The organism is Aeromonas sp. QDB39 (assembly GCF_027707585.1).
Lineage (GTDB): Bacteria > Pseudomonadota > Gammaproteobacteria > Enterobacterales > Aeromonadaceae > Aeromonas > Aeromonas hydrophila.
This window is the reverse complement of sequence record NZ_JAPCIV010000018.1, coordinates 57672-108342: the sequence shown is the minus strand read 5'-3', so window position 1 is coordinate 108342 and position 50671 is coordinate 57672. Positions and strand designations below refer to the sequence as shown.

Annotated in this window: 45 protein-coding genes and 2 pseudogenes (1 of these 47 running past the window's edge); 30 read left to right on the top strand and 17 right to left on the bottom strand. The window is 62.5% G+C overall.

From position 1 onward, the window contains the following. Positions 1–1159 precede the first annotated feature (1159 nt). From PG899_RS12540 to PG899_RS12520, 5 genes are all read right to left on the bottom strand, one after another. Entirely contained in the window at positions 1160–2146 is a 987-nt protein-coding gene (locus tag PG899_RS12540) for a helix-turn-helix transcriptional regulator (protein WP_179101364.1), read from the bottom strand. 303 nt (positions 2147–2449) lie between these two features. Beyond that, a complete protein-coding gene (locus PG899_RS12535) occupies positions 2450–2836 on the bottom strand; it encodes a SirB2 family protein (protein ID WP_077095811.1) in 387 nt (128 codons plus the stop codon). Further along, positions 2833–4686, bottom strand: coding sequence for a monovalent cation:proton antiporter-2 (CPA2) family protein (locus PG899_RS12530; RefSeq protein ID WP_077095810.1), 1854 nt, complete (start codon positions 4684–4686; stop codon positions 2833–2835). The genes PG899_RS12535 and PG899_RS12530 overlap by 4 nt, the downstream gene beginning before the upstream one ends. Positions 4687–4756: 70 nt before the next feature. Continuing rightward, positions 4757–5356: a glutathione-regulated potassium-efflux system oxidoreductase KefF gene (gene kefF / locus PG899_RS12525; protein WP_016349118.1), complete on the bottom strand. Its 600-nt coding sequence runs from the start codon at positions 5354–5356 to the stop codon at positions 4757–4759. Positions 5357–5433: 77 nt separating this feature from the next. Continuing rightward, positions 5434–6276 carry a LysR family transcriptional regulator gene (locus PG899_RS12520; protein ID WP_179101363.1) on the bottom strand — a complete coding sequence of 281 codons (843 nt, stop codon included), beginning with the start codon at positions 6274–6276 and terminating at the stop codon, positions 5434–5436. Positions 6277–6419: 143 nt separating this feature from the next. Between PG899_RS12520 and PG899_RS12515 the strand changes: the two genes are divergently transcribed. The 6 genes from PG899_RS12515 (at position 6420) to PG899_RS12490 (ending at position 14454) form a co-directional block, all read left to right on the top strand. Then, positions 6420–7142 carry an SDR family oxidoreductase gene (locus PG899_RS12515; RefSeq protein WP_029304386.1) on the top strand — a complete coding sequence of 241 codons (723 nt, stop codon included), beginning with the start codon at positions 6420–6422 and terminating at the stop codon, positions 7140–7142. Between the two features lie 87 nt (positions 7143–7229). Next, positions 7230–7553 carry a hypothetical protein gene (locus PG899_RS12510; RefSeq protein ID WP_042066817.1) on the top strand — a complete coding sequence of 108 codons (324 nt, stop codon included), beginning with the start codon at positions 7230–7232 and terminating at the stop codon, positions 7551–7553. Between the two features lie 49 nt (positions 7554–7602). After that, positions 7603–8034, top strand: a complete 432-nt coding sequence (locus PG899_RS12505) for a DUF411 domain-containing protein (protein ID WP_011704327.1) — start codon at positions 7603–7605, stop codon at positions 8032–8034. Between the two features lie 224 nt (positions 8035–8258). Beyond that, positions 8259–10412, top strand: coding sequence for a S9 family peptidase (locus tag PG899_RS12500; protein WP_179101362.1), 2154 nt, complete (start codon positions 8259–8261; stop codon positions 10410–10412). A 415-nt stretch (positions 10413–10827) separates the two neighbouring features. Then, positions 10828–11799: a TAXI family TRAP transporter solute-binding subunit gene (locus tag PG899_RS12495; RefSeq protein WP_016349123.1), complete on the top strand. Its 972-nt coding sequence runs from the start codon at positions 10828–10830 to the stop codon at positions 11797–11799. Positions 11800–11901: 102 nt separating this feature from the next. Then, positions 11902–14454 (top strand): TRAP transporter permease, encoded by a 2553-nt coding sequence (locus PG899_RS12490; RefSeq protein ID WP_044798929.1) that lies wholly within the window; start codon positions 11902–11904, stop codon positions 14452–14454. Between the two features lie 190 nt (positions 14455–14644). On the opposite strand, the gene PG899_RS12485 is transcribed toward PG899_RS12490, so the two are convergent. Further along, positions 14645–14785, bottom strand: coding sequence for a hypothetical protein (locus tag PG899_RS12485; RefSeq protein ID WP_016349126.1), 141 nt, complete (start codon positions 14783–14785; stop codon positions 14645–14647). Between the two features lie 188 nt (positions 14786–14973). Between PG899_RS12485 and PG899_RS12480 the strand changes: the two genes are divergently transcribed. Continuing rightward, positions 14974–15600, top strand: coding sequence for a lysoplasmalogenase (locus tag PG899_RS12480; RefSeq protein WP_011704333.1), 627 nt, complete (start codon positions 14974–14976; stop codon positions 15598–15600). Positions 15601–15690: 90 nt separating this feature from the next. Here PG899_RS12480 and PG899_RS12475 read toward each other — a convergent pair whose 3' ends face one another. After that, the gene (locus PG899_RS12475; protein WP_011704334.1) at positions 15691–17244 is read right to left on the bottom strand and encodes a DHA2 family efflux MFS transporter permease subunit; all 1554 of its coding nucleotides are present in this window, start codon (positions 17242–17244) and stop codon (positions 15691–15693) included. After that, positions 17244–18296: an HlyD family secretion protein gene (locus PG899_RS12470; RefSeq protein WP_011704335.1), complete on the bottom strand. Its 1053-nt coding sequence runs from the start codon at positions 18294–18296 to the stop codon at positions 17244–17246. The genes PG899_RS12475 and PG899_RS12470 overlap by 1 nt, the downstream gene beginning before the upstream one ends. A 96-nt stretch (positions 18297–18392) precedes the next feature. On the opposite strand from PG899_RS12470, the gene PG899_RS12465 reads away from it, so the two are divergent. Beyond that, the gene (locus PG899_RS12465; RefSeq protein WP_024946229.1) at positions 18393–19295 is read left to right on the top strand and encodes a LysR family transcriptional regulator; all 903 of its coding nucleotides are present in this window, start codon (positions 18393–18395) and stop codon (positions 19293–19295) included. A 56-nt stretch (positions 19296–19351) separates the two neighbouring features. Then, entirely contained in the window at positions 19352–19666 is a 315-nt protein-coding gene (locus PG899_RS12460; protein WP_011704337.1) for a putative signal transducing protein, read from the top strand. A 14-nt stretch (positions 19667–19680) separates the two neighbouring features. Here PG899_RS12460 and PG899_RS12455 read toward each other — a convergent pair whose 3' ends face one another. Then, positions 19681–20964, bottom strand: coding sequence for a dicarboxylate/amino acid:cation symporter (locus PG899_RS12455; RefSeq protein WP_179101361.1), 1284 nt, complete (start codon positions 20962–20964; stop codon positions 19681–19683). Between the two features lie 208 nt (positions 20965–21172). Between PG899_RS12455 and PG899_RS12450 the strand changes: the two genes are divergently transcribed. Both PG899_RS12450 and PG899_RS12445 read left to right on the top strand, forming a co-directional pair. Beyond that, entirely contained in the window at positions 21173–21418 is a 246-nt protein-coding gene (locus PG899_RS12450; protein ID WP_143238964.1) for a YecH family metal-binding protein, read from the top strand. Positions 21419–21520: 102 nt separating this feature from the next. Beyond that, complete coding sequence (locus tag PG899_RS12445) at positions 21521–22120, top strand: YhgN family NAAT transporter (protein WP_010635400.1); 600 nt, start codon at positions 21521–21523, stop codon at positions 22118–22120. Between the two features lie 96 nt (positions 22121–22216). Here the strand turns inward: PG899_RS12445 and PG899_RS12440 are convergent, their stop codons facing one another. After that, the gene (locus PG899_RS12440; protein WP_011704340.1) at positions 22217–23185 is read right to left on the bottom strand and encodes a LysR substrate-binding domain-containing protein; all 969 of its coding nucleotides are present in this window, start codon (positions 23183–23185) and stop codon (positions 22217–22219) included. Between the two features lie 273 nt (positions 23186–23458). On the opposite strand from PG899_RS12440, the gene tatA reads away from it, so the two are divergent. The 3 genes from tatA (at position 23459) to PG899_RS12425 (ending at position 25587) form a co-directional block, all read left to right on the top strand. Then, positions 23459–23620: a twin-arginine translocase TatA/TatE family subunit gene (tatA, locus tag PG899_RS12435; RefSeq protein ID WP_005308036.1), complete on the top strand. Its 162-nt coding sequence runs from the start codon at positions 23459–23461 to the stop codon at positions 23618–23620. A gap of 14 nt (positions 23621–23634) precedes the next feature. Continuing rightward, a complete protein-coding gene (locus PG899_RS12430; RefSeq protein ID WP_011704341.1) occupies positions 23635–23937 on the top strand; it encodes a DUF406 family protein in 303 nt (100 codons plus the stop codon). Between the two features lie 225 nt (positions 23938–24162). Then, complete coding sequence (locus PG899_RS12425) at positions 24163–25587, top strand: lytic transglycosylase F (protein ID WP_045528755.1); 1425 nt, start codon at positions 24163–24165, stop codon at positions 25585–25587. A gap of 7 nt (positions 25588–25594) precedes the next feature. On the opposite strand, the gene PG899_RS12420 is transcribed toward PG899_RS12425, so the two are convergent. After that, positions 25595–25741 carry a hypothetical protein gene (locus PG899_RS12420; RefSeq protein ID WP_179101360.1) on the bottom strand — a complete coding sequence of 49 codons (147 nt, stop codon included), beginning with the start codon at positions 25739–25741 and terminating at the stop codon, positions 25595–25597. A gap of 77 nt (positions 25742–25818) precedes the next feature. Here PG899_RS12420 and PG899_RS12415 point away from each other — a divergent pair, with 77 nt between their 5' ends. After that, positions 25819–27072, top strand: coding sequence for a phospholipase D family protein (locus PG899_RS12415; RefSeq protein ID WP_270697412.1), 1254 nt, complete (start codon positions 25819–25821; stop codon positions 27070–27072). A gap of 467 nt (positions 27073–27539) precedes the next feature. Beyond that, positions 27540–28499, top strand: a pseudogene (locus PG899_RS12410) (IS1595 family transposase). Between the two features lie 89 nt (positions 28500–28588). Here PG899_RS12410 and PG899_RS12405 read toward each other — a convergent pair. Beyond that, complete coding sequence (locus tag PG899_RS12405) at positions 28589–29707, bottom strand: fatty acid desaturase (RefSeq protein ID WP_270697411.1); 1119 nt, start codon at positions 29705–29707, stop codon at positions 28589–28591. Between the two features lie 149 nt (positions 29708–29856). Here PG899_RS12405 and fabR point away from each other — a divergent pair, with 149 nt between their 5' ends. Beyond that, on the top strand, positions 29857–30477 hold the full coding sequence (fabR, locus tag PG899_RS12400; RefSeq protein WP_005308043.1) for an HTH-type transcriptional repressor FabR: 621 nt from the start codon (positions 29857–29859) through the stop codon (positions 30475–30477). 20 nt (positions 30478–30497) lie between these two features. Further along, entirely contained in the window at positions 30498–30863 is a 366-nt protein-coding gene (locus PG899_RS12395) for a YijD family membrane protein (RefSeq protein ID WP_113995426.1), read from the top strand. 38 nt (positions 30864–30901) lie between these two features. Here the strand turns inward: PG899_RS12395 and PG899_RS12390 are convergent, their stop codons facing one another. Together PG899_RS12390 and rsmD are read right to left on the bottom strand one after the other, a co-directional pair. Beyond that, positions 30902–31213: a DUF1145 domain-containing protein gene (locus PG899_RS12390; RefSeq protein WP_270697410.1), complete on the bottom strand. Its 312-nt coding sequence runs from the start codon at positions 31211–31213 to the stop codon at positions 30902–30904. A gap of 110 nt (positions 31214–31323) precedes the next feature. Then, the gene (gene rsmD, locus PG899_RS12385) at positions 31324–31953 is read right to left on the bottom strand and encodes a 16S rRNA (guanine(966)-N(2))-methyltransferase RsmD (protein ID WP_011704347.1); all 630 of its coding nucleotides are present in this window, start codon (positions 31951–31953) and stop codon (positions 31324–31326) included. Between the two features lie 110 nt (positions 31954–32063). Between rsmD and ftsY the strand changes: the two genes are divergently transcribed. The 10 genes from ftsY (at position 32064) to hutH (ending at position 44121) form a co-directional block, all read left to right on the top strand. Then, on the top strand, positions 32064–33902 hold the full coding sequence (ftsY, locus tag PG899_RS12380) for a signal recognition particle-docking protein FtsY (protein WP_270697409.1): 1839 nt from the start codon (positions 32064–32066) through the stop codon (positions 33900–33902). Positions 33903–33992: 90 nt separating this feature from the next. Beyond that, positions 33993–34661 carry a cell division ATP-binding protein FtsE gene (ftsE, locus tag PG899_RS12375; RefSeq protein WP_011704349.1) on the top strand — a complete coding sequence of 223 codons (669 nt, stop codon included), beginning with the start codon at positions 33993–33995 and terminating at the stop codon, positions 34659–34661. Beyond that, positions 34661–35614, top strand: a complete 954-nt coding sequence (gene ftsX, locus PG899_RS12370) for a permease-like cell division protein FtsX (protein ID WP_011704350.1) — start codon at positions 34661–34663, stop codon at positions 35612–35614. Before ftsE ends, ftsX begins: the two co-directional genes overlap by 1 nt. 452 nt (positions 35615–36066) lie before the next feature. Continuing rightward, entirely contained in the window at positions 36067–36921 is an 855-nt protein-coding gene (rpoH, locus tag PG899_RS12365) for an RNA polymerase sigma factor RpoH (protein ID WP_016349143.1), read from the top strand. 200 nt (positions 36922–37121) lie between these two features. Then, on the top strand, positions 37122–37781 hold the full coding sequence (can, locus tag PG899_RS12360) for a carbonate dehydratase (RefSeq protein ID WP_005308055.1): 660 nt from the start codon (positions 37122–37124) through the stop codon (positions 37779–37781). Between the two features lie 11 nt (positions 37782–37792). Then, positions 37793–38497, top strand: a complete 705-nt coding sequence (gene hutC / locus PG899_RS12355; RefSeq protein ID WP_011704352.1) for a histidine utilization repressor — start codon at positions 37793–37795, stop codon at positions 38495–38497. 155 nt (positions 38498–38652) lie between these two features. Beyond that, positions 38653–39888: an imidazolonepropionase gene (hutI, locus tag PG899_RS12350; protein ID WP_039212851.1), complete on the top strand. Its 1236-nt coding sequence runs from the start codon at positions 38653–38655 to the stop codon at positions 39886–39888. Continuing rightward, positions 39881–40825, top strand: a complete 945-nt coding sequence (hutG, locus tag PG899_RS12345) for a formimidoylglutamase (protein WP_270697408.1) — start codon at positions 39881–39883, stop codon at positions 40823–40825. The genes hutI and hutG overlap by 8 nt, the downstream gene beginning before the upstream one ends. Positions 40826–40880: 55 nt before the next feature. Then, positions 40881–42584, top strand: a complete 1704-nt coding sequence (gene hutU, locus PG899_RS12340; RefSeq protein ID WP_270697407.1) for a urocanate hydratase — start codon at positions 40881–40883, stop codon at positions 42582–42584. Between the two features lie 4 nt (positions 42585–42588). Next, positions 42589–44121, top strand: coding sequence for a histidine ammonia-lyase (gene hutH, locus PG899_RS12335; RefSeq protein WP_270697406.1), 1533 nt, complete (start codon positions 42589–42591; stop codon positions 44119–44121). 145 nt (positions 44122–44266) lie between these two features. Here the strand turns inward: hutH and PG899_RS12330 are convergent, their stop codons facing one another. Both PG899_RS12330 and PG899_RS12325 read right to left on the bottom strand, forming a co-directional pair. Then, on the bottom strand, positions 44267–45364 hold the full coding sequence (locus tag PG899_RS12330; protein WP_017408799.1) for a calcium:proton antiporter: 1098 nt from the start codon (positions 45362–45364) through the stop codon (positions 44267–44269). A gap of 173 nt (positions 45365–45537) precedes the next feature. Further along, a pseudogene (locus PG899_RS12325) lies at positions 45538–47073 on the bottom strand (EAL domain-containing protein). A gap of 546 nt (positions 47074–47619) precedes the next feature. Here PG899_RS12325 and PG899_RS12320 point away from each other — a divergent pair. Next, on the top strand, positions 47620–49548 hold the full coding sequence (locus PG899_RS12320; RefSeq protein WP_168755960.1) for an RNase E specificity factor CsrD: 1929 nt from the start codon (positions 47620–47622) through the stop codon (positions 49546–49548). 74 nt (positions 49549–49622) lie between these two features. On the opposite strand, the gene PG899_RS12315 is transcribed toward PG899_RS12320, so the two are convergent. Further along, positions 49623–50570, bottom strand: coding sequence for a 1-aminocyclopropane-1-carboxylate deaminase/D-cysteine desulfhydrase (locus tag PG899_RS12315; RefSeq protein ID WP_423244480.1), 948 nt, complete (start codon positions 50568–50570; stop codon positions 49623–49625). 69 nt (positions 50571–50639) lie between these two features. On the opposite strand from PG899_RS12315, the gene mshI reads away from it, so the two are divergent. Further along, positions 50640–50671, top strand: partial view of an MSHA fimbrial biogenesis protein MshI gene (gene mshI / locus PG899_RS12310; protein ID WP_270697405.1) — the 5' portion only. Its footprint extends 832 nt past the window's final position; the window shows 32 of its 864 coding nt (coding positions 1–32); the start codon lies at positions 50640–50642; the stop codon falls past the right edge of the window.

Sequence of the window (50671 nt, the reverse complement as noted above, 5' to 3'; positions counted from 1 at the left end):
TTCATGTAGAACCTCCTGCGTTCAAGGTACGGGAAAATTCTACTTATGAGCACCCTGGTTTTTCGGGGGGATTACCGGTCCATTCCACCCTGTGTTTCTGGCGGGCTGTAATGTTGCTGTGCGCGCTGAGCCAGCTGTACACATGACTTGCCCGCTGCAGAACTAACCCAGAGCAGCGTTCACGAAGTGTAGGAGGTGAGAGAGGGGGTATTCTGGCTGACAATGGGCACCCAGATTGAGGGGGGATCTAGAGCACACAGGATGTGCTGTGACAGCGAGTAGAGCCCCATGTCATTGATCGTTCTGGTACAAAAGGCACATAAAGAAAAGGGGACGGCGGCCGCCGTCCCCTCAAGTCATCTAGTCCAGTCCATGAACTGCAACGCTCCCTGCAATCCCTGACTTTATCCTGATCCTTCGGAATATCCCCTTCCCAATCCGTTGAGGTGTCCTGTGGCCATCCTAGCCTGGCAATCGCTCCTGATTGCTGCACTCTCTCCATCCTGGAGGTGTCCGTTACCACATCCCGTGGTGTTCCTTGCGTCATCCTGACAGACAACCATCCGGGTTGTCTCGCTTCATCCTGAAGCTGTCCTGCTCGCTTCCTGCGAGGTCCATAATCTTCCTGAAGAGCAATCATCCTGTTTGCTCTGCCTCATCCCGAGGTGTCCGCAACCACGTCCCGTGGTGTCCTGCAATCCGTTTGATAACCGTCCTGGTTACCGGCCTCATCCTGAAGTGTTCCCTGCCCACGCCCTGTGGTTTATTCCCTGCTTATGCGCTGTTTCCGCATCCTGCCGAACCAGCTCCGTCCTTGTGAGACCCATATTAAGGGAACCAGGGGGCGGAACAAGGGCGGTTCCGACGTTATTGGCGTGGCGATAACGGATTAATGACCAATGCTATAGAGATAAAGCTATATAAATCATGGTATTAGTTTGTTTCATGGGAAAGCATGTGGATTCAAAGATGGCTTCGCGTACGGTTCGACACAGTGGCCTCTTACAGCTGCCATGGCGGATCTCTTACACGCAAAAACGGGGCGAAAACGATGGTACAAACAGGCTCAATTCGGTGGGTAAGACTTAAAAATTAGTTGAATAAATATGCTCAAAAAGAATACAAAAAGCCGGGCTTGGCCCGGCTTTTTCTGCGGTGGTCAGCTGACGCGGCTACCCGGTGTCGGATACGCCTTGCGCAAGGATTCAGGCGCCAACACTTCTAGGTTCCCGCTCATATTGTTGAGCCAGGTACGGAACTCGGGGGTGTCCTGTACCTCGGTTTCCACCACCACGCTGCGCTTGTCGTAGCGAGTCATGCGCGGGTTGTGGCCGGGGATCTGTCCGTCGACCAGGGTCGGGCAGTTGGCATCGATGCGACCGACGAAGCGGATCGGCCCGCTGACATCCTGATACCCCTGATCGCGGATCAGTTTCTGGATGTTGAAATCCTTCGGCTGGGTCGCGCTGAAGTTGGTCAGCTCCACGTTCTTGATGTGATCGAACGGGATGCCGTAGACCTTGGGATCCAGCTCGGACAGGGTGCAGAGCAGGGTCGGCCCTTCCGCCTGGTTCAGGATGCCGAGCGGATTGATGCGGTCGTAGCAGAGCCATACTGTGCGCTCCTTGATGACCCGCTGGATCTCGGCACTGAACTTGCGACCGCGCCACAATGCATCGCGGATCAGCGTGCTGCGGCGGATTTCAGGGTTGCCGACAAACGGGCGCGGTGACTGGTGCACGCTCTCGAGCCAGCGTTCAGCCAGTTCGCTCTGGCTATCGCGGATCACCTGGCTGGCCTTGTCGACCAAGGGGTTCAGTTCGGTCAGTACGCTGGCCGGCAACAGCTGGCTGGCCTGATCGCTCCAGGTTTTCAGCGCCACTGCCAAGGAGAGCGGCATTATGTTGGCAAAGTCGTTGAGGCCATGGCGCTCGAAGCACCAGCCGTGTGGTTTGCTGCGTTCATCCGAGGTGAGATCGAACAACCCCATGCCGGACATCTCTTCCAGGTCCCGTTGCACGGTACGCAGACTGACGTGGATGCCTTCTTCTTCCAGTTTTACCTGGAGTTGGCTGGCGGTCAGCTTGTAAGGGCGGTGCGGGATGCAACGCGCCAAGGTCAGTTGTCGTAACAGCTTCTTACTCATGGTGCATGCCTTCACTGGTTTAGCGTTGAGTGTATCCTAGCCATGCTTTGCGACAGTCTATGTCGCAAGTTTTGCTGCGACAACTGTCGCCATTTTCATACAAACCAAGCTAACCACATGATCCAAAACATAATTGTTATCATTTTTGGCAGCAATCGAGGCTTAAAAATGATGAAAATTCACCAAATGAAAGTGCTGCCTTACGGATTTGGGGGAGAGGAAAAAACAGAAATGACGGGGAAATGCAGAATATGATGTGGAGGGGATGGCTCCCCTCCATCAGGCAGGTATTTTTTGGCTGGATCAGGCCAGCCAGGACAAGGTGGATTTGGTGATGGCGGCGCCCACCATGTAGCCAAATACCGCCAGGGCCGCGAGGCCGGCCACGAGCTTCTGGCTGCGCGCAGGGCGCTTGAGCGCCATGACGCCGAGGCCGATGTAAACCACCAGTGCGATCAGCTTGGCCATCAGCCAGGGTTGTTGGCCCGGGCTCATTTGCAGGGTCACCGCCAGCAGCACCCCGAACAGCAACAGGAAGGTGTCGTTGACATGGGGCAGGATCTTCAGCCACTTCTGCTGCAGGCGGGCACTGCCCCCCAGGGCCAGCAGCCAGCGATAGAGGAACAGCAGCACGCTGACCAGCGCCAGCGTCATGTGCAGGTGTTTGAGCATGGGGTAATAGGCAATCATATTGCTTCCTTGTCGTTGTCGGGCAGACCGCTGTTCCAGTTGTGAGCGTGAATGCTCTCCTGTCCTTCCTGATCGTCTTGCAGCAGATCGGAGAGGATGTCCCGGTATTGCAGGCTCTTGTTGATATAGGTGTGTTCGTCGTCCAGGTAGTTGACCTGTTCCCGCAGCAGCCAGTTGTCGTGCTGCTTGAAGGTCTGGCCGGCCCGCCATGCCTGGTTGGCCCGAAAGCCGAGCTGGGTCAGGGCTTCCACCCCCAGATCCACGGCAGAACCCAGGGTTTCCCGGTATACGCTGCCCACGCCCTGGCGCAGGATCTCGTGAGCGTGGGGACGATCCTGGGCTCGCGCCAGTATCTTAAGGTGTGGGAAGTGTTTCTTCACCATTTCAATCACTTCGAGTGACGTGGCCGGATCGTTGATGGAGAGCACCAGCAGCTTGGCCTTGTGGGCGCCGGCGGCGTGCAGCAGGTCAAGCCGGCTGGCATCGCCATAGAACACCTGATAACCATACTTGCGCAGCATCTCGATCTGGCTGGCATCCTGCTCGAGTATGGTGGTGCCGATGCCGTGGCCGTGCAGCAGACGCCCCACGATCTGACCGAAACGGCCGAAGCCGGCGATGATGACCGGGTGCTCCACCAGCTCCGGCTGCTCGTGCTGCGGCAATTCACTCTGGTTGCGATAGTCGAACCAGGGCTGGATCACCCGATCGTTGAGGATCAGCAGCAGCGGCGTCAGCGCCATGGAGAGTGCCACCACCAGGGTCAGCAGGGCGATGGTATCCCCCGGCAGCACCTTGTTCTGGGCGGCGAACGAGAACAGCACGAAGGCAAACTCCCCGCCCTGGGCCAGCGCCAGCCCGAAGGTCCAGCGCTGACTCGGCGAGATGCGAATGGCAAAGCCGAGCGCCATCAGCACCAGCCACTTGAGCACCATCAGGCCGACCACCAGGGCCGGGATCAGCAGCGGGTGCTCGGCAAACAGCCCGAAGTTGATGCCGGCGCCCACCGACATGAAGAAGAGGCCGAGCAGCAGCCCCTTGAACGGTTCTATGTCTGCCTCCAGCTCGTGGCGATATTCGCTGTCCGCCAGCACCACGCCGGCGAGGAAGGAGCCAAGGGCGGGGGAGAGGCCGACCGACTCCATCAGCACGGCGATGGCGATCACCAGCAGCAGGGCGGCGGCGACGAAGATCTCCCGCATGTGGGACTGGGCGATGGCGCGGAACACCGGTCGCATCAGGTAATGACCACCCAGCACTATGCCGGAGATGGCAGCCACCACCAGCAGGCCGTGTTGCCAGCCGGCCAGCTCCGAGCTGCTGCTGGCCACCGGCGCGATGGCCAGCAGCGGCAGGATCGCCAGGATGGGAATGACGGCGATGTCCTGGAACAGCAGCACGGCAAAGGCGGAGCGGCCGCTCTCGCTCTGCATCAGTTTGCGCTCCTGTAGACTCTGCAGCACGATGGCGGTGGAGGAGAGCGCCAGGATGAGGCCGATGGCCAGCCCCTGCTGCCACGGCAGGCCGATGAGGTGTGCCACGCCGGTCAGGGCGGCCGTGGTGAGCAACACCTGCAGCCCGCCGGTGCCGAGAATGGGCCCCTTCAACTGCCACAACAGTGCCGGTCTGAGCTCCAGCCCGACCAGAAACAGCATCAGCACGACCCCGAACTCGGCGAAGTGCATCACATCCTTTTGTTCACCCACCAGCCCCAGCAGGAAGGGACCTATGATGATGCCCGCCAGCAGGTAACCGAGCACGGATCCCAGCCCCCAGCGTTTGGCCAGCGGCACCGCGATCACCGCGGCGGAGAGGTAGATGAAGGCATCGAACAGCAAACCATGTCCCATCAGCGGATCCTCCGAACTGTGGTGGAGGCCGATGTCGGCAGGCCGGGCCGTCGCCCGGATCGAGAGCGGGTCATGAGAGTACCTCCAGCAGATCGCGCAGATAGGGGCTGCCGGCAAGCTGGGCCGGGGTCAGCTGTTCGTCGCGCAGGGCACACAGCAGCTGGCGATAATCCTGGCCGCAGCGGCGCAGCGCCTCCTGATCCCGGATCTTGTGAAAGGAGTGCAGCACGAATGGCGGCAACCAGCTCATGCCGCACAGCTGGGCCGTCTGCCGGAACGGCAGCAGAAAGTCCAGCAGCGGGCGCTGGTTGTAGCCTTCACTGCAATAAGACTCGGGGGCGCCACCGGTGGTGATGGCCGACAGCCACTGCTTGCCGTTGAGGGCGTGGGCTTCCGGGCCGTAGGCGTAGCCATACTCCAGTACCAGATCCATCCACTCCTTCATGATGGCAGGGCAGGAGTACCAGTAAAAGGGGTGCTGGAACACGATGATGTCGTGTTCAGACAGCAGGGCCTGCTCCCGCTTCACGTTGATGAACATGTTGGGGTAGTGCTGGTAGAGGTCGTGCAGGGTGACGCCCTCCAGGCCGTCGATGGCCTGCAGCAGCTGCTTGTTGGCCCGGGAGCTCTGCAGCGCCGGGTGTGAAAAGATAACCAGAATGCGTTTCATGGGTTCCTGATCTGAAGAGGGGCCAAATACCGGTGCAAGCGACCGGCGAAAAAAAGATGCATTGAGTAGCGACGTTATCAAGAAGCGCCATGGCTCGCCAGTTCCGGGATAAGCTCGCGCAGCGCCGGATTGAGGGTCTGGTGGGCGGGATAGCAGAGGCCGATGCGCCGGAACATCCGTGGTCCGCGCACCGGCACGGTACACAGACTCGCTTCGTCCTCCACCAGCCCGTCCGGTAGAAAGCTGATGCCGACCCCGGCCAGCACCAGCGCCATCACCAGCCCCTTGCTCTCGGCCTTGGCCACCAGATTGAGGGTGAGTCGGTCACAAGCCAGCAGGCCTATGGTCTGCTGATGGGCTTCGCAGGGGGGGCACTCAATAAAATCATAATGTTGCAGCTCGGCCAACTCGAGTTGCTGGCGGCTGGCGAGGGGATGGTCGCGGCGCACGCACAAGACATAATCCTCCTCCCACAGCGGCAGGAAGATCTCGTCCTCCCGGCGCAGGGCATCCAGGGTCAGCCGACAGTCGGCAGGCGTCCCGTAATCGGAGAGGGTGAGATCCAGCTCGGGCAGCACAGCCTGCACCTGCTGCAGCAATTCCGCCACCCGCCGCCGGCTCAGGTCCGGCATGATGGCCAGGTTGAGCCGCGCACGCGTCGCCTTCTGGCGAAACAGCGCCGGTAGCCGGCGCGCCTCTTCCACCAGCTTGACCGCGTGGGGATAGAGGTAATGGGCCTGATCCCTGGCCGCCACCCCCTTCTTGCCCCGGATGAACAGGCTGTCACCCAGGGTCTCTTCCAGCTGACGCAGCCCCGCCGAGAGGGAGGGCTGGCTGACGTGGCAGCGTTCGGCCGCCGCCGTGATGTTCTTCTCTTCATAGATGGCGATGAAGAAGCGCAGCAGTCTCAGATCCAGCATAAGCCCAACCATAGTTTTTTCAGATGATAACCAGCGGAAAACAATATTTATCACTGATGGATGCAGTGACTATAGTGATCCCGTTCCGTGCTGGCCAGCCGCTTGTTTGCTCAAACCGACTCTTGAATCAGAAGGAAAACATCATGTCCAAGCCTCTCGTCGTGATCACCGGTGCCTCCGCCGGGATCGGTGCCGCCATTGCCCGCGCCTTCTCCGCCGCCGGCCATCCGCTGCTGCTGCTGGCCCGCCGGGTCGAGCCCATGCAGGCGCTGGCGCTGCCCGATACCCTCTGCATCGGGGTTGATGTGACCGACACCGCCGCCATGAAGGCCGCCATCCAGCAGGCCGAGGCGCAATTCGGTCCGGTCGGCTGTCTGGTCAACAACGCCGGCGTCATGCTGCTGGGACAAGCCGATGTGCAGGACCCGGCCGAGTGGCAGCAGATGCTCAACATCAACGTGATGGGGGTGTTGAACGGTGTTCACGCTGTGCTGGCCGGCATGAAGGCCCGTCGCAGCGGCACCATCATCAACATCAGCTCCATCGCCGGTCGCAAGACCTTCCCGAACCATGCCGCCTACTGTGCCACCAAGTTCGCGGTGCACGCCCTGACCGAGAACATCCGGGAAGAGGTGGCCGACGTCGGCGTGCGGATGGTGACCATAGCCCCGGGCGCGGTGGAGACCGAGCTGCTCAGCCACACCACGGACGAGAGCATCAAGGCCGGCTACCACGACTGGAAGGATCAGATGGGCGGCGTCATTGCGCCTGAGGTAATCGCCGACGCCGTGCTCTATGCATGGAGCCAGCCGGCCAACGTCTGCGTGCGCGAGATCGTGCTGGCGGCGACCCGTCAGCAACCTTGATGGCGGCTGACTGGAAGAGGGGGAGGGCTTGACCCTCCCCCTGGGCCAAGGGTTACCATAGGCCACCTTTCGTCAATGAGTCGTCTCATGGTTCTGACCCGTCGCCAACTCGCTCGCGCTCGCCGCTGGCTCCCCCTGTGGAGTCTGCTGATGGTGCTGATGTCGTTTGGCAGCCGGGCGGCGACCGATCTCTGTACCCTGACGCCTCATTGCAGCCAGAGCGAACGCACCCTGGAGAAGGCCATGCCCTGTGGCAGCTTCACCTCGGCGCTCGCCATGACGGTGGTCACCGGCGACAGCCTGACGGTTGCCATGCTGGAACCCGATACCCCGGATTTCATCTCCCCCTCCCAGTTCATGCCGGATGTTCCGACCGACCGGCTGGAGCGTCCGCCCCGTCATCTCGGTTGAGTCGAGTCACCCTGTTTTTTTGGGCATTTCTTCTTATCCGAGGTGAGTTATGTACAAGTCCCTGTTATTGGCCGTGCTGGCCGGTACCGTCAGTTTTTCTGCTCTGGCAACCGAGCAGATGACCGTCTACAAGTCCCAGTATTGCGGCTGCTGCAAGACCTGGATCAAGCACATGGAAGAGAACGGCTTTGAGGTCAAGGTCGTCGAAACCGAGCAGCTTGAACCGGTCAAGCAGCAGTACGGCATCACTCCGCAGCTGGCTTCCTGCCACACCGGAGTGGTGAACGGCTATGTGGTGGAGGGGCATGTACCCGCCGCCGACGTGCAGAAGCTGCTCAAGGAAAAACCGGCGATCCGCGGCCTGACCATTCCGGGCATGCCCCAGAGTGCGCCAGGCATGGATATTCCGGGTCAGCCCTATCAGGTGCTGAGCATCAGCAACGAGGGCGCGACCAAGGTCTGGTCGAGCTACCCCGGCTGATGAAAACTGGCCGTGAGCAGACACACTTCCATCATGTGAGGCACACCTGAGCGAGCCCGTGTCGCTCACGGTCAGGTATGGGGGCCGCCATCGCGAGATGGCGGCCCTTTTACATCAGGGCGCGGGAGAACTTGCAACTGAAGGCGACAAGGGGCAGATTGATCCCCTGTCCAAGGAGCCAAGGCTCAGGTCCGCCAACCCTTTTACAGCGCAAAGGATGCGACATGTTCACCTTTTCCCGAGGGCTTCTGCTGCTGGCTTGTCTGGCCGCCGTTCCCTGTTCATATGCCAATGATGAGTCCGCCATGCCCACAAGCGACACCCTGATCCAGCCTCCCGTGGCCGCCAAACACCCTCACGCCATCAAGAAACACGGGGATACCCGGGTCGACAACTACTACTGGCTGCGCGATGACGAGCGCCAGAAACCCGAGGTGCTGGCCTACCTCGAGGCTGAAAACGCCTACACCGACGCCATGCTCAAACCGATCAAGCCGCTGCGCGACCAGCTCTATCAGGAGATGGTCGCCCGCATTCCGCAGCAGGACGAGTCGGTGCCCTACGTGAAAAACGGCTATCGCTACCAGACCCGCTACGAGCCGGGCAAGGAGTACGCCATCTATTCGCGCAGCAAGCTGGGTGAAGAGGCTGCAAGCCTGCTGCTGGACGGCAACCAGCGCGCCGAAGGCCACGAGTTCTACGCCCTGGGGGCGCTCGAGGTGAGCCGCAACAATCGTTGGCTGGCGGTGGCGGAAGATTTCCTCTCCCGCCGTCAGTACCAGATCCAGTTCCTCGATCTGGAGAGCGGCAAGTGGGCCACCGACACGCTGGAGAACACCTCCGGCAATCTGGTCTGGGCCAACGACAGCAAGACGGTGTTCTACGTGCGCAAGCACCCCAAGACGCTGCTGCCCTACCAGGTCTATCGCCACGAGCTGGGCACGGATCCAGCCAAGGATCAGCTGGTCTATGAGGAGAAGGACGACTCCTTCTATGTGAGCCTCTACGCCACCACCTCGGAAGATTTCATCGTCATCGCCCTCTCCAGCACCACCTCAGGCGAGGCGCGTCTCATCGATGCCAACGTGCCGACCCAGGCGCCGCGGCTGTTCCTGCCGCGCCAGGTGGATCACGAATACAGCCTGGATCACTACCGCGGCCGCTTCTATGTGCGCTCCAACAAGGACGGCAAGAACTTCGGCCTCTACGAGACCAAGGAGAGCCCGGTGGATCGCTGGAAGGCGGTGATCGCCCCCAATCCGGACGTGCTGCTGGAGAGCTATGCCCTGTTCAAGGAGTGGCTGGTGCTGGAGGAGCGCAGTCAGGGGTTGACCCGGCTGCGTCAGGTCAACTGGCAGAGCGGCGAGCAGAAAGAGATCGCCTTCGACGATCCGGCCTATGTCACCTGGCTCGCCTACAACCCGGAGCCGGATACCAGCGCGCTGCGCTATGGTTACTCCTCCATGACCACCCCCTCGTCCACCTACGAGCTCGACCTGGACAGCGGCAAGCGCACCCTGCTCAAGCAGCAGCCGGTGGCGGGCTTCAAGGCCGATCAATATGCCAGCGAGCGGCTCTGGATCACCGCCCGTGACGGTGTGGCCGTGCCGGTGTCGCTGGTCTATCGCAAGGACAAGTTCAAGCAAGAGGGGGCGGGTGCGCACACCAATCCGCTGCTGGTCTACGGCTACGGCTCCTACGGTGCCAGCATGGACCCGGATTTCAGCAGCGCCCGGCTGAGCCTGCTGGACCGCGGCTTCGTCTACGCCATCGCTCACATCCGCGGCGGCGAGGAGTTGGGGCGCCACTGGTATGAAGATGGCAAGCTGCTGAAAAAGCAGAATACCTTCAACGACTTCATCGATGTGACCGAGGCGCTGGTGGCGCAGGGCTACGGCGCCAGGGATCAGGTCTACGCCATGGGCGGCAGCGCCGGTGGCCTGCTGATGGGGGCCATCATCAATCAGGCGCCCCAGCTCTATCGCGGCGTGGTGGCCCAGGTGCCGTTCGTCGACGTGGTCACCACCATGCTGGACGAGTCCATTCCCCTCACCACCGGGGAGTATGACGAGTGGGGCAACCCGAACCAGAAGCGCTACTACGACTACATGAAGGCCTACAGCCCCTACGATCAGGTCAAGGCGCAGGCCTATCCCAACCTGCTGGTGACCACCGGGCTGCACGACTCCCAGGTGCAGTACTGGGAGCCGGCCAAGTGGGTGGCCAAGCTGCGCGAGCTGAAGACGGATGATAACAAGTTGTTGCTGAGCACCGACATGGACGCCGGCCACGGCGGCAAGTCGGGTCGCTTCAAGGCCTACGAGGATATCGCACTGGAGTTCGCGTTTATTCTGGATCTGGCCAAGCCACAAGCATAAGTCACCACAGTTGCAGCCCTTGCCAGTCAAGGGCTGCAAAAGAATCTCCCTCCTCCCACTCTGTCTGCCGACGGGTAGCACATTCAATTAATCCCTGATCAGCAAATTAATGATCGGCTTCAAATTTCTCGTCATCCATATCCATCATTTTGTGTTTTTGTTTGATTTATGTTGGCGCCGTGTGCTTAATCGAAGCCGTTATGACTCTTTAATTGGCCCCCTCGGGGCCAATTATCTTCGGTTGGCATGACGCCGACTGTCTCACCACAGGATGCTGGTGGCTTTTTGGGGAACGTTCGCCGTTCACCCGCTTCCTCATATCGAGGTCATGGGCAACCGCCGACGCAGAACGGTGGTTTGTCCGGCATTCGCCCGTGGAACGGGCGAGCTGAATCAATCAAAAAGGATGAACAACATGAAAGGATTATCCCTGGCGTGTGCCCTGTCGGCTGTGCTGGCCGGCGTCTCGTTCGGTGGCCCGGTGCAGGCGCAGGAGCGCTTCGTGACCATAGGCACCGGCGGTCAGACCGGTGTCTACTACGTGGCGGGCCAGTCCATCTGCCGCTTCCTCAATCGCGGCGCCGCCGATCACCAGATCAAGTGCAACGCCCCGGCCAGTGGTGGCGGGGTGGCCAACGTCAACGGCATCCGCAGCGGTGAATTCAACTTCGGCATCATGCAGTCCGACCATCAGTACAAGGCGATGAAGGGGCTGCCGCCATTCCAGGCCGAGGGGGCCATGGACGACATGCGCGCTGTCTTCTCCCTGCAGAGCGAAGTGTTCACCATCCTGGCCCGCAAGGACGCCAAGATCGCCGGCTTCGACGATCTCAAGGGCAAGCGGGTCAACATCGGTAACCCTGGCTCCGGCCAGCGCGATACCTTTGAAGAGATCATGGCGGTTAAGGGCTGGAAGAAGGGCGACTTCGGCCTGGTCTCCGAGCTCAAGCCGGCCGAGCAGGCCTCAGCATTGGGTGACAACAACATCGACGCCATGAGCTACTTCGTCGGTCATCCCAACGGAGCCATCCAGGAAGCCTCCACCACCACCGACGCCGTGCTGGTCCCGGTCACCGGTGCCGACATCGACAAGTTGCTGGCCGAGAAGAGCTACTACAGCAAGGCCGAGATCCCGGGCGGCATCTACAAGGGCAGCGACCAGCCGACCCCGTCCATCGGCGGCAAGGCAGTGCTCTCCACCAGTGCCAAGGCCGATCCGGAAGTGGTCTATCAGCTGGTCAAATCCGTGTTCGACAACCTGGATCGTTTCAAGCGCCTGCATCCGGCCTTCGCCGACCTCAAAGAGGCCGACATGATCAAGGTGGGTCTCTCCGCCCCGCTGCATGAAGGGGCTGCCCGCTACTACAAAGAGCGCGGCTGGCTCTGATAGCGGGCCCAAGGGCCGCTGTCACTCTCTTCGACACCCGTCTGCCGCAGCCCGTGGTAGCGGGTGTCGTGTCGTTGTACTCGTTGGCACAAGTTAACCCCTATGCAAGATAAACAACTCTCTACCGAGGAACTGATCGCCCAGGATGTGGGGGCGCGTCTGCCGCTCGGCATCATGGGTGGGTGCATCACCACCCTGGCGCTCGCCTGGTCGCTGTTCCAGCTCTGGATCGCCTCGCCCCTGCCCTTCATGCTGGGCTTCGGCGTGCTCAATGACACCGAGACCCGTGCCATTCACCTCACCTTCGCCCTGCTGCTGGCCTATCTGGTGTTCCCGGCCTTTCGCCGCTCGCCGCGCGACCGGGTGCCGCTCGGCGATCTGGCGCTCGGGCTGGTGGCCGCCGGCGCCGCTTCCTATCTGTTCGTGATGTACGAGGCGCTGGCCCAGCGGCCGGGCAACCTCACCACCGCCGATCTGGTGACCGCCTGCATCGGCATCCCGCTGCTGCTGGAAGCGGCCCGCCGTGCGCTGGGGCCGGCCCTGGCGGTGATCGCTCTGGTGTTTCTCGCCTACAGCCTGGCGGGGCCCTGGATGCCGGGCCTGCTGGCCCACCGCGGGGTGAGCTTCACCGCGCTGGCCAACCACCAGTGGATCACCACCGAGGGGGTGTTCGGTATCGCCCTCGGCGTCTCCACCAGCTTCGTGTTCCTGTTCGTGCTGTTCGGTGCCCTGCTGGAGCGGGCCGGTGCAGGCCACTACTTCATCCAGTTGGCCTTCAGCCTGCTTGGCCACCTGCGCGGTGGCCCGGCCAAGGCGGCTGTGGTGGCCTCTGGCCTGACCGGCCTCATCTCCGGTTCCTCCATCGCCAACGTGGTGACCACTGGCACCTTTACCATTCCCATGATGAAGAAGGTGGGGTTCAGCGCCGAGAAGGCGGGGGCGGTGGAAGTGGCCTCCTCGGTCAACGGCCAGATCATGCCGCCGGTGATGGGGGCCGCGGCTTTCCTGATGGTGGAGTACGTGGGCATTCCCTACGTAGAGATCATCAAGCACGCCTTCCTGCCGGCAACCATCTCCTACATAGCGCTGCTCTACATCGTCCATCTGGAGGCGCTCAAGCTCGGCATGCAGCCCATCGGCGACCATCAGCCCAAGCCCTGGCTGCGCCGGTTGACCGGCTTTGCCTTTGGCGCCGCCCTGATCAGCGGGCTGTCGATGGCGGTCTACTACGGCCTGGGCTGGCTCAAGCCGGCGCTGGGCGACTATGCCCTGCCCGGCATCGCCCTGCTGCTGGCCGCCACCTATCTGGGGCTGTTGAAGATTGCCGCCAGCAATGAGCCACTGGCGGCGGAAGATCCGGACAAGCCGCTGACCGAACTGCCCAACACCCGTACCGTACTGCTCTCCGGCCTGCACTTCCTGCTGCCGGTGGTGGTACTGGTGTGGTGCCTGATGGTGGAGCGGCTCTCGCCCGGGCTGTCGGCCTTCTGGGGCACCGTCATGCTGGTGATCATACTGCTGACACAGCGGCCGCTGCTCAACTGGCTGCGCAGCGATGGCCGGCACGATTACGGCTCCCTGCAGGACGGCTTGATCGATCTGCGAGAGGGGCTGGTGGCCGGCGCCCGCAACATGATCGGCATCGGCATCGCCACCGCTACGGCGGGGATCATCGTCGGTGCCGTCTCCCAGACCGGGGTGGGCCTGGTGCTGGCGGATCTGGTGGAGATGCTCTCCATGGGCAACCTGCTGCTGATGTTGCTGCTGACCGCCCTGCTGAGTCTGATCCTCGGCATGGGGCTGCCCACCACCGCCAACTACATAGTGGTCTCCAGCCTGCTGGCGCCGGTGGTGGTGACGCTCGGGCAGCAGAACGGACTGATCGTGCCGCTCATCGCGGTGCATCTGTTCGTGTTCTACTTCGGCATCATGGCCGACGTGACGCCGCCGGTGGGGCTCGCCTCGTTCGCGGCGGCGGCCGTCTCCAAGGGCGATCCCATCAAGACCGGCATCACTGCCTTCTACTACAGCCTGCGCACCGCGGCGCTGCCGTTCCTGTTCATCTTCAACACCGACCTGCTGCTGATCGACGTGGACTTTGCCCACGGGGTGCTGATCTTCATGGTGGCCACCGTTGCCATGCTGATCTTCGCCGCCGCCACCCAGGGTCATTTCCTGGTGAAGAGTCGCTGGTACGAGAGCGTGCTGCTGTTGCTGGTGGCCTTCACCCTGTTCCGCCCCGGTTTCTGGATGGACATGGTGCACGATCCCTATCGCGAGACGCCGCCGGCCCAACTGGCCCAGACCCTGGGCGAGGTGGAGGCGGAGAGCACCCTGCGGCTGCGGATCCAGGGTGAGGATGCGGTGGGCAAGCTGCGTCAGTCGACCGTGCTGCTGGCGGTGCCGGCAGGGGAGGACGGGGAAGCCCGCCTCGCCAGCCTGGGGCTCGCGCTCTATGAGCAGGATGGCAAGACCCTGATCGACAGCGTCACCTTCGGTAGTCCGGCGGCGGCCGCCGGCATGGAGTTTGACCAGGAGATCCTGGTGGTCAAGGCCCCCACCGAACGCTGGCGCAAGGAGCTGATGTGGCTGCCCGGCTTCCTGCTGTTTGCACTGATCGTCTGGCTGCAACGGCGCCGGGTGGTGCGAGCATAACCAGGGTCAATAAAAACGGCGCCATCATGGCGCCGTTTTCATGCTCCCCGCTGGGGGTTTATTCTTGCGGATCCTGTTCCTGCAGCAGGTTCAGGGTCTGTTGTCCCACCTGGCTCAGGCCAAGCTGCTCGCAGGCTTGCTCGACGCTGATGCCTAGGTGGCACACCATGATATCCATCACCGGGAGGGATTATTCCTGCGGATCCTGCTCCTGCAGCAGGCTCAGGGTCTGTTGTTCCACCTGGCTCAGGCCCAGCTGTTCACAGGCTTGCTCGAAGCTGATGCCAAGGTGGCACATCATGATATCGATAGCGGGCAGATAGTTTTTCATTGCGTCTTCCATGGTGATCCTCCGGACCCGTCCCTTATGCCCGAACAGGGTGGGCGGGACAATTAGACTTTAGGCGTAGACTGCTCGTTTGCTGAGCGCCTCTGCCACTGGGCGGGGGAATTTGTTACTCTGCTTGTCAGCAAGAAGATGTTGCCGTATGACTGCGAGCAACACGTGAGGAGCAGGGCATGTTATTGAGTTTCTTGATCATCGCATCGGGCTGGTGGCACATTCGTGCGGCCTATGGCTCAGACTCCCGTCAGTTCTACATCAGCAAGCCGTTGACCATGCTGCTCATCATAGCGCTGGCCTTCGGCTATCAGAGCTATGACCACGACGGTTCCCACGCCTGGATCCTGCTCGGTCTCTGCCTGTCGCTGGCCGGCGACGTGCTGCTGATGTTGCCGAGCGACCGCTTCATCCAGGGGCTGGCTGCGTTTTTTGTCGCGCACCTCTGTTACATCGTCGGCTTCGCCCAGGGGCCGCTGGTGCTGAATCTGGTGGATGGTCTGCTGTTGCTGCTGGTGGCCGGCATGGTGTTCGGCCTGCTGTGGGGCAAGCTCGGGGAGATGAAGGTGCCCGTGTTCTGCTACATGCTGGTGATCATCGGCATGGCCTGGGTTGCCGCCGGCGCCTGGCATGCCTCCCTCACCGCCGGCAGTGCCGCCGCCCTGGTGGGTGCGCTGATGTTCCTCTTCTCCGACAGCATGCTGGCGCTGGACCGCTTCCGCCGCCCCTTCCCCCATGCCACCGCCTGGGTGATGACCAGCTACTTCGCTGCCCAGTTTCTGATTGCCGCCTCGCTGGCGGGGTGACTGTGGCTGAGTTGTCTCCTCGCCAAGGGGAGTGCGCAGACAAAAAAACGGGCCATCAGGCCCGTTTTGCTATGCCATTCCCACCGTTTTTCACGCCTCGAGTGGTTCGGCATCGGCTGCCCTGGGGGCGGGCTGCTTGAGCAGCAGCATCAGGCCGCTGGCGAGCAGCAGGAAGATGCCCATTACGAAGAACACCTGGTTGTAGGCCATGATGGCCGCCTCCCGGCTGATGGTGTTCGACAGCATGGCCTGGGCCTGCTGGCGGGCCAGCTCGGGACCGGAGCCCTGCGCCATCATGGTCTGGGCCAGCTGCAGCAGGTAGCTCTGTCCCTCTATGCTGCTGGCGGCCAGGGTGCTGCTGATCTGGCTGACATGGATGCGGGTGTCGTTGTCGATCAGGGTGGCGATGATGGCGATGCCGAAGGCACCGCCCAGGTTGCGCAGCACGTTGAGCAGGGTCGAGGAGGAGGGGATCTCGTCGTGGGTCAGGCTGGCGGTCGCCACCAGGGAGAGCGGCACCATGATGAAGGGCTGGCCCAGCGCCCGCACGATGAGCGACTGGATCAGCTGGGGCCCGGCGTAATCCGCGCTCATGTTCATGTTCATGAAGCAGCTGACGGCGAACACCAGAAAGCCGAAGCTCACCAGATAGCGCGGATCTATCTTGTGGGTCAGTCTGGGCACCAGCGGCAGTACCAGCAACTGTGGCAGCCCCATCCACATCAGCACCTCACCGATTTCCAGCGCGTTGTAGTTGTGGATCTGGGTCATGTAGAGCGGCAGCACATAGATGGAACCCATCAGCGCCATGCCGAGCACCAGATAGGCGAAGCAGGCCAGCGCGAAGCGCGGGTTGTGCAGCAGCCGCAGGTTGACCAGCGGGTGGCGCCGCAGCAGCTGGCTGATGACGAAAAACACCAGCGCCACCACCGAGATGACGGTGAGCCGCACGATGAAGCTGGAACCGAACCAGTCCTCCCGGTTGCCCTCTTCCAGCACCACTTCCAGCAGGCCCAGTCCCACCGCCATGGTGACGATGCCGATGAGATCCACCCGCTTGATCACCTCCCAGTCCACCGGCTTCTTGTCGAGCCCGTGGGCCAGCATGGCCATCACCAGTAGTCCCGGCGGTACGTTCATGTAGAAGATGTAGTGCCAGGACATCTGCTCGGTCAGCCAGCCGCCCAGGGTCGGCCCGATGGCGGGGGCGAAGGTGGCGCACAGGCCGAACAACGCCATGCCGGTGGCCCGTTTGTGCAACGGCAGCAGGCTGACGATGAGGGAGAAGGCCATCGGGATCAGGGCCCCGCCGGTGAAGCCCTGCAGCGCCCGAAAGACGATCATGCTGGTGAGGTTCCAGCTGAATGAGCAGAGCACGGAGGCGACGATGAAGGCGCCGGTGGTCCACAGCAGGTAGCGCCGCACGCTCAGCCCCCGGCTCAGCCAGCCGCTCAGCGGGATGGCGATCATCTCCGCCACCAGATAGGAGGTGGAGATCCAGGAGCTTTCGCTCAAGGTGGCCGACAGGGCCCCCTGAATGTCCTTCAGGGAGGCGTTGGTGATCTGGATGTCGAGGATGGCCATGAAGGCGCCGATGAGGCCCCCCATGACCGCGATCCAGTTGCGACGCGGGATGGGTTCCATCAGTGGGCCGCAACCACGGGATCAGGACTGCGGGTGTCGACGATCACCTCGGTGGAGAGGCCCGGCAACAGCTTGCCCGCCAGCGGCCCCGGCTCCGGGATGCGGATCTTGACCGGCACCCGTTGCACGATCTTGGTGAAGTTGCCGGTGGCGTTCTCCGGTGGCAGCAGGGCGAACTTGGCGCCGGTGGCGGGGGCCAGGCTGTCGATGATCCCCTCGACCGGCTGATCCGGATAGGCATCCAGGATCACCTCCACCTTCTGGCCGGGCTGCATGTGGAGCAGCTGGGTCTCCTTGAAGTTGGCTTCGACCCACACCTGCTGCAGCGGCACCAGGCTGGCCACCTGCATGCCGGACTGGACGTAGAGCCCCGCCCGCAGACTGCGCTTGCCGATGATGCCGTCGGCCGGAGCCCGCAGCTCGGTATAGGCCAGCTCCAGCTTGGCCTGCTCCAGTTGGGCGGCGCTCAATGCCAGCTTGGCCTGGTTCTGCTTGGCCTCGGCATCCAGCACCAGCAGCCGCTCGCGGGCGGCCTGCAGGGCCGCTTTGGCCTCCTGCTCCTGGGCCTGATTGACCTGCAGACCGGCCCGTACCTCGTCCAGGCTGTCCTGGGAGCTGTAGTGGCGCTGGTTGAGCTGGCTGACGCGGCGCACCTGTTGCTGGGCCCGAACCTGTTCGGCATTGGCCGAGCTGACTTTGGCTTCGGCCTGGCGAATGAGGCTCAGCTGCTGGGTGCGGGTGGCGGCGAGATTCTCCGCCGTCGCCTGATTGAGGCGCAGGTCGGCTTCGGCCTCGGCCACCTTGGTCTTGTACTCCCGGTCGTCGAGGCGGGCGATGAGCTGGCCGGCCTTGACCGGCTGGTTGTCGGTCACCAGCACTTCGCTGATGTAGCCGGACAGCTTGGAACCGATGCCGGTGACCTCGCTCTGCAGGTAGGCGTTGTCGGTGCTCTCGAAATAGCGGCCGTGCAGATACCAGTAACCGGCAAACAGCAGACCGAGCAGGGCCAGGATCATGGCTGCCAGCAGGGGGATCTTCTTGTGTTGACTCATGTGGGGGATTCCTGAACTTAAGAGAGGCAGGCTAACACTGGCCGACTGTTTCGATTAGTATCCATTTATGAGATATACAGTTTCACTGGTGCAACAATGGATCTGAACGCTGCATTGATTCTAGTGCGGATCGTCGACAAGGGTTCCTTCACGGCGGCCGCCCAGGAACTGGGCATGACCAAGGCGACGGTGAGCCGGCGCATCGCCGAGCTGGAGCAGCGCCTCGGCGTGCGGCTGCTCTACCGTTCGACCCGCCAGCTCACCCTGACCGAGGCCGGCGAGCAGTACTATCTGCGCTGCAGCAAGGCGGTGGACGAGCTGGCCCAGGCCGAGCTGATGGTGAGCGCCAGCCAGCAGGAGGTGACCGGCACCCTCAAGCTGGCGGTGCCCATCGAAGCGGGGCAGCTGGTGGTGGGCAGGCTGGTGGCGGAGTTTCTGCAGGCCTATCCCGGCCTGCAGGTGGAGCTGGAGCTGACCAATCGCATCGTGGATCCCATCAACGAGGGGCTGGATGCGATCGTGCGGATCGGCGACATGAGCGACTCGAACCTGGCGGCGCGGCGGCTGTGGAGCAACGCCCGCCTGATCTGTGCCAGCCCGGCATACCTGGCGCGCAGCCCCGCCATCACCCATCCCGAGGATCTGGTGCATCATGAGCGGGTGGCGGTGACCAGCGGCTTTCTGGCGTCGCACTGGTGCTTCGAGCGGGATGACAGGGAGGTGCTGGTTGACCCTCCCTCCCGCTTTCGGGTTAATAATATAACCTGTGCCAGAGAGGCGGCGAAGGCCGGGCTGGGGCTCGCCTCCCTGCCCGCCATGCTCTGCCACGAGGAGCTGGCGAGCGGGACCCTGGTGTCCGTGCTGCCCGAGTGGCAGCAGCCCAGGGTGCCGATTTACCTGCTGTTTCCGGAGCGGCGGCTGATGCCGCGAAAATTGCGGGTGTTCATCGACTTCATCGTGGCCAAGGGGGCCGACTACGGCATCGATACTCTGCTGTAGCCGGTCAGAGGCGGTGCCGTGGTCACGGCATCGTGAGTGAATCTGAGGGGGAAGACATGGATCACTGGATCAATCTGTATCGGGCTTCCCATTCGCTGGAGGCCCATGCCCTGAAAGGGGCGCTGGAAGTGGAGGGGGTGCCGGTGCGGCTCAATGGCGAGGCGCTGTCGGGCGCCCTGGGCGAACTGCCGGTGGACCTGCTGCAGGTGACCCTGATGGTGCGCGAACAGGATCGCAGCAAGGCAGGGCGGGTCATCGAGCGCTATCAGCAGCGCCAGGGCAACGGCTGGCTGTGTGGTCAATGCGGGGAGGAGAACGGCGCCAACTTCGATGTCTGCTGGCGCTGCCACCACGATCCCCACGAAAATTAATCGCTCGCCCTGCCTCAGCGCAGGGTGAAGTCGATGTCCTCGCCCGCGCTGGCGTCGTGATAGGTCGCCAGATCCAGCTCCCGCTCGCTGCGGGCAATCAACACGGATACCAGAATATCGCCGGAGACGTTGACCGTGGTGCGCGCCATGTCGAGGATCCGGTCGATCCCGGCGATCAGTGCCACCCCTTCCAGCGGCAGTCCCACCGCGGTCAGCGTCAGCGTCAACAGCATCAGGCCGGTGCCCGGCGTACCCGCCGTGCCGATGCTGGCCAGGGTGGCGATGCTGATGATGGTCAGGTAATCCACCATGTGCAGATCCACCCCGAAGGCCTGGGCCACGAACAGGGCGGTCACCCCCTGATAGAGCGCGGTGCCGTCCATGTTGATGGTGGCGCCGATGGGCAGCACCTTGGCGGTGATGGCGGGAGAGACCCCGAGCCGGCGCTCGGCGCAGGCCAGGCTGATGGGCAGGGTGCTGTTGCTGGAGCTGCTGGTGAAGGCCACCGCCTGGGCATCGACGATGCTCTTGAAGTAGTGCAGCGGATTGAGGCGGGCCAGCAGGAGCAGCAGGCTGCTGTAGACGCCGAGCACGTGCAGCAGGCAGCCGAGGTAGACGGCGCCGATCACCTTGAGCAGCGGCAGCAGCAGGCTCATGCCGTACTTGCCGGTCATCCAGGCCATCAGGGCGCAGACGCCGTAAGGGGCCAGCGCCATCACCATCTGGGTCAGCTTGAACATCCCCTCCGCCAGCGAGGTGAAGAACAGGATGGCGGGGCGGCCGCGCCGACCGGTGGCGTTGAGGGCGAGGGCGAGGGCCACCGCGAACACGATCACCTGCAGGATCTTGCCGTCCACCATGGCCTGCACCGGGTTGCGCGGCACCAGGTGGCTCAGCACGCTGGCCAGGGTGGGGGACTCCGCCATGCCGACCCGCTCATAGGGCCCCATGTTGGCGCCCATGCCGGGCTCCAGCAGCCAGCCCATCATCAGGCCGATGCAGATGGCGACGGCGGTGGAGCAGAGGTAGAGGCCGATAGCCTTGCCGGCGATCCGATCGAGGGTCTTGCCCTTGAGCAGCGAGGTGAGGCCGGCGATGACCGAACAGAAGATGAGGGGCACCATCAGCATCTGGATGGTGTTGACGAACAGCACGCCGATGGGCTTGAGCAGCAACGCCTGCTCGCTGAAACCGGCGCCGAGCCCGATCCCCGTCAGCATGCCGAGCAGGGTTTTCAACCAGAGCGGGCGGCGGGTCCAGATCCGCCAGGGCTTGAAAGCCAGTCCATGGAACAGCATGACGCCAATGTCCTTATATTCGGTCTGCGGTGGCAAAAAGGGGCGTTAGTGTAGCCATCCCCTGCTCAGGTTGCCACATTATCGACAAAGCCGCGGCCATCACCAGTACGGACGCAGGGAAATCGGCAATTTGTTGGCCTATATCAAGGTCGTCGGCAGTGGGGCAGGATTTAATAGGCATCAAATATGTCTATTCAAGAGGTTTGCAATGACTCAATCGGTACACGGTCACGAAGTGATGGAGATGATGCTGGCGCATGGCGGCCAGTTTACCCGGGCCAGCCTCAAGCAGGCCATCGACGAGCGCTTCGGCGCCGAGGCCCGTTTCCACACCTGCAGCGCCAGCGAGATGGATGCCGAGGCTCTGATCGACTTCCTGGCCAAGCGCGGCAAGTTCATCGAATCGGAGCAGGGTTTCCAGACTCATGTCGACAAGATCTGCAACCACGGTTGATCCCCGCCGGCGAGCGCCCGCCGTGCTCGCCGAATCCCGCCGCCTTTGTTATATTTCGCCCTCTTTCCCCTCCTTTTGTTGAAGGCTTAGCCTGGGCGTTGTATGGACACTTTCTCCGCTGCCGTCATGTTGTTTCTGATCATGGATCCGCTGGGCAACCTGCCGGTCTTCCTGTCGATCCTGCGTCATATCGATCCCAAGCGGCGCCGCAAGGTGATGATGCGGGAGCTGCTGTTTTCACTGGTGATCATGATGGCCTTCCTGTTCGTCGGCCAGCAGATCCTCAATTTCCTCAACCTGCGGCAGGAGGCGGTCAGCATCGCCGGCGGCATCATCCTGTTCCTCATCGCCATCAAGATGATCTTCCCGAGTGAGGGCGGAGTGACCGGGCTGGCCGCGGGTGAGGAGCCCTTCCTGGTGCCCATGGCCATCCCCATGATTGCCGGCCCCTCGATCCTAGCGTCCTTGCTGCTGCTGGCCAACCAGGAGCCGACCCGGATGGCGGACTGGTCGCTGGCGCTGTTGATGGCCTGGGGCGCCAGCGCGGTGATCCTGATGTTCTACGAGGTATTCAACAAGCTGCTGGGTGAGCGAGGACTCACCGCGGTGGAGCGTCTGATGGGCATGCTGCTGGTGATGATCTCGGTGCAGATGCTGCTCGACGGGGTGCACCACTACCTGGCGGTAACCGGTCAGAACTGACCGGCCAACAGAAAAGACACGGGGCTCGACGAGCCCCGTTTTTTTGCCTGTGATCCGGCGTTGTGACCGTCAGGGTCTTTCGGCCCGGTACTGATATCAGGACGGTTCGGCAGCAGTGGGCTCCAGCTTGCCCATGATGAGGGTCAGCAGGGTTTCCCGCAGCCAGCGGTGGCCCGGATCCTCCTCATGGCGCTGATGCCAGATCAGCAGGTGGGAGATGCTGTCGAGGGCGATGGGCAGCGGCAGCGGCACCAGCGGATAGACCTGGGTGGCGTGGCGGGCGTAGAGCCGGGAGAGGGTCACTATCATGTCCGAGTGCATGCCCATCCGCAGCGCCGCCTCGAAGGAGGGCACGGTCGCCTCGATGCGGCGATAGAGATCCTGCTCCGCCAGCTTGTGATCCAGCATCCAGCGATCGCGCCCCTCGCAATAGGTCTGCACGTGGGGATAGGCCAGGTAGCGGGTGAGATCCCACTCGGGTTCGTGCAGGGCGGGGTGGTCGTGCTGCACCAGGCAGGTCAGATCGTCGATGGCGAGCAGCCGCTGGCAGATGGCGTTGGGCAGGGTGTCGAGCCGAAAGTCCGAGTTGATGCAGTTCTCCCGCACCGTGAAGGCGATGTCCACCTGACCCTGGCTCATCTCGGTCAGGCTGTTCTCGGTCCACTCCTCGTAGCGCAGCCGGATGCCGGGGGCCTGCCGTTTCAGCTCGCTCAGGTAGAGCGGGGCGAACAGGGTGAAGGCGCTGTCCATGCTGGCGATGACGAACTCTCGCTCGGTGGTGGTCGGGTCAAAATCCGGTGGCTGGATCAGGTTGTCGAGCGACAGCAGGATGGGCTGCAGTTGCTGCTGCAGGCTGAGGGCGCGAGCGGTGGGTTCCAGCCCGTAGGCCGAGCGCACGAACAGGGGGTCGTCGAAGGTTTCCCGCAGCCGGCCGAGCGCCTTGCTGACGGCAGACTGGCTCAGGTGCAGCCGACGGGCCGCCCGGCTGCCGTTCCGCTCTTCCAGTAATACTTGCAGGATAATCAATAGATTGAGGTCGATGCGCCCCAACTGTTCCAGCAACATGATATGAATCCTCTTCAATTCTTAGATGAATTTATACCATTTGTTTTCATATCTAGGCGAATTTATGCTCGAAACGTCTCTCGCCTTCGATGGCGGCTGGTACAGGATGTAGTGGTTGAGGGGACAAGTAGCATCAAGCAATACGGCGACCCTGGGTCGCCGTATTTTTTGAGTGATTTATTTGCAAACTTGCACCTGTCTTGATTTTGCCCAACAATCTTTGCGCCTTCTTTTGATACAAACAATCGGTATCTATCAGTCAGGAGTATCCCTATGGGACTCGGTGGAATTCATATCTGGCATTTGTTGATCCTGCTCGTCGTCGTGGTCGTGGTGTTTGGCAGCAAACGCCTGGCTGGCGCCGGGGAAGATCTGGGCACCGCCATCAGGGATTTTCGCAAAGCCTTGCGTGACGATGAATCACAGCCGAAATAAGTGGGAGTTGAATGATGTCCGTAGAAGAGAAAGTGGAATTGAACGAGACCTGTGACAGCTGCGGCTGTTTCGCCGAAATTGGTACCATCATCGGCGAAGGTGACGATGTGATGGAGCTGGTGATCGAGGCCGCTGCAGAAGCCGATGCGCGCGCCAAGCTGGCCGCCTACGAGGCGCTGGCCAAGCAGGTCACTGCCGAAGCTACAAGCAGCAGCGAACTCAGTCAGGGCGCCAACGGCGTGATCCTGAAAGCCCGCCTGCAATTCACCTGCACCGCCGAAAAACTCATTTTCGAGATGCGTGCCCGCTCTATCTGAGCCTGCTGATGACACGGCAGGCTTGCCTGCCGTGTTGACCCTTCTGCTGTGGGTCCGCGTTCTATAGTTAGTTATCCCACAGACGGTTTTGCCCGACGCGAGTCGGCCAACAGAAGGCGATCTCATCATGGTTCAGCGCTGGCTCTTCGCCATTTTCCCCACCTTTGTTCGCCATCCGTTTGACGAGCACCCGCTCGCTTCGAAGCAACCGCAGGCGCTTGCATCATGAGACGGCGCTGGCTTTGGGGTCTGCTCGCTCTGTGTGCGCTGCCGCTGCTGGCAGCGGATCTCAAGCCGCAACGGCTACCCCAGCCCGGGGATCTCGCCAGCATATTGCAAAAGAAAGAACTCAGGGCCCTGGTGGTCTATGAGCGGGGTTTCTTCTTCTTCGACAAGGGAGCCCAGCACGGCATCCTGGTCAACCAGCTGCAGGGGTTCGAGCGCTGGCTGAATCAGACCTACCTGGCCAAAGAGAAGATCAAACTCAAGATCATCTACATCCCGGTGCGCCAGGACAAGCTGCTGGACTACCTCACCGAGGGGCGAGGGGATCTGGTGGCCGCCAACATGACGGTGACGCCGACCCGGCGCGAACAGGTGACCTTCTCCAACCCGGTGATCGCCCCCATCGAAGAGTGGGTGGTGAGCCAGCACAGCCTGCCGACCTTCAACCGCATCACCCAGCTCTCCGGTCGGCGGGTCTGGGTGCGGGCCAGCTCCAGCTATTACGAGAGCCTGCGCCAGCTCAACTGGCTGTTTCGCGAGTTGGGGCTGCCGCCCATCTATATCGAGACGGTGCCTGAATATCTGCAGGACGGGGATCTGCTGGAGATGGTGGCGGCCGGCATCATACCGCTCACCGTGACCGACAGCTTCAAGGGGCGGATCTGGCTCGGCATGATCAGCGGGCTGCGGGCCCACAAGCTGATCCCGCTGCGAGACAACGGCCGCAGCGCCTGGGCCCTGCGCAACAACAGTCCCGAACTGCTCAAGGCGGTCAACGACTATCTGGCCGATGCCGGCAAGCGCACCCTTTACAGCGACATGGCTTTGCGCCGTCTGCTGGCGCGCAACGACCAGATGAGCAACATACTGGCGCCGGATCCGCTGGGCAGGCTGTCGACCATCCGCAAGGTGCTGGAGCAGCAGGCCGACAAGTACCGGCTGGACTGGCTGATGCTGGCGGCGCTGGCTTACAAGGAGTCGGGGCTCAATGCCAACATCCGTTCCGAACGGGGGGCGGTGGGGATCATGCAGCTGTTGCCGAGTACCGGTGGCGAGGTGGGCATTCGCGGCGCCCGGCTTGCCAGTCTGGAGGGCAATGTGGAGGCGGCTTGCCGCTATATGCGGCTGATCCTCGACACCTATTTCAATGATCCCAAGCTGGATGTGCTCAACCGCCACCTGTTTGCGCTGGCGGCCTACAATGCCGGCCCGAACCGGGTACAGGCGCTCAGGGCCAAGGCCGAGGCCGCCGGGCTGGATCCCAACGTCTGGTTCGGCAACGTGGAGCAGCTGGTGGCCAATGAGGTGGGCCAGGGGCCCATCAACTATGTCAGCACCATCTACAAGTACTATGTGGCCTACCGTTTCAGCCTGCCCCAGCTGGAGGGCAAGGCGGCCGCCATCGAGGCGGTGGCCCAGCCCTGACGTCCTGCTAGTGTGGTTGGGCGGGCGGGGCGAAGGGCTGCCAGGCCTGATCCCTATGTTGCAGATACCAGGGGGCCAGCTGGCCGCTCGGCGAGGGATTCGGCTCACTGACCTGCGGTCTGTGACTGATGGCGGGGCGATCCGTGAGTTCCATGGTAAATTCCTTCATCCTGTTGCTACGAGGCCCTTAGCCAGCGTTATGCCATTTCCTCATGACAGGCGGATGACGCCATGATCCCCGCTGAATTCGCTCTGATAGACCAGCCCGAGCTGGCGCTCAAGCTGCGCTGTCAGCTGATCCGCGGCGCCAGAAGCCGGATCCAGGCCCAGTACTACAGCTGGGAGGAGGACAGCAGCGGCAAGCTGCTGTTGTCCGAGTTGCTGCATGCCGCCCGGCGCGGGGTGCGGGTACAACTGCTCATCGATGACCTCTATGCCGGCGACAACCGCTTTCTGGAGATGGTGGCCCATCAGCCGGGCATCGAGGTGCGCCTGTTCAATCCCTTCTGGCTGCGCGGCTGGCGACCGCTGACCCTGCTGCTGGAAGGGCTGCTCAGCTTTCGCCGCATCAATCACCGCATGCACAACAAGCTGCTGCTGGTGGACGGCAGTCAGGCGGTGATCGGCGGTCGCAACATCGGGGACCGTTACTTCGGGCTCGGTGGGGCGCCCCAGTTCGTCGATCTGGATCTCGCCTGCCGCGGCCAGCTTTGCCAGCGGGCCGAGCAGGGGTTCGATCAATTCTGGCGCAGCCGCTGGAGCCACCCGATCCGCCGTCTGCTGCGGCGCCCGTTGCAACGGGCCGAGGTGCAGGTGGTGAACGACTTTCTGCTGACCATTAACGAGCCGCAGGTGGCGGCCGTCTATGACCTGCCTGCCAGCCTGTTCGACCCCGAACCCGTCCCCCTGCGCTGGCATGCCGGACAGGCAGAAGTGTGGTTTGATCGACCGGGCAAGGGGCTGGTATCTCGACCCACCACCGCACGCCTGCTTTGGCGCAAGCTGGCCGACAATCAAGGCACGCTGAGTCTGGTCACCCCTTATCTCATCCTGACCCGGGGGCTGCGCCGCCGGCTCAGGCAGCAGCGGCAGGCGGGGGTGAACATTGACATCCTGACCAACTCCCTGGCCAGCACGGATGTGCCGCTGGTGTACGGCGCCTATCGCCGTCACCGCCCCTGGCTGATACGGCAGGGTATCGCGCTGTCGGAGCTGGAGGGGGAGTCGCTCAGTCTGCACGCCAAGTTGATCCTGGTGGGGGAGGAGGAGGCGCTGCTCGGCAGCTTCAATCTGGATCCACGCTCTCTGCTGCTCAACACCGAGCTGGTGCTGCATCTGGCTTGTCCCGCATTGTGTGCCGAGTTGCAGCAGTGGCTGGCGACCTGGCAGCAACGCTCCTCCCACTCGGTGGCGGCCCCGCCCTCCACCCTGCGCCGCCTGCTGGCCAGGGTCAGTGACTGGTTGCCGCTGCAGCGCTGGCTATGAGCGGGCCGAGCGTGTGCGAGATCTCGCAAAGCCTTGTGCGCCTTCGAGGATAACGTTTGCCATCCTATGACGATGAACTGGTTTATCGTATTGTTTTTAATCAGATTGTTTTTTGGCGAAAGTTCCATGAAGGGTTGCGGCTTGCATACATGGGCGCATAAAACGGTTTTTTATTTTATTTATCTGCGTAATATTTCAACTGCAAGGACAACACGGTGGCTTGCCGCCGTGCGGAAGAGGGTCGTGAAGGGAACTGGCCGACTGGATTGCTCCAGCAGGCACCTGCTTCAGATGGGTAGCGGAAACTCAGGAAACAGGAGCAGAGCCCGGCAGGACCGGATTCCAATATGGAACATGCTATTTGCGAGGGGGTGACATGCGAGTGTCACCCCATTTTTTAGGCTAAGTCCCAGTTATGTGTTGAAAGGCTAACCTTGAAGTAGGTCATCACCTTGGGGGCCTCCACCATGGATACCCAAGCCTTTCAACAGCTACTGTCCCTCTTCCCATTGCTCACTTTGCGTCAGCGTCGTCTCGCTCAACATGAACTCACCACCCCTCACCCCATCACCTCGTTGGCCACTCAACTTCCCGCATGCCAATGCTGCCCTCACTGCCAGGCCGAGGCCACACAACTGGCTCCCTGGGGCTGGTCTCGAGGGCTGCGCCGTTATCGCTGCAAGCAGTGTTTGCGCACCAGTTCCGTTCTCACCAACACCCCCTTGGCCAGATTGCGCAAGGCCGCGTGCTGGGAAGATTATGCACAGGCCCTCATCGACGGTCTGGCCGTCCGACAAGCCGCCCTCCGCTGCGGGGTCTGCAAAAACACCGCCTTTTTGTGGCGTCACCGTTTCCTGAAGGCCATGGCTAGCCACCAAGCAGTAAGGGAGGAGGGCATCGTCGAGGTCGATGAGACCTTCTTCCTGGAGTCATTCAAAGGACAGCGCGGATTACCCCGCCCCGCCCGGCCCGCCATCGTGGCGGCAAAGGCCGTACCCGAGGCACAGGGCCGGATTACATCCCGGTGATGGTGGTGCAAGACCGAGCAGGCCATCTGGCCGATTTTCAGTTGGAACAGCTGAATGCCAGGGCAGTGAAGGCGGTGCTTGAGCCGCTTATAACCCCGGATGCCGTCCTGTGCAGCGATGGTGCCGGGGTGTATGCGAGTTTCAGCGAGGGACTGGGGATAACACACCAAGTGGTGCGCAATCGAGCGGGTGGTGGGTGCATATCACATCCAACATGTGAACGGGTACCACAGGCGATTGAAGGAGTGGATGGAGCGGTTCCATGGGGTAGCGACCCACTATCTGAGGAATTATCTGGGTTGGCGAAGGATGTTGGAGCGCTATGGGCGGGAAGTGAATATCTCACGTTGCTTGCATGAGGCGCTGGGGCGCCCCATGCAACACGTAATTGGGACATAGCCATTTTTTATGGCTCGCTGTCTGAGTAGCGCCCAGAAAAAGACCGCCGATTGGCGGTCTTTTTCTTTGTTAAGCCCGACGTTCCAGGGTCAGGCGATGCCGGCCAGCAGTCGGCTCCAGTTGCGTTTGGCGGCGATGAAGGCATCGTGCAGATTGCGATACTCCAGTTGCAGCTTCAGTTGGTCGTAGCGGGCCAGTGCCTTGCGCTTGCGCTGCTCCAGCAGGCGTTTGCGGCTGGCGTAGTAGTGCTGCAACTGCTGGTTCAGCTTGTCGTACTCCTCCTGCAGCAGGGCCTGCCACAGCTCCCTGTCATCCTGCTTGCGCAACTTGGCCTGGGCCCGTTTCAGCTGCATCTCCAGCCTGGCCTGCTCGATCCGCTCTTCCGGACAGGCGCGCAGATCCCGGGTCAGCCCGCACCAGGAGGCGCTGCGGATCAGCCATTTGGTGGGATCGAACTGCCACCATTGGATGCCGTTGCGATAGTCGTTCTCGAACAGGTGATGAAAGTTGTGGTAACCCTCGCCGAAGGTGAAGAAAGCCAGGATGCCGTTGTCCCGTGCGCTGTTGCGGTCGGTGAAGGGCTGGCTGCCCCAGATGTGGGCCAGCGAGTTGATGAAGAAGGTGGTGTGATGAGTCATCACCATGCGCAGTACCCCGGCCAGCAGCAACATGCCGAGCAGATCGCCGTGGACGAGCCCCAGCAGCAGTGGGATGCCGATGTTGGTGGCCAGGGTCAGCGCCAGATAGTGCTTGTGCTGGAAAACGACGATGGGGTTGTTCTGCAGATCCCGCACATTGCTGTAGTCGTGATAGGTGTCGCCCTGATATTCACGCAGCATCCAGCCGATGTGGGAGTACCAGAAACCGCGTCCCGCGCTGTAGGGATCCTGCTGGTTGTCATCCACGTGGCGATGGTGACGACGATGGTCGGAAGACCAGTGCAGGGCCGAGTTTTGCAGGGCGAGGGCACCGCCGATGGCGAAGATCCACTGCAGGATCGGGTGTGCCTTGTAGGCCTTGTGGGACCAGAGCCGGTGGTAGCCGGCGGTAATGGAGATGCCGCAATAGCAGAACAGCAGCAGGAAGCTGCCCCACTGCCAGAGGTCATAGCCATGGGTCATGCCGTACCAGGGCACGGCGATCAGTGCAGTCAGCCCGGAGAGGGCAAAGAGCAGGGTGTTGGTCATGATGATCGGGGGGCGTTCCATCTCACTCGGTTCCTTTCAGCGAACAGCTGTGCGCCATTCTCCATGCAGCCAGAATTCGGGTCAATGGTAAAAAAGTAGGAGACAAACCTGATCCTGGCGCAGCCTTCGGGTTATCATTTGGCCTCGATAACCTGAAGGTGACTGTTTTCGTGGGTATTCGCGCGCAACAAAAAGAAAAAACCCGGCGTACTCTGATCGAGGCGGCGTTCAGCCAACTGTGCGCCAACCGCAGTTTTTCCAACCTCAGCCTGCGGGAAGTGGCGCGGGAGGCCGGCATCGCGCCCACCTCCTTCTATCGTCACTTTCGCGACATGGAGGAGCTGGGGCTGACCCTGGTGGATGAAGGCGGCCTGACCCTGCGTCAGCTGATGCGCCAGGCGCGCCAGCGCATCGCCGGGGGGGGCAGCGTCATCAGTACCTCGGTGCAGACCTTCATGGAGTTCGTCGAGAACAACCCGAACATCTTCCGGCTGCTGCTGCGCGAGCGCTCCGGCACCTCGGCGGCATTCCGGCAGGCGGTGGCGCGGGAGATCCAGCACTTCATCGCCGAGCTGACCGATTACCTCGAGGCCACCACGGGGGCGCCGCGGGAAGAGGCCTACATCCAGGCCGAAGCCATGGTGACCATCGTCTTCAGCGCCGGTGCCGATGCCCTCGACATGACCAGCGAGGAGTGCCGGGCCCTGTCCGATCGCACCATCCGTCAGCTGCGCATGATCGCCATGGGTGCCGAGGTCCAGAACCAGAAGCGCCGTGAACCTCTCTCTTAAGTCAAAGGATGGACAGCTCCATGCATGATCAGAACCCGATCCCGAAGAAACCCCTGCTGCTGGCCCTGCTCATCGGCATCTGTGGTGATGCCTCCCTGACGGTCTTGTCGGAGTCGGTAGTGCCCTTCTCCTTCTTCCCGATGATCGCCCTGGTGCTGGCTGCTTATCAGCTCTACCAGCACTACCGTCATGTCTCGCTGGAGGGCAACACACCCGTTTGCATGCTGCTCTGCTTCTTCATCGGGGTGTTTGGCCACTCGGCGCTGGTCAAGGTGCAGTACCCCGAGCTTGGCAGCAACTTCTTCTCGCTGATCATGATGTTGCTGCTGCTGGCCGTGCTCTCCATCAAGCTCGGCATCAGCGTGGGGAAAAAAGAGAAGGAGTGACCAGCACTCCTTCCAGAACCACCATGACAGAGCCGGGATCACCCGGCTTTGTTGTCTGTGCCGCGCTGTTTGGCATCGACGATGGCCTGCAGCCTGGCGCGGATCTCCACCATGCCGAACACCCCGAATACCAGCACCTGGGTGAACTCGAGCCGGCTCATCGCGAAGTAGGGCTTGCAGGCTGCCTTGACCATGCTGGCCTGCACCCAGTGCATCAGGGCCACGATCACGCCGCACACCGGCAGAAAGCCGTTGAGCTTGCCCGGCAGCGGGGCGATCAGGCTGACCAGCACGCCGAACCAGAAGAACAGGATCAGGCCCATCGCCAACAGATTAAACACCCGCTTCATCGTTTACCTCCCGCAGATAGAGTTGATAGCAGACTTGATTTGATCGACCCGCTTGTCCTTGAGCCGTTGTCCAAATTGACGGGGAGGGGCACCGCGCCCATCTCCCCCCTTTAAACTGCAGCGTCATGCTTGGTGTCTCGCAGATAGAGCTGATAGCAGACCTGGCCTGCCTGTTTGTCCTTGAGTAGTTGCCAGCTGGCCGGCAGCGGCAGATCGGCCATCTCCTTCTCCCGCTCCAGATAGATGAGGGCATCCGGTGCCAGCCAGCCGCGTTGCTCCAGCAGCTCGCACACCTGAGGCAGCAGTTCGCGGCGAAAAGGGGGATCCAGAAACACCAGATCGAACGGCGTGGCCGGCCCCTGCAGCCAGCTGACGGCATCGGACTGGATCACCTGGCCCTGGCTGCTGCCGAGGGTGGTCAGGTTCTTCTTGATCTGGTCGGCGGCGCCCTTGTCCATCTCGATCAGGGTGACCTGCTCGGCATAGCGCGACAGCGCCTCCAGCCCCAGGCCGCCGCTGCCGGCGAACAGATCCAGACAGCGGGTGCCACGGACATGAGGGGCCAGCCAGTTGAAGATGGTCTCCTTGACGCGATCCGTGGTGGGTCTGAGTCCTTCCACATCCCTGACCGGCAGTTTGCGGCCTCGCCACTGACCGCTGATGATTCTTACAAAGCCCGATTTCCCCTGCGGGGCTGGGCTCTTGCTCGGGCCGTTACGGCTGGATTTCACTCTGGGCATCGCGTTTCGTCGTCAGAAAATAAAGTGGTAGTATAAGGCGGTTCATTTTTATGCCGACCCGCCGAGGGACGGCTATCTTAGCAGTCAGCCTTTGATGTGAGTATTTTTAGATGGCAAAAGGTTTGTTTTCCTGGCTGGGTTTCGGCCGCAAGAAAGAAGAGGCTGAGGCTGTCCAGACACCGCAAGCCACCCCGATTACCGCTGAGCCTGAGGTCGCTGCTGCCCCCGCTCCCGTTTCCGATCCTACGCCAGCCGTGGCGGCCGAAGTGCCCGCCAGCGCACAGAATTCCGTTTTGCATGATGATTGCTGCCCACCTGCCGAGCTGGATGACCATGGTCCGCTGGTGGTGGAGGAGTGTGCCTCCGATCTGGAGCCGGTGATCGTCAATGAAGCCCTGCTGGCCGAAGAGGAGCGTGCCGCTGCCGAGGCACAGGCTCAAGAGGCTGCCCGTGTTGCTGCCGAGCTCAAGGCTGCGCAAGAAGTTCGTATTGCCGCCGAGGCTCGCTCTGCAGAAGAGACTCGCATTGCCGCTGAGGCCCGCGCCGCAGAAGAAGCCCGCATGGCCGCCGAGGCCCGCGCCGCAGAAGAAGCTCGTGTTGCTGCCGAGGCCCGCGCCGCAGAAGAGGCTCGCTTTGCTGCCGAAGCCCGTGCCGCAGAAGAGGCCCGTATTGCTGCCGAAGCCCGCGCTGCAGAAGAGGCCCGTGCTGCCGAGGCCCGTATTGCTGCCGAGGCCCGCGCCGTGGAAGAGGTGCGTATTGCTGCCGAGGCCCGTGCCGCAGAAGAAGCCCGTATTGCTGCCGAAGCCCGAGCCGCAGAAGAAGCCCGTATTGCTGCCGAAGTCCGCGCCGCGGAAGAGGCGCGTATTGCCGCCGAAGCGCAGGCTGCCGAGGAAGCCCGTCTCGCCAAAGAGGCCCAGCGAGCGGAAGATCTGCGCCTGGTCGCCGAGATGGAGGCTGAGGCCGCCGCATTGGCCGCCCTGCCGCTGGCCGCCAAGGTGGACGACGACACCCAGGAGAAGCCGCAGCGGGAGGGCTTCTTCGCCCGCCTCAAGCGCAGTCTGGTGCGCACCAGGGAGAATATCGGCTCCGGTTTCTTCGGCCTGTTCCGTGGCAAGAAGATCGACGACGAGCTGTTTGAAGAGCTGGAGACCCAACTGCTGACCGCCGATCTCGGTGTCGATACCACCAGCCGCATCATCGAGGGGCTGGTGCAGCACGCGGATCGCAAGCAGCTTAAGGATGCCGAGGCACTGTATGGCCTGCTCAAGCAGGACATGGGGGAGATGCTGGCCAAGGTCGAGCAGCCACTGGTGATCGACACCAGCAAGAAGCCTTACGTGATCCTGATGGTGGGCGTGAACGGCGTCGGCAAGACCACTACCATCGGCAAGCTGGCCAAGCAGTTCCAAGCCGAGGGCAAGAGCGTGATGCTGGCCGCCGGCGATACCTTCCGTGCCGCCGCCGTCGAGCAGCTGCAGGTGTGGGGTCAGCGCAACAACATTCCGGTCATTGCCCAGCATACCGGCGCCGACTCCGCCTCCGTCATCTATGACGCCATCGAGGCTGCCCGCTCCCGCGGCGCCGACGTATTGATCGCCGACACCGCCGGCCGCCTGCAGAACAAGAGCAACCTGATGGAAGAGCTCAAGAAGGTGGTGCGGGTGATGAAGAAGCTGGACGATGCGGCGCCCCACGAGATCATGCTGACTCTGGATGCAGGCACCGGCCAGAACGCCCTGAGTCAGGCCAAGCTGTTCAGCGAGGCGGTGGGCCTGACCGGCATCACCCTCACCAAGCTGGACGGCACCGCTAAGGGCGGCGTCATCTTCGCGGTGGCCGACAAGTTCCAGATCCCGATCCGCTACATCGGGGTGGGCGAGGGGATCGACGATCTGCGTCCGTTCGTCGCCAACGACTTCATCGAGGCGCTTTTCAGTCGCGAGGAGTGATCTCCTTCGCGATGAGCAAGCTCGGGCGCCGCGAGTCGTGCGCCCCCAGCCCCGACCCTGGTCGGGGTTGGTCACTGTCAGGGAACCGTTATGATCCGTTTTGACAAGGTCAGCAAGGTCTACAGCGGCGGCCATCAGGCGCTGCAGAAGGTCAGTTTTCACCTGCGCAAGGGGGAGATGGCCTTCCTGACCGGGCACTCGGGTGCAGGCAAGAGTACCCTCCTCAAGCTCATCAGCGTGATGGAACGGCCCACCGACGGCCGTGTTTTCTTTCATGGCGACGATGTCAGCCATATCAAGCGGGGGGAGATCCCCTACGTGCGCCGCCAGATCGGCATGATCTTCCAGGATCACCGGCTGCTGATGGACCGCACCGTGTTCGACAACGTGGCGTTGCCGCTGGTGATCGACGGCTACAGCCATGCGGACATCAACAAACGGGTGGCGGCGGCGCTCGACAAGGTTGGGCTGCTCGGCAAGGAACGCTACCAGCCGCGCATGCTCTCCGGCGGGGAACAGCAGCGGGTCGGTATCGCCCGCGCCATCGTCAACAAGCCGCCGCTGCTGCTGGCGGATGAGCCGACCGGCAACCTGGATCCCCAGCTCTCCATGGACATCATGCGACTGTTCGAGGAGTTCAACCGCTTCGGCGTCTCCGTGCTGATTGCCACCCACGATCTGGGGCTGATCGCCCGCATGCGTTATCGCACCCTGACCCTCAAGGCGGGTCGCATGTATTCGGCAGGGGAGGAGCTCTGATGGCTATCGTTCGTCATAAACAGCCACCGCTACGGCGCTTCATGATGTACTGGGTCGACCATGCCCGGCAGGCTTTTTCCAGCCTGGGGGAGCTGTGGCGCAACCCGCTCGCCTCGCTGATGACGCTGGCGGTGCTGGGGGTCAGCCTGGCGTTGCCCTCCTGCTTCCACGTGCTGCTGAAAAACGCCGAGGTGGTAGAGGGCAGCTGGCAGACCAGCTCCCAGATCTCCCTCTATCTGCGCAAGGATCTGCCCGAGCAGAACATCCTCGACATGAAACAGCGGATCCTGCTCTACCCGGAGGTGGAGTCGGTCACCTACATGAGCCGGGATGAGGCGCTCAAGGAGTTTCGCGAGATCTCCGGGTTTGGCGATGCGCTCGACTACCTCGACAGCAACCCGCTGCCACCGGTGCTGAGCGTGATCCCGGATCCGCGCTGGCAGAACCCGGAAGGGGCGGCCGAGCTGCTCAACAAGCTCAACAACGAAGACGGGGTGGAACAGGGCAAGCTGGATCTGCAGTGGCTGACCCGGCTGCAGGGGATCATGAACCTGCTGCGCCACACCATCACCGGCATCGCCGTGCTGCTGCTCTCCGCCGTGCTGCTGATCGTCGGCAACACGCTCAGGCTGAATATTCTCAACCAGCGTTCCGAGATCGAAGTACTCAAGCTGGTGGGGGCGACCGATGCCTTCATCCATCGCCCCTTCCTCTATACCGGCATCTGGTTCGGGGTCATCGGTGGCATGCTGGCCTGGTGGTTGACCGAGGTGATGGTGATCTGGAGCGAAGGGGTGGTGAAGGAGCTGGCCGGCCTCTACAACAGCAACTTCCGGCTGGTGGGGATGGGGGCGGTGGACGGGATCAACCTGATCCTGCTGGGCGCCTTGCTGGGGCTGATCGCCTCCTGGTTTTCGGTCCATCGTCACATTCGCGACATCGAACCGTCCTGATTAATTTATCAGCGTTTTAAAGCGCTGGATTTTGCGACCTGGATCAAGTAAAAGAGTGGCCGTTTCTGGCACGGCCGCCGTTCTGGGAGTAATCTGAACATTGCCGATCTTCGGGATCTTCTCTGGATCCTGTGAACCTTCTGATTTATAAGCAGTCTACAAATGCTGAAGAATTTATACGGGTGTGGCCCCTATGCCTTGCTCGTCTGACTTGGCAAGCATGTGAAGGTTGCGAGCTCCGCAACAATGGACTTAGCATGCTACTTTTCGGGGGTCCTTTATTGTGACCCCCTTTTTTTGACTGTTCATTCATGATTCATCCTGCCGGCCTAAGATAACCCCGGTCCAAACATGTTCAGCATGTTTGATGCAGGCCGCAGAATGGCGTCCGGTCAGTAGACAGGCCCTCTCAGGGTGTTAGACTGATTCGATTGAAAAGTAAGAGGTAGAACATGGGAACTTCATTGCAGCGCACTATGGCTCTGATTCCGCAAGGTAGTCTGGAAGGCTATATCCAGGCAGTAAACTCGATTCCGGTGCTGAGCGCAGAGGAAGAGCGTGAACTGGCTGAGCGTTTGCAGCAGGGTGGCGATCTCGAGGCTGCCCGTCAGCTCGTTATGTCGCACCTGCGCTTTGTCGTTCATGTCGCCAAGAGTTATGCCGGCTACGGCCTGCCCCAGGCCGACCTGGTGCAGGAAGGCAACATCGGCCTGATGAAGGCGGTCAAGCGTTTCGACCCGAGTGTCGGCGTGCGCCTGGTCTCCTTTGCCGTGCACTGGATCAAGGCCGAAATTCACGAATACGTACTGCGCAACTGGCGCATGGTCAAGGTGGCGACCACCAAGGCCCAGCGCAAGCTGTTCTTCAATCTGCGCAAATCCAAGAAACGTCTGGGCTGGCTGAACCACGAAGAGGTGCAGGCCGTGGCTGCCGACCTCGGCGTCTCCGCCGCCGACGTCACCGAGATGGAAGCGCGCATGAGCAACTACGATCAGGCGTTCGATCTGGTCGGCGATGACGAAGAAGAGGGCGGTTTTGCGCCGGTTCACTATCTGGAGGACAAATCCTCCGATCTGGCGGCTACCATCGAGAACGACAATTGGGACGATCACGCGACCCGTCGCCTGAGTTCGGCCCTGGCTACCCTGGACGAGCGCAGCCAGCACATCATCCGTGCCCGCTGGCTCGACGATGACAGCAAGACCACCCTGCAGGAGCTGGCCGATACCTACGGCGTCTCCGCCGAGCGGGTGCGTCAGCTTGAGAAAAACGCCCTCAAGAAGCTGAAGGATGCGATGGAAGCATAAGCCTGTGCGTCGAACGGGTTCGTCTACTTGAGAAGAACGCGCTTAAGAAGCTGAAAGATGCCATGGAAGCCTGATGCTTCCTCCCATAAAAACAGGGCCTGATGGCCCTGTTTTTGTTTGACGGGGATCTGGTCGGCCTTGCCTTGGTTACCCTTGTGTATGGTATGTTGCCGCCACTGCCACAGTAGGGAGAGCAGATAGTGAAACTCTTGAACGACTTGTTTACCAACAACCGCGAGTGGGCGGAACGGATCAAGGCCGAGGATCCCGAATTCTTTGCTACCCTCTCCGCCCAGCAGGCCCCCGAATACCTCTGGATCGGCTGCTCCGACAGCCGGGTACCCGCCAACCAGCTGATGGGGCTGCTGCCGGGGGACGTGTTCGTCCACCGCAACGTCGCCAACCTGGTGGTACACACCGACTTCAACTGCCTCTCGGTGCTGCAATACGCGGTCGAAGTGCTCAAGGTGAAGCACATCATCGTCTGCGGCCACTACGGTTGTGGCGGCGTCAAGGCGGCGATGCAGAACCAGGAGCTGGGGCTCATCGACAACTGGCTGCGCAACATCAAGGATGTCTACTTCAAGTATCGCGAGCAGCTGGATGCCATCGAGGATGAGCACGAGCGCTTCGATTACCTGTGCGAGCTGAACGTGGCCGAGCAGGTGGCCAACGTCTGCCACACCACCATCATCCAGAACGCCTGGCGCAAGGGTCAGGAGCTGGCGGTACACGGCTGGATCTACGGCATCAAGGACGGTCTGCTGCACGATCTCGATCTCTGCATCAGCGGGCCCGAGCAGATCCCGGACGTCTATCGCGCCTGGCCGGACATGCGTCCGCCCCACCGCCGTCGCTGAGGAGCATCCCGTTGGCACCGGCCCTCTATCTGCAGATCAAGCAGCACATCCTGGACGGGATCCGCGAACGCCACTATCAGGCGGGCGACCGGATCCCGACCGAGGCCGCCCTGTGCGAACAGTTCGCCGTGAGCCGGATGACGGTCAACAAGGCGCTGCGCGAGCTGGTGGCCGAGGGGTGGCTGGTGCGTACCGCCGGCTCCGGCAGCTTCGTGGCGGACAGGCGCACCGAATCGCCGCTGCTGGCCATTCGCAACATCGCCGACGAGATCGCCGAGCGGGGCAGCGAGTACAGCGGCCGGGTGATCCGGCTGCAGCGCCAGGCCGCCGACGAGAAGGTGGCGGTGCAGCTGGGCCTGCGGGTCGGCGCCCCCATCTTCCACAGTCTCATCGTGCATCAGGCCGATGGTGAGCCGCTGCAGCTGGAAGAGCGCTTCGTCGATGCCGAGCGGCTGCCACAGTACGGTGAGCAGGATTTTGCCAGCCAGACCCCCAACCGCTATCTGATGGAGGTCTGCCCCCTCTCCGAGATGGAGCACGTGGTGGAGGCGGTGCTGCCAAGTGCCGGCGAGGCCGGCTTGTTGCAGGTGCGGGTCGACACCCCTTGCCTGCTGCTGCATCGGCGTACCTGGTCCGACGGTTATCTGGTCTCCTATGCCCGTTTGCTGTCGCCTGGCTCCCGCTACAAGTTGAGCTCCAAGACCAGCCTCAGCTAATTGTATATACAAATTCTTTTTGACCAAGCCCGCCTCTGGCGGGCTTTTTTGTGTTTAAGCTCTAATGAACACGCTGTTATCAAGATGTGAACTTGATCCTTTCTTTCCCGTCAGAGATCGGATATAAGTTAATGTATATACATTTAGAGGTCGGTATGAACAAGGAACTGTTGAACTGCGAGCGGGTCTGGCTCAACGTGACACCCGCCACCCTGCGCTCCGATCTGGCCGACTACGGTCTGCTGGAACCCCATGCCCTCGGCGTTCACGAGGGGCGGATCCACGCCCTGGTGCCGATGCAGGATCTCAAGGGCCCCTATCCCGCCCATTGGCAGGACATGAAGGGCAAGCTGGTCACCCCCGGCCTCATCGATTGCCACACCCACCTCATCTTCGCCGGCAGCCGCGCCGAAGAGTTCGAACTGCGCCAGAAGGGGGTGCCCTATGCGGAGATCGCCCGCAAAGGCGGCGGCATCATCAGCACGGTGCGCGCCACCCGCGCGGCCTGCGAGGATCAGCTGTTTGAGCTGGCGCTGCCGAGGGTGAAATCCCTGATCCGGGAAGGGGTCACCACGGTGGAGATCAAGTCCGGTTACGGCCTCACCCTGGAAGACGAGCTCAAGATGCTGCGAGTCGCCCGCCGACTGGGGGAGGCGCTGCCGATCCGGGTCAAGACTACTCTGCTGGCGGCCCATGCAGTGCCGCCGGAGTATCGCGACGACCCCGACTCCTGGGTCGAGACCATCTGCCAGGAGATCATCCCGGCCGCCGCCGAGGCGGGCCTGGCCGATGCGGTGGACGTCTTCTGTGAACACATCGGCTTCTCGCTGGCCCAGACCGAGCAGGTCTATCTGGCGGCGGATCAATACGGTCTGGCGGTGAAAGGGCACATGGATCAGCTCTCCAACCTGGGCGGCAGCACGCTGGCCGCCAACTTCGGCGCCCTCTCGGTGGATCACCTGGAGTACCTGGATCCGGAAGGGATCCAGGCGCTGGCCCATCGCGGCGTGGTGGCCACCCTGCTGCCCACCGCCTTCTACTTCCTCAAGGAGACCAAGCTGCCGCCGGTCGCCGCGCTGCGCAAGGCGGGGGTGCCGATGGCGGTCTCCTCCGACATCAACCCGGGCACGGCTCCCATCGTCTCGCTGCGGATGGCCATGAACATGGCCTGCACCCTGTTCGGTCTGACCCCGGTGGAGGCCATGGCCGGGGTGACCCGCCACGCCGCCCGCGCGCTTGGCGAGCAGGAGCAACTGGGACAGCTCAGGGTCGGCATGCTGGCGGACTTTCTGGTCTGGAACTGCGGCCATCCGGCCGAGCTCAGCTACCTCATCGGCGTCGATCAGCTGGTGAGCCGGGTGGTCAACGGCGAGGAGACCCTCCATGGATAAGTTCAACCCGGTCGACATGTCGGTCTGGCAGGGGCGTCAGGATCCGGAAGATGGCGAGCTGGCCCTGCGCTGGCACGACAAGGTGCAACCCTGGCCACAAGCAGGCCACGCCGCCCCGGGCGTTGTCCTGGTGGGCTTTGCCTGTGACGAGGGGGTGCGCCGCAACAAGGGGCGGGTCGGGGCCGCCGGTGCGCCGCTGGCGGTGCGCAAGCTGCTGGCCAACAGCGCCTGGCATCTGGGTCGGCCCGTCTATGACAGCGGTGACGTGAACTGCGAGGATGGCGATCTCGATGCCGCCCATGGCCGGTTGGCCGAACGGGTGGCCCGCTTGCTGGATGAGGGGCACTTCCCACTGATGCTGGGCGGTGGCCACGAGGTGGCCTTCGGCAGCTGGAGCGGCCTCAACCTGCATCTGGCCGGTCGTGGCCGGATCGGCATCATCAACTTCGATGCCCACTTCGACCTGCGCATGAAGCTGGAGCAGGCGAGCTCAGGCACCCCCTTCTTCCAGATTGCCGAGCAGTGCGCCGCCCAGGGCACGCCGTTTACCTACGCCTGCCTCGGGGTGGCCGAGACCGCCAATACCCGGGCGCTGTTCGCGCGCGCCGAGGCGCTGGGGGTGTGGCACGTGCTGGACGAGGCGATGACGCCGGCCGAACTGCCGGCCTTGCTCAGCGGGCTGGATGCCTTCATCGCCCGCTGTGACCACCTCTATCTGACCATCGATCTGGACGTGCTGCCGGCGGCCGTGATGCCGGGAGTGAGTGCCCCTGCCGCCCGCGGTGTGGAGCTGGCAGTCATCGAACCGCTTATCGCCCATATCCGGGCCAGCGGCAAGCTGCGGCTCGCCGATCTGGCCGAATACAACCCGAGTCTGGATCAGGACAACCGCAGTGCCCGCGTGGCTGCGCGGCTGGTCCACCAGTTAACCAAGTAGCGGCCTGCCACCGGCCGGCCGCCATGCTGCTGCATTGATAAAACAAGGAGTGTGTATGTCTGAGCAACACCTGGATCCCCGTCAGGATCCGAGCCGGGTCATCCGTGCCCCCCGTGGTACCGCGCTGACCGCCAAGAGCTGGCTCACCGAAGCGCCGCTGCGGATGCTGATGAACAACCTGGATCCCGAGGTGGCCGAGCATCCCCAGTCGCTGGTGGTGTATGGCGGCATCGGCCGCGCCGCTCGCAACTGGGCCTGCTTCGACAAGATCGTCGAGGTGCTGACCCGGCTCGAGGAGGATCAGACTCTGCTGGTGCAGTCCGGCAAGCCGGTCGGGGTGTTCCAGACCCACAAGGACGCGCCGCGGGTGCTGATCGCCAACTCCAACCTGGTGCCGCACTGGGCCAACTGGGAACACTTCAACGAGCTCGATAAAAAGGGCCTGATGATGTACGGCCAGATGACCGCCGGCTCCTGGATCTACATAGGTACTCAGGGGATAGTGCAGGGCACCTACGAAACCTTCTTCGCGGTGGCCAACCAGCACTTCAACGGCGAACCCAAGGGACGCTGGATCCTCACCGGCGGGCTCGGCGGCATGGGTGGCGCCCAGCCGCTGGCCGCCACCATGGCCGGCTTCTCGATGATCGCGGTGGAGTGCGACGAGACCCGCATCGATTTTCGTCTGCGTACCCGTTATGTGGACAAGAAGGCCCACAGCCTGGATGAGGCGCTGGCCATGATCGAAGAGGCCAAGCAGAGCGGCAGCGCCGTCTCCGTCGGTCTGCTCGGCAATGCCGCCGACGTGTTCGCCGAGCTGGTGGCCCGTGGCATCACCCCGGACGTGGTGACCGACCAGACCTCTGCCCACGACCCGGTACACGGCTACCTGCCCCAGGGCTGGAGCGTGGCCCAGTGGCGCGCGCTGCAAAAATCCGCTCCCCAGGAGGTGAACGTCGCCGCCCGCCACTCCATGGCTCGTCAGGTCGAAGCCATGCTGACCCTGCAAAGCCGCGGTGCCGCCACCCTGGATTACGGCAACAATATCCGCCAGATGGCGCTGGAGGAGGGGGTGAAAAACGCCTTCGACTTCCCCGGCTTCGTCCCGGCCTACATTCGCCCGCTGTTCTGCGAGGGCATTGGCCCGTTCCGCTGGGTGGCGCTCTCCGGCGATCCGGAAGACATCTACAAGACCGACCAGAAGGTGAAGGAGCTGATCCCCGATGATCCTCATCTGCACAACTGGCTCGACATGGCTCGCGAGCGCATCGCCTTCCAGGGCCTGCCGGCGCGGATCTGCTGGGTCGGGGTGAAGGATCGGGTGCGCCTCGGCCTGGCCTTCAACGAGATGGTCAAGAATGGCGAGCTGAAAGCCCCCATCGTCATCGGCCGCGATCACCTGGATTCCGGCTCGGTGGCGAGCCCGAACCGCGAGACCGAGTCGATGATGGATGGCTCCGATGCCGTCTCCGACTGGCCGCTGCTCAACGCCCTGCTCAACACAGCCGGCGGCGCGACCTGGGTCTCCCTGCACCATGGTGGTGGGGTCGGCATGGGCTTCTCCCAGCACTCCGGCGTGGTGATCGTCTGTGACGGCTCCGATGATGCCGCCAAGCGGGTCGGTCGGGTGCTGCGCAACGACCCGGCTACCGGGGTGATGCGTCACGCCGACGCCGGCTACGAGATTGCCATCAACTGCGCCCACGAGGCGAAACTGGATCTGCCGATGCTGACCGCAACGGGCAAAGGAAAGGTGTAACACCATGTTTGAATTGACTATTACCCCGGGCGAGCTGGATCTTGCCACCCTGCGCCGCGTCAGCCGCGAGCCGGTACACATTGCACTGGATCCCGCCGCCCTGGCGGGGATCCACGCCTCCGCCGCCGTGGTCACCAAGGTGATCGAGCAAAACCGGGTGGTGTACGGTATCAACACCGGCTTTGGCCTGTTGGCCAACACCCGCATACCGGTGGAGCAGCTGGATGAGCTGCAGCGCTCCATCGTGCTCTCTCATGCGGCAGGGATTGGTGAGTACATGGATGACGCCACCGTGCGGCTGATGATGGTGCTCAAGCTCAACTCGCTGGCGCGCGGTTTTTCCGGCATCCGACTGGTGGTGCTGGAGGCCCTGATGAAGCTCATCAACGCCGAAGTCTATCCGGTGGTGCCGAAGAAGGGCTCCGTCGGTGCCTCCGGCGATCTGGCGCCGCTGGCCCACATGAGTTGCCTGCTGATTGGTGAAGGCAAGGCCCGTCACGCTGGCGAGCTGATCGACGCTGCTACGGCGCTGAAAATAGCCGGACTCGAGCCCATCGCGCTGGCACCGAAAGAGGGGCTGGCCCTGCTCAACGGCACCCAGGCGAGCACCGCCTTCGCGCTGGAAGGCTTGTTCCACGCCGAGGATCTCTACGCCGGCGCCATCACCATCGGCGCCATGAGCGTGGAGGCGGCCCTTGGCAGCCGCCGGCCGTTCGATGCTCGCATTCACGCGGTGCGCGGTCAGCGTGGCCAGATCGACGCGGCCGCCTGCTACCGCCACCTGCTGGTGGATGGCAGCGAGATCGGCATGTCCCATCACAATTGCGAGAAGGTGCAGGATCCCTACTCCCTGCGCTGCCAGCCGCAGGTGATGGGCGCCTGCCTGACCCAGATCCGCCAGGCCGCCGAGGTGCTGGTGTGCGAGGCCAACGCGGTTTCCGACAACCCGCTGGTGTTTGCCGAGGATGAAGACATCCTCTCCGGCGGCAACTTCCACGCAGAACCCGTGGCCTTTGCCGCCGACAACCTGGCGCTGGCCATCGCCGAGATCGGGTCGCTGTCCGAGCGGCGCATGGCGCTGCTGATCGACTCGCGGATGTCCGGTCTGCCGGCCTTCCTGGTCAACAACGGCGGGGTGAATTCGGGTTTCATGATCGCCCAGGTCACCTCGGCGGCGCTCGCCTCCGAGAACAAGACGCTGGCCCATCCGGCCTCGGTGGACAGCCTGCCCACCTCCGCCAACCAGGAGGATCACGTCTCCATGGCCACCTTCGCCGGTCGCCGTTTGGCAGACATGGCCGAGAACACCCGCGGCATTCTGGCGGTGGAACTGCTGGCGGCAGCGCAAGGGCTGGATTTTCGTGCCCCCCTGCGCAGCACCGAGCTCATCGAGCTGGCCAAGGGCCGGCTGCGGGAAGAGGTCAGCTTCTACGACAAGGACAGGTACTTCGCGCCGGACATCGAGGCGGCCGCCGCCCTGCTGGGCCGCGCCAGCTACAACGACCTGCTCCCGGCCGGCGTGTTGCCGAGCCTGTAAGCACTGCTCCCCCTTCTCCCGTGGCGGGAGAAGGGTAGGGGATGAGGGGGAAGCCGCTTCTCTGGCGTCCGTGAGATCCCGGAGCAGATAACAAAAGACCGCCCAATCGGGCGGTCTTTGCGTTTCTGACGTTGCTTGAACGCGGTTATTCGTGCTCGAACATCAGGAACAGGTACACCACGAACAGCACCAGGTGAGTGGCCCCGTGCAGCACATTGGTGCGGCCGCTGCTGAAGGTCACCTTGCACACCATGAGGGTGGTAAACAGCAGCACCATGTCGGCGGCGGAGAGGCCCAGGCGCACCTCTTGCCCCAGCATGGCGCCGATGAACAGCACCGCAGGTACGGTGAGGGCGATGGTGGCCAGCACCGAGCCGAAGTAGAGGTTCATGGCCCGCTGCAGCTGATTGTTGAAGGCCGCCTTGATGGCGCCGACCGCTTCGGGGGCCAGCACGATACAGGCGACGATGAAGCCGCCCAGCGCCGGCGGCGCCGCCAGCACCTTGACCCCGTGGTTGATGGGAATGGCGAGGGTCTTGGCCAGCAGGATCACCACCACCAGATAGGCGAGCAGCAACAGGGTGTGGTAGACGTTGCTCTGCAGCGGGCCGTGGTGCTCTTCGTAATCTTCGTGATCGCTGTCGATGAAGAAGTGGCTGTGGCTGCGGGTCTGGATCAGCAGGAAGACGCCGTAGAGCAGCACCGAGATGATGATCAGCATCCAGGACATGGCGCTCGACATGCTGCCGATGTTGCCCCCTTCGGTGAAGTTGGGCAGCACCAGGCAGAGCAGCGCCAGCGGAATGATGGCCACCAGATAGGATTTGACCCCGTCCAGATTGAAGCTCTGGGTGTGGTAGCGCCAGCCGCCGAACAGCAGGGTGAAGCCCACCAGGCCGTTGGTCACCAGCATCACCACGGCAAACATGGTGTCGCGGGCCATCACCGGATTGGGTTCGCCGGTCAGCATGACCGAGGAGATCATCACCACTTCCAATGAGATGACCGACAGGGTGAGGATCAGGGTGCCAAAAGGCTCGCCAAGCTTGATGGCAAGGGCATCCGAGTGGCGCACCACCGAGAAGATGGCCCAGGTGACGATGGCAAGCAGCACCGCCGAGACAGGAAGATAAATCCCGAGCGGAGTGGCCTCTGTCAGCAGGTCGCTGCCGAGCGTCTTGAAAAAGAGCAGGGTGAGCAGGCCAACGGGCAGGGCAATCTCTTGCCGGATAAATGACTTCATAGGCAATGGTTCTCATCATCAGGGCGGCGTGAGCCGACGGGTAAGGAACAGGGTGGCGGCGCCACACGAGGTGGCGCGCCTGTTCATGATAAAGGGAGTTGTCCGCTCAAGGGAAAATCATTTTGTTGCTCATTGTGTTGCAAGATATGAGCGGCCGGCCTCGGCAGTATGGCTCATCGCTCGCCCGTGTGGTTCTGATACCAGGCCAGCAGCCAGATCTTCAGCTTGGTCAGCGCCATGGGCTGTGCATAGACATAGCCCTGGATCAGGTGCACGCCGCGTTGGCCAAGGTAATCCACTTGAGATTGACGCTCGACCCCTTCAGCGATCATCTCCATGCCCGATTCGCGGCCGAAGGCGATGGTGGCATCCAGCACGCTGCGCTTGAGGTCGTCGGTGCCTATGGTGTCGACGAACATCTTGTCGATCTTGATCTGGCGGATGCCGAGCCGCTGTAGATAGGCGAAGCCGCCGTAACCGGTGCCGAAGTCATCCAGCTTGAAGTGGTAGCCCTGTTGCTGCAGGGCGCCGATCTCGGCGATCGCGGTCTCGATGTCGGTGATGGGCTTGCGCTCGGTCAGCTCGAAGGTGAGCTGGGCGGGGGAGGGCCAGCCGTGCAGCAGCAGCAGGTTGCGCAGGTGTGGGTGCTCGAGGTGGGCGGCCACTATGTTGACGCTGACCCACTGGCCGGGGGCGAGTCTGGGCAGATCCGCGATCACTTTTTCCAGCAGCTGGCTGGTCATCGGCAGGATCAGCTGCTGCTCCTCTGCATAGTCGATAAAGGCGCCGGGCGGGATCAGGCCGCCGCCCCGCTGCCAGCGCAGCAGCGCCTCGAAGCCCACCACCTGCTGGCTGCGGCTGTCGACCACGGGTTGATAGAAGGGCACGAACTCGCGCCGTGCCAGCCCGGCCTGCAGCAACCCCTTGAGCGAGCGCCGATAGTTGCGCAGCCCCCAGTAGGCGGCGACCAGCAGGGCCCCGACCGCCGCGCCGCCCCAGAGCCCGTAGTGGCGGGCCTGCTGCTGGGCGTAGCGCTCGAGCGCCTCGCCCGCCCACAGGGTTTGCCGGATCTGCTCATTGGGATCGAGAAAACTGAGGCTGAGGCTCTGGCTGCCGCTCTCCTGCTTGATGGTGCTGTCGCCGCGAGGGAAGGTTGGGCTGGCGACTCCCGGCTGCTGCTGGCTGAACTCCAGATAGAAACAGTTGCGGCAGGGGTACTACAGCAGGGCGTGGCTCCAGCTGTTACTCAGCACCCAGTAGACGATGTTGCCGCCGGTGCGGTAGTAGGCGACCAGCTCCTGCTCGGTGTGAAAGCGGGCCATGGTGGCGGCGATCCCGAACTGCTCCTGGCTGGGGTAGGGTGGCAGTTCGGCCGGGGTGAAGGGCAGGTCCACCCCCAGGCTGGAGCAGCCGCCACCGGCGGCGAGCATGATCCCCTGGATGCGGATGTGGCTGTTGTAAAAGCGGGGATCCCGCAGCAGCGCCATGTCCTGCTCACCGCAGTCGAAGCGAAACTGGGTCAGCTGGCTGCGGATGCTCTCATCCAGCGCCCGATGGCGTTCCGCCAGGGCGGCTTCGATCTCCGTCTTCTTCTCCTGCAGCAGCTGGTGGGCCAGCGGGCTGCCGAGCAGCTGGCTGAGGGGCAGGCTGGCCAGCAGGGGCAGGCAGAACAGCAACAGAGTGAGCCAGAGGGGGGGGATGGGTCGCAAGGGATACCTGCCTGATGAACGAATGGGATGCATATGAGAGGCATCATCATAGTGCATTAGCTGCATCGATTTGAGCGGAGGCGATCACACTTGTGCAGCAGATTTATAATCTGCTGATAAATAATGGTTTTATAAAATCGACTGCTGAAGATTCAATCGCTGACCTGTCATAAATGACAATTGTCCAGCTTATCTGAAGTGGCTAGAGTAGCCGTGCGGTTTGACTCACCGTGTGTTCAATACTCCTGTATCTGTTTTTTTGTCAGTAGCACAGAGTGTTAGTTTTGATATGAGTGTTTCTTTTGGTCCCCTTTGTGGGACCATTTTTCTGCCCGTTGTTCAGCCAGTGCGCTGAGTTCCCTCCCGTTTCTTCCCCTCATCCGTCATTTTTTGGCCGTCACCCCGCCCGGGGCTTGGTGTTCTCGTACCGGTTTGGGTATGCTCGCCCGCTTAATTCCAGAAGCGGGATCTTCGTCCATAGGCGCGCTTCGAGGTTGGCTGATACGATGAAGCCACATGGATGTTGTCGGGCATATGGAAAGGCACATGAAACTGACCACTCAGCTTGTCTCGTTTATTACCCTGTGTGTCATTGCGGCCATGGCCATGGTGCTGCTTGGCGGGGTGTTCAGCTTTCGTGAGCTGGGCATGGAGATGCAACAGAAGAAGGTCAACTCGCTGGTCGAGATCATCGACAAGCAGCTGGAGGTAGCCGACGATCATCAGGATCTCACCCGCTGGCTGCCGACCCTGCTGCGCTCGGCCCACGTGGTGGAGCTGGAGATCCGCCAGGAGAAGCAGCGGATCTACTGGTTTCGCGACGTGCAGCAGCCGACCGACGAGAGCCTGCTGATCCCCTATCACCAGCCCATGCCCCATCAGCCGGGCATGCAGGCCGACTTCAAGCTGGAGCGGCCGTTCAAGGAGTTCGAGTACTCCATCAAGGCGATGTCCGGCATCTCCCTTGGCGTCTTCATCGTGGTATTCGGCCTCTGGTACTCCATTCGCTGGCTGCGGTTGCAGTTGCGGGGAGCCGAGCTGCTGGCCGAGCGCGCCCAGCTGATCCTCGACAACAAGCTCACCAAGCTGGCCCACGATCCGGCCGACGAGTGGCCGCAGCCGGCCAGCCAGGCCCTCGACTATCTGCTGGCAGAGCTGGCGGATGCCCGCAAGGAGCGCAGCCGTTTCGACAACTTCATCCGCAGCAACGCCTTCGTCGACAAGATGACCGGCATCGGCAACCGGCTGTTCTTCGACAACCGGCTGGAGAGCGCCATCATGGAGGCGAGCGTGATGAGCGGCGGCGTGCTGCTGATCGAGCTGGCCGGCCTGGAGGAGCTGGATCCCGAGCTGAACGGCCGCCAGAGCCAGGATCTGCTGATGGAGGCGAGCGCCTCCATCGCCGCCTTCGTGCGCAAGCACAACGGCGCCCTGCAGGCCCGTTATGCCGGCCAGGTGTTTGCCGTGCTGCTGCCCAACATGTCGGAAAGCGAGATGGTGGATGGCGCCAGCCAGCTGCACAAGAGCCTGCAGCGACTGCACTGGCCCGAGGCGGTCAATCCAGACACCGCCGTCTATCTCGGCGCGGTCTGTTATCAGGCCGAGGATTCCCTGCTCAAGGTGCAGGAGGAGGCGGAGCTGGCGCTCAAGAGCGCGCGGCTGCAGGGCCACACCGGCTGGTTCCTCTACGAGAAACAGCTGGATGAGGAGCAGAGCAGCAAGGGCACGGTGCGCTGGCGCACCCTGATCGGCCGGCGCATCGAAGAGCACGGCATCGACTTCTACGTGCAGCCGGTGCAGCAGGAGCGGGATCAGGTGGTATTGCAGCAGGATCTGCTGATCCGGATCCACGACGAACAGGGGCGGGAGCTGCAGGCCGGCGTCTTCATGCCGATGGCGGAGAAGGCGGGGCTGTTGCTGCCGCTGGATCGGCTGGTGGCGGAGCAGACCCTCGGCCTGCTGCGCCAGCGCTCCGAACAGAGCTGCCCCATTAGCCTGACCCTCTGTGCCCAGAGCCTGCTGCACCGGGAGTTTCAGCGCTGGCTGTTTTTCGATCTGTTCCAGCTGCCGCGCAGCACCAACGAGCGCTTGATCCTGCAACTGTCCGAGGCTCAGGTCACCCGCCACTACGAGGCGCTCAAGCGGCCGTTGCGGGCGCTGCGCATGCTGGGCTGCCAGCTGGCCATCGATCACGCCGGCCAGGATGTGGTGAGCACCCAGTACATCAAGGAGTTCGAGATCAACTTCCTCAAGCTGCACCCCAGCCTGGTGCGCGAGATCCATACCCGCCAGGTGAACCAGATGGCGGTGCGCAGTCTGGTGGGGGGCTGTGCCAACACCCGCACCCGGGTCATCGCCGTGGGGGTGGAGAGCGGCGACGAGTGGAAGATGCTGCGCCACCTCGGGGTGCACGCCGGGCAGGGCCCCTGGTTCGCCGAGCCGGAGAGGCTGGTGCTGGAACCGGCCGGCGCCTGATGAATGCAAGAGAGGGTCGCCTGGGCGACCCTCTCTTTTTGTGGTTCAGCACCGGTATTGCGCCCGGCACGCCGTCACAGGCGCCCCTGCTCCCTCAGTCCCGCCAGCCCCTGCATGCCACCGGTGTGGATGAAGACGATCTTGCTGCCGCGCGGGATGCGGCCTGCCGCCAGCTCGCGAAACAGCCCCCACATCGCCTTGCCACTGTAGATGGGCTCCAGCGGCAGGCCCGTTTCGGCGCTGAAGGCTTGCACCCATTGCCAGAGCGCCGGGCTGAATTTGGCATAGCCGCCGTCGTGGTGATCCAGCGCGATCCGCCAGCCGGGCGTGTCGGCGGCGGCAGGATGGAGTCGGCGCACCTCGTCGGCAATGAAGCTCCCCCCCTTGAGTACCGCGATGGCGAGGATCTGCTGCGGTGCCCGTTTGCCGGCGATGAGCCCGGCCAGGGTGCCGCCGCTGGCGCAGGGCAGCACCCAGAGATCCGGCGAGAAGGGCACTTCATCGACCAGCTCGGCCACCCCGGGAATGGCCAGCGGGCTGCTGCCCCCTTCCGGCACTATCAGGGTCTCTTCATCCTCGAATTGGGCCAGCCAGGCGGGATCCTGCCGCCGCCGGTAGCTTTGGCGGTCGACAAAAACGAGATCCATGCCCCAGCCTTTTGCAGCGCTCAGAGTGCAGTTGCTGACGGCTTCCGGCTCCCCGCGTATGATGCCGGTAGTGCGCAGGCCAGATTGGCACCCCGCCGCCGCCAGGGCATGGATGTGATTGGAGTAGGCGCCGCCAAACGAGAGCAGATGCCGTTTGCCCTGCTCTCTGGCGTGCAACAGGTGGTACTTGAGCTTGCGCCACTTGTTGCCCGAGATGGCGGGGTGGATCAGATCGTCCCGTTTGCACCAGAGTTGGACTCCATAGACGCTCAACAGCGGGTGCGAGACAGCTTGCAGCGGCGAGGGCAACAGGGCGGGCTGCAGGGTCGGCTGCGCCATCGGGGACGATTGGGGTGACAATGAGTAATCGGTCATTTATCTGGAGGCTAATGCTCTGTTTATGCTAAGGTTTAATCCGTTTTGGGCAGCCAGGTGCGGGTTTCAATGAAACAACTTTTCAGACGTTCGACCCCCAG

Bases quoted from the DNA above. Each gene is read 5' to 3' on its own strand.
- PG899_RS12540 (WP_179101364.1), bottom strand. From the start codon at position 2,146: ATGAGTAAGAAGCTGTTACGACAACTGACCTTGGCGCGTTGCATCCCG.
- PG899_RS12535 (WP_077095811.1), bottom strand. From the start codon at position 2,836: ATGATTGCCTATTACCCCATGCTCAAACACCTGCACATGACGCTGGCG.
- PG899_RS12530 (WP_077095810.1), bottom strand. From the start codon at position 4,686: ATGGGACATGGTTTGCTGTTCGATGCCTTCATCTACCTCTCCGCCGCG.
- kefF (WP_016349118.1), bottom strand. From the start codon at position 5,356: ATGAAACGCATTCTGGTTATCTTTTCACACCCGGCGCTGCAGAGCTCC.
- PG899_RS12520 (WP_179101363.1), bottom strand. From the start codon at position 6,276: ATGCTGGATCTGAGACTGCTGCGCTTCTTCATCGCCATCTATGAAGAG.
- PG899_RS12515 (WP_029304386.1), top strand. From the start codon at position 6,420: ATGTCCAAGCCTCTCGTCGTGATCACCGGTGCCTCCGCCGGGATCGGT.
- PG899_RS12510 (WP_042066817.1), top strand. From the start codon at position 7,230: ATGGTTCTGACCCGTCGCCAACTCGCTCGCGCTCGCCGCTGGCTCCCC.
- PG899_RS12505 (WP_011704327.1), top strand. From the start codon at position 7,603: ATGTACAAGTCCCTGTTATTGGCCGTGCTGGCCGGTACCGTCAGTTTT.
- PG899_RS12500 (WP_179101362.1), top strand. From the start codon at position 8,259: ATGTTCACCTTTTCCCGAGGGCTTCTGCTGCTGGCTTGTCTGGCCGCC.
- PG899_RS12495 (WP_016349123.1), top strand. From the start codon at position 10,828: ATGAAAGGATTATCCCTGGCGTGTGCCCTGTCGGCTGTGCTGGCCGGC.
- PG899_RS12490 (WP_044798929.1), top strand. From the start codon at position 11,902: ATGCAAGATAAACAACTCTCTACCGAGGAACTGATCGCCCAGGATGTG.
- PG899_RS12485 (WP_016349126.1), bottom strand. From the start codon at position 14,785: ATGAAAAACTATCTGCCCGCTATCGATATCATGATGTGCCACCTTGGC.
- PG899_RS12480 (WP_011704333.1), top strand. From the start codon at position 14,974: ATGTTATTGAGTTTCTTGATCATCGCATCGGGCTGGTGGCACATTCGT.
- PG899_RS12475 (WP_011704334.1), bottom strand. From the start codon at position 17,244: ATGGAACCCATCCCGCGTCGCAACTGGATCGCGGTCATGGGGGGCCTC.
- PG899_RS12470 (WP_011704335.1), bottom strand. From the start codon at position 18,296: ATGAGTCAACACAAGAAGATCCCCCTGCTGGCAGCCATGATCCTGGCC.
- PG899_RS12465 (WP_024946229.1), top strand. From the start codon at position 18,393: ATGGATCTGAACGCTGCATTGATTCTAGTGCGGATCGTCGACAAGGGT.
- PG899_RS12460 (WP_011704337.1), top strand. From the start codon at position 19,352: ATGGATCACTGGATCAATCTGTATCGGGCTTCCCATTCGCTGGAGGCC.
- PG899_RS12455 (WP_179101361.1), bottom strand. From the start codon at position 20,964: ATGCTGTTCCATGGACTGGCTTTCAAGCCCTGGCGGATCTGGACCCGC.
- PG899_RS12450 (WP_143238964.1), top strand. From the start codon at position 21,173: ATGACTCAATCGGTACACGGTCACGAAGTGATGGAGATGATGCTGGCG.
- PG899_RS12445 (WP_010635400.1), top strand. From the start codon at position 21,521: ATGGACACTTTCTCCGCTGCCGTCATGTTGTTTCTGATCATGGATCCG.
- PG899_RS12440 (WP_011704340.1), bottom strand. From the start codon at position 23,185: ATGTTGCTGGAACAGTTGGGGCGCATCGACCTCAATCTATTGATTATC.
- tatA (WP_005308036.1), top strand. From the start codon at position 23,459: ATGGGACTCGGTGGAATTCATATCTGGCATTTGTTGATCCTGCTCGTC.
- PG899_RS12430 (WP_011704341.1), top strand. From the start codon at position 23,635: ATGTCCGTAGAAGAGAAAGTGGAATTGAACGAGACCTGTGACAGCTGC.
- PG899_RS12425 (WP_045528755.1), top strand. From the start codon at position 24,163: ATGAGACGGCGCTGGCTTTGGGGTCTGCTCGCTCTGTGTGCGCTGCCG.
- PG899_RS12420 (WP_179101360.1), bottom strand. From the start codon at position 25,741: ATGGAACTCACGGATCGCCCCGCCATCAGTCACAGACCGCAGGTCAGT.
- PG899_RS12415 (WP_270697412.1), top strand. From the start codon at position 25,819: ATGATCCCCGCTGAATTCGCTCTGATAGACCAGCCCGAGCTGGCGCTC.
- PG899_RS12405 (WP_270697411.1), bottom strand. From the start codon at position 29,707: ATGGAACGCCCCCCGATCATCATGACCAACACCCTGCTCTTTGCCCTC.
- PG899_RS12395 (WP_113995426.1), top strand. From the start codon at position 30,498: ATGCATGATCAGAACCCGATCCCGAAGAAACCCCTGCTGCTGGCCCTG.
- PG899_RS12390 (WP_270697410.1), bottom strand. From the start codon at position 31,213: ATGAAGCGGGTGTTTAATCTGTTGGCGATGGGCCTGATCCTGTTCTTC.
- rsmD (WP_011704347.1), bottom strand. From the start codon at position 31,953: ATGCCCAGAGTGAAATCCAGCCGTAACGGCCCGAGCAAGAGCCCAGCC.
- ftsY (WP_270697409.1), top strand. From the start codon at position 32,064: ATGGCAAAAGGTTTGTTTTCCTGGCTGGGTTTCGGCCGCAAGAAAGAA.
- ftsE (WP_011704349.1), top strand. From the start codon at position 33,993: ATGATCCGTTTTGACAAGGTCAGCAAGGTCTACAGCGGCGGCCATCAG.
- ftsX (WP_011704350.1), top strand. From the start codon at position 34,661: ATGGCTATCGTTCGTCATAAACAGCCACCGCTACGGCGCTTCATGATG.
- rpoH (WP_016349143.1), top strand. From the start codon at position 36,067: ATGGGAACTTCATTGCAGCGCACTATGGCTCTGATTCCGCAAGGTAGT.
- hutI (WP_039212851.1), top strand. From the start codon at position 38,653: ATGAACAAGGAACTGTTGAACTGCGAGCGGGTCTGGCTCAACGTGACA.
- hutG (WP_270697408.1), top strand. From the start codon at position 39,881: ATGGATAAGTTCAACCCGGTCGACATGTCGGTCTGGCAGGGGCGTCAG.
- hutU (WP_270697407.1), top strand. From the start codon at position 40,881: ATGTCTGAGCAACACCTGGATCCCCGTCAGGATCCGAGCCGGGTCATC.
- hutH (WP_270697406.1), top strand. From the start codon at position 42,589: ATGTTTGAATTGACTATTACCCCGGGCGAGCTGGATCTTGCCACCCTG.
- PG899_RS12330 (WP_017408799.1), bottom strand. From the start codon at position 45,364: ATGAAGTCATTTATCCGGCAAGAGATTGCCCTGCCCGTTGGCCTGCTC.
- PG899_RS12320 (WP_168755960.1), top strand. From the start codon at position 47,620: ATGAAACTGACCACTCAGCTTGTCTCGTTTATTACCCTGTGTGTCATT.
- PG899_RS12315 (WP_423244480.1), bottom strand. From the start codon at position 50,570: ATGACCGATTACTCATTGTCACCCCAATCGTCCCCGATGGCGCAGCCG.